Raw genomic sequence first — 57,671 nt, 5'->3', positions numbered from 1 at the left:
TTCGTATGACAAGGTGCGGATTTCGCGCAACTTGGCTGTTTCCGTCTCGCGGTTGTAGAATTTCATAATCCGAGCTGTTTTGTTATGGCTGTAAATTTTACCGCCGTAACAAAGTTAAAAAACAATTGGCAAATCTCCAAATTTTCACTCACTTGCCTGCTTCCCGCTGAAATAGGGGTGGCTCATCAGCTCCAGAGCGGTCTGCTCCTCGGTGATCTTGATGTACTTCATGAACTCCCGTTCGGTCTTGTGGCCCGTGATCTTCATGATGGCGATGGTAGGGATTCCCGCCAGATACATGTTCGTTGCGCCGCTGCGGCGTGCCGTGTGGGTCTTCACCAGGTCGCACTTCTCGACCAGCCGGCTCTTCTTCTCGCCATTTTCGATGTAGGAGACCTCGACCTTCTCCGTGATGCCCGCCTCGCGCGCAATCTCCTTGATGAGGTGGTTCACCTTCTGCTCGTAGGTTTTCGGCAGCCGGTTGTCGTACTTCTCCAGGATGGCCTGCAGTTCGGGCCGTACCGGAATGACGACGTGGTTGCCGGTCTTCTGCTGCTTGAGGTCGATGACCTGCTGCCCGTTCTCCAGCGTGCGGATGTTGCCTTCGTTGATGGTCGAGTAGTCGCTGAAGCGCTGCGCCGTGTAGCATCCTACCAGAAAGATGTCGCGGGCAACCTCCTTGTGCCGGTTTTTCGAGAGGTCGAGCGCGGCGATGGCCCGGATCTCCGACTCCGTCAGGTAGATGTTTTCCACGTCGGCCGTCAGCACACGGAACTTGCGGCTCTCAATCGCCCCGTTGTCGTGCAGTCCCTCCTCACGGGCCGCGCGCATGATGATCTTCAGCTCCTTGACGTGGCGGCCGATCGTGTTGACGGAGTAGTTCTTGGCGGTGAACCAGGCGACGAAGTCGTCGTAGAACTTCAGGTCGATGTCGGCAAAGTCGAACTGCTTGCGTTTGGCTTTGCAGTATTCGTCGAACTGCACGACAAACCCCTTGTAGTTCTTGATGGTCGAGGGACCGTAGCGGAGTTTGTGGATGTTCAGCCGGGTGCCCTCCTCCATCTCGCGCGTGAAGCGGGCGATGTAGTCGCCGAGCGATTCGCGGCTGCGGACACGGCGGCCGGTGGTGAGGCTGCGCGGGTGGTGGAAGCTGTAGATGATCTTCTCCAGCCGCGTCTTCGTCATTGCGTGCTCGGGATCCTTGGCAATCTCTCCGAGGATGTGGCTGCGCAGTTCGGAGAGATTCTTGGTCAGCTCGCGCCCCTGCTGCTCGGTGAAGTCGTCGGTAAAGGTGAAGCGGCTCTTGACCGTTTGCCGCTTGTTGTCCCAGGCGTCCGTCAACACCATATATTGGCTGTCGACGTAGAACTGGTTGCCACGGCCAACCGTGAAGAGAATTTGGATTTTGACCAGTTTGTTTTTCTGGGTCGAGCGGATGCGATAGCAGAATGAAGCCATAGGTCAGGAGGTTTTGTCTGCTGCAAATGTAATCATTTTTGTCATACATTTGTCATACATCGGCCGAATTTTCGAAAACTTCCAGACCTCGCAGTTGATGAAAAACAGATGCAAAATATTGATATATAGATAAAATGAAATTAAAATCGGTAAAATTCGATCTAAATTTATGGCGTCCGCTTCAGACCTCAAAGAAGGCTTCTAATCAGCTAATTTTTAGCGATTAAGAGGCCTTCTTCCATTTACGGGGGCGCAGATAGGGGCGCAAGTGGTCCGAATTTTCAACATACAGTCAATCACTGCACTATTGAATAATCGAGGCTTGAAAGGATTTTCGATCTCTTATTCACGGAACAGTTCATAGACCATCCTCCCGAATTCCCGCCGCCCACTAATAACTGACAAGGCCAGCGGCCAATCATCACTCCGCTATTATCCCCGATTCCCCGGCATTCCTTGAATAGCAGCCGGACTTATTCCCGATCCAATCGTATTGCCGGTTTCGACGACATCCCGTTTCAACGGAAAAAGCGCCGATATCCAAGCATTATTGACGGGGGATAGGCGCGTATTCGTCCGACGGGAGCGGAATCCGGAAATCGGTCCCGCCATAAGAATAATCGGGACAGGTCGAATTCGACCGAACAGCGGCACGCCGAACTCCCCGGTCAATCGGCCGAACAGGATTTCGGGTTTCGCCTATTAGAATATCTTCGTAATAACTAATTTACTTCTCGTTATTATAAGCTATCCATTATCTACTCTTTTAGGTATAGAGCTTACTTATTCCTCTTATTATTAGAGGCAGGGCGGCCGATAAAGAGCTCCCGGAGGGTTTCAGGCAGGTTCAGCGCGGGATCGTGCTTACTTATTCTTACGAGATTCCGCCCGAGGTCGATTCGGAACTGACGGCTTCCGTAATCTCCCGTATCGTAGCGGTCGATCACGCGGATTAAATCCTTCCGAACTTTATAGCGTGCGGATTTCAATCCCTTAACCGTTCGTGAACGACACGTCTCCCGGCATTTTTCAAGATATTCCGTATATCCGTATTCGTTCAGTCCTTCGGCGATTAGACGCTCTTTCGGGGTCATTCGCTCCGTAATTCCGATTCGTTCGAACAGCACGAAATTCCGGGCTTCGCGTGCCAGAAACCGGTAGAGTTCTTCGTATCCGGCTACGAGGTCGGAGACGGTACGGATATCGAGGCCGTTTTGAGAAAGGGCCTGACGGTCGGCGAGTTTGAATTCATACCGCGGGAAGAAGTAACCGTGCCGGGCCAGCACCTCAAAAATCTCCTCTTGACGGAAACGCTTCCGAAGCGGCATCCTGGCAACAATCTCGGCGGTTTTATCGTAGAGCATCACCTTCTTATAACCTACGCCGCGGGTTCGATCTCCGAAGTAGAGGGTTTCATTCTTAATCGAGTTTCGCGGGCGGGTCTTATATCCGGCTATCAGACCGAATAACCGCTGACACGAGATTCGCGTGCGTAGATTCAGCCCGGCCTCGACCTGGGTAACACGGCCGCGGCTCAATTCTTCGTAGGAGATCTTCAAGCGTCCGGCCAACAGCTTAAAGGCGTGAAGAAGCGTTCCGGAGGTAAAGTCGAGCAGGGACGCTCTTCCATAATACCACTTCCGGAGGCTATTTACGATATAGAGAGTTCCCGACCGTTTCGCCAAAATCAAGGCAAGCGGGTGCGGAGTGGTCAAGGAGAGGCCTTTCAGTCGATATATCGCGATATTACCGTTCTCCTTGACACGCTCGCAATTCTCAAAGGAGCCCGAAAATCCTTCCAAACGAATCGTTAAATTATCTATCATAACACAAATAGCTTTTCTACAAAGATAACGATTCTATACCTCTTATTTTCTATTTCTCAACCGTTTAAGAGGAAAATCGGACTCCTTCGCTTACAGAATCCCTATGAATAGCTGGTTTTCGAGGCCTATTATATTTTCTTATATAAAACCGGAAAATCATTAACTATTCGCGCGATTATATTTTGGGAAGAGAGGCGCAAACGGGCAGCGGGCATTATACCTCTTTCAAATCCTCTTCCGATACGTTCATATAATCGTTATTCTCATCCATCTCCTTTCGAGCTATTCGTTTCTGGGTCTCCATCCACTCCCACTCTTCAAACCTCTTTTCGAGCGTCTTACCCAGGGCCGCCAACCCGATAATGGCGACTATCGGCGAGAAGAAAATCGCGATCAGCAGCCATTCGGCTACCGAGCGGCCGTAGTTTTTAGCCATTCGGCAGACAATACTTATACAAACGAGTATCCCAATGATACACCAAGCGATAAAAAAGCCTCCGAAGAGATCAACCAAAGCGTAGTAGTTCATCGTTTTATAAAGATTAGTTTATAGAAATTAGTCGGTTCTTTTATACGTCCCGAAGCCCTTTCCCGGAAACTATTCGGGCGGTCGCAGCGAGATCGGAAATATCCTATTCTTTCAGCGCTTTTATGACAGCATCGAATCCGTCATCCGCGCAATTATTCGGTGAAATATAGGGCCGTCGGTAATTATTCAGGAGCACCAGATTCGAATAGTTCTCCAACCCTTCAACGGCGGCGAACCATCTTTTTTTACTTCGGCAAATCACGATCAGCACCCCCTTATTCATCAGATACCGAACCAGCCTTACGGCAAACTCCTGGGTGGGGAGCAGCCCCGATTCCGAGTGAATTAGTCGTTTCCCGATATCCTTATATTTTTTAGAGTGATACCCAAGGTATTGAATAATCGTCAGGTAGTTCGGAGCATCGGGGCATCTATTCAGCACCTCGTTAAGCAGTTTATTCCAATAGCTGGTATCAATGGCACGCAGCGTTTTATCTTCAGTAGGGAAGGGACACCCTTCCAACAACATCGCTTCGGCCTTCTGTTGCAGGAAAAACTGCCGGTCTTCGGGGTTCATTTCTTTCAACGTGCCATCGTTCCCGGATTGCTTATCGGTGCATTCCACCCACCCGGGATTCAGTGTCAGAAGGGCCACTTTCGCGTCAAAGAAACGACCATGCACCGGTTCGGGAACCCCTTCGAGTCGGATTTTATGCAGTTCGTCGGCCGTTTTGTTAAAGGCTTCGATCGCGGTCCGGTCGCCGCTGCAAACGAGAACATCCGGAGATCCGCGGTAATCGCTATTCTTCAATTTTTCAGCCAGTTCGAGCCAAGGGTTCTCCTTCAATAAGGTCTCTTTCGTTTCCATAGTAAAAGGTTTTATAGTCAGGTTCCCAAAGATTAGAAATTCACGGCCTCGCTCCACACCCAAAGCCATCGCCTTCTTCATCATCCTTTTTTCGCCTTCGTAGTCGATCCGCACCGTCCAAGCACGGTTCGCCGCACCGTCCCATCGGAAAAACTCCTCCAGCCGTTCGTGTAACTCGGCGGAGAGCAGAGCCGCCAACCGCTGCTCGGGAAGAGCAACGCCTCTCCATAGAAAATCATTCAACACGGAGATCGCACGGCCCGTCCGCAGGTAGCTGATATAATACGCCAACGAGAAGGGAACCCGGTCGGCGTAATCGGGGTGGCTCGCTTTATAGCGGGTCAAAACGGCCTCCAAATCCCCACCGTAGTAAAGATACAAGGCCAGGTTCCGCAGTTTCTCCTCCCAGCCGATCCGTCCGAACTCACTGCACAGATCGTCCCAATAGGCTCGTCGCGCGATTCGGTCGTCGTCAATTTCCCGCTTCTCGACGCCCGGTATCGTCGGATCGCCAACGGGTTCCGGAGCCGGGGCCGATTCTTCCCGGTATTTTTTAACGGTCAGGTCGTCCTCGCTGACAGAAGCGGCCTTCATCCAATCCCGCAGCCACCTCGACTTCTCCACCTCGTTCCACGTTTCGAAATCGTCCCCCGTTACTTCGTATCTCGACAGGTAGTGGCGGAAATCTTCCTCCAGCCGCGCTATCCGACTCCCTTCGGCGGCGGCATACCGCAGTTTCGGCGGCAGCTCCTCGATCCACATCGTCGAACGGATCGCCTCCCGGAATCGCTTCGTCTCGATCGTATCCAGCAGGGGAAATTCTCCCCGGAAAGGGATCAGCCGGGAGGGGACTTCCCGGTCTATAAACCATCGGGCCATTCCACCGGCCACGGAACACATCCGGTCCCTCGTCGAAAGTTCACTCTTTCCCATATCCCGTTATTTCGGTTACAAACTCTTTCCTGCAAAATTATCCGTCGCTTCCGCCAACTCCCGGCGCAAGATCCGCCTATTTTTGCCATCGAACCATTCCTGCCCAACGCCCGAACCGGCAGGGGATTAAACAAAGAAAGCGTGGCGCTGAAGGCTTATTTCATACGGCAGGTTCTGGAATACCCGAATACTAAAATAAGCAACAGCCCACGCCCTTTTTCAAGGACACGGGAATAACCGCGCTTATTCTCGTATTCGTAAGAATTTTCCAGATTCGCCGTAGAGAATAAACTTACGCTTTCGCGTCTATCGATATGTCATAGACAAAAGTACGAAGATTTCGCGGATTTCCAACAAAAAAGGCTTCGATCCCAAGTCGTCGAAGCCTTTTTCTCTGATTATTTCATCTTTCACAAAGACTCATCCGTCGTATCGTTTTGACATCTCATCCACGATCTTTTTCACCTCTTCCCGGAACCACGCGGGCTGCAGTACCTCCACGTCAGCACCGTGCGAGAGCAGTTCCATCCGGAAATCATAGGTCGGGGCCAGCCGGTATTCGAATACCGAATATTCCGCGGTCCGTTCCATCTCCCGCTGGGTAGGATGCAGTGGCAGGGCCCGAACATAGTTCGCCTGCTTCCCATAGACCCGAATTTCAATCCGTTCGGCGGATTGCCCCGGAATCCGGATAATTCCGAAGGCGTCGACATAGAACTCCGCGCAATCAAAATCCAAGGGGATTTCAGCCTCTTTCGCCGTCGGAGTTATATCAACTACCCGATCGAGGGCGAACGCATAAATTCCGCCCATCTCCACGCTTTCGGCGATCAGATACCAGCGCCGTCGAAAGGCCTTCAACCCGTAAGGTTCAACCTCGTAGCGCTTTTCCCGCTTTTCATCGTAGGTATGACGATAGATGATTTCCAGGCATCGGTTCTCTTCCATCGCCCGGAGGACGGTCGTCAGGTAGGTGTAGCCCGAGGGAATCGGTTCCAATGCGATCCGTCGGCGCAGGCGTTTACTATTTACCAAGAGATCGTTTACAGCGAAGGTTTCCAACAACCAGCGTCGCAGATCGTCCCGTTCGAGGTCATCGCCGTATTCGATAAAGTATTCGTTCGTCCGGCGGTCGCAGGCGATATTGACATCGAAGAGCGTTTCGACGGCTTTCCGGTGATTCTCGAAGGTCTTTCGAGGAAGTTCCTCTCCGCCCGACCATTCGTTCCGGAGCCAGCGGCGGCGGATTTCATCCAGCGTGATTCTTCCCGCGGAATAGATCGTCTCCAGGAGCCACAGGTAGCGGCGCAGCAGCGTCGCCGTGTTATTCGTCAAGATATTCATCGTCCAAAGGTTTTCGACAAAGATAAAAATAGCTTCCGCCAGAACTCGGCGGAAGCTTCGACCTATTTCTTTTTTTTCGTTCGGTGTACGACCTTCTTTATATCAATCAAGTGGTTTTTCTCCGCCGATTCAAGAGCCAATTGCTTACTCCATTTCATATAGCGTTCAGACATCGTTACGCTCGAGTGTCCCAAATAGTTCTTAATCGTATAGGTATCCGCACCCTCCGATGCAGTTAAGGTCGCAAAGGTCCTTCGGGAGGCGTGAAAAGTCAGGTTCTTATCTATCCCTGCCATTTTCGCCAGCTTTTTCAACGTCGGATTTACCGTCGACGCCGATGAGATTCGGAACATTCGGTTTTCACGTTCGACCTGACTTAAAGGGATTCCGTCATCATCAGCGGCAATCCACTCGATCATTCTTTCGCCGAAGGTCGATAGAGGAATATGAACTTCGCGGTTCCGTTTCCACGGCTTATCACCCTTTTTAGGAATCAAGTGTACGATAATCGTTTCTTGCGTTACGTCCAGCGCACCCCAAGTTATACAAAGCGCATCACTCAATCGGATTCCTACGGCACAAGAAAACAGGAACATGACCAATACCCGGAACTCGGTCGATCCGATTTCGGCATCGAGTCCCAAAAGCTGGTACATCCTTTTCAGTTCGTCATATTCGAGGAACGTATCGTTTTCGGCAGCTTTGGGAACCTCGCATTCACGGGTCCGGTACGGATTCTTTATCGGAATACCACGCCGTTCAATATCAAGAACAATCGTCCGGACGTGCTTCAACCGGTTCGCTCTCGTTCCCAAAACATCTCCAAGGCCGTGTTCACGACCCCGCTTTACCAAAAAGCGTTCGAAATCATTGATAAACTTCGCGTCAATATCCTTTATCCGGATTTTTTCGCGAAACTCTTTCAAGGCTCGCCGGGTCGTATCATACCCCTTTTCCGTCGAGCGGGTCATCTTTCCGGCCTGTCTCCGCTCCAAGACGTATTTATCGAAATATTCGTAGAATGACGCATCGCCCGGATCTTTCGGTTCTTCATTCGCTACAATCTCGCGCAGGCACGTTTTCGTCAACTTCTCGCCATTTACCAGAACATTATATATCCGGGTTCTAATTCGCGTCAACTCCTTCTCGATAATCAGTTTCAGCGCGTCGTCGATCGGTTCCTTCGTCTTATCATCCCACTCTTCGGGCAATAAGTCGATACCCATCGGATATTTCGGCTCTTCGCCATCAATGCGAGGGAATCGGATATATAACGGCATTCGGCCGTTCTTTTTCCGTTTATCGCTCCGAAGATATAAAGTCGGGGTCGGCAGTTTAATCATTTCGGTAGAATTTTCTCACAAGATAGCTTTTTTTATCCTTTTCTACCAGAGAACGTTTTGATATTCTTCGCCGATTCCTTGGCTATCGAGAGGTCGTATTTCAGATAACGCTGGGTCATATTCACGGACTTATGACCCAAATACTTCGAAATCGTATATATATCCACTTTATCCAGCACCAACAGCGTAGCAAAGGTATGGCGGGAGGAGTGGTAGGTTACGTGCTTATCGATTCCGGCCCGTTTCACGTGTTCACGAAGCGTTCGATTTACGGTCGGTTCGGTATAGGGATAGAAGATTTTATCACCGCTTCCCAACAAACGCCCGTTTTCGGATTTTTCTTCCAATATCTCCCGCGCCATCGGGAAAAGCGGGGTTATCACCTCGGATTTCGTCTTAATCATCCGCTTTTTTATCAATCCGTTCGAAAAATCCACGTCTTTCCAACATAAGTCGCGCACGTCGGAGAAGCGGAGACCGCAGAAGCACGAGAATTGATACATTTTCAAAATCCGGTACTCTTTCGTATCTCTCGCAAACTTATCGGAGTAGTCGATCAAATGCAGGAGTTCGTCTTTCTCCAAATAGACCTCTTTTACCGCGGAATTCGGCATCTTGAACCACTTATACGGGTTTTCAACCGGGATATTCCGTTTAAGCATATCGAGAATCACCGTCCGCAGGTTTTTATGCTTCGGGTTCCGAGCTCCGGCCGAATTCCCGTTTACTTCGCGCATATAGTTATCAAAATCTTCGATAAACGGGAGCGAAATATCGGAGATGCGGAGCTCCGATCGAAACTCTTTCAAGACGTGAAAGGTCGTCATATAGACCCGGATCGTTTCGGGATTCAAGCCCTCTTTTCGTTTTCGTTCTACAAAGTCGAGGTAATAGTCGTAGAATGATCTATTTTCGGGTTTCACACGTCGTTTCCCGTCGTAGAACTCTTTTACCAGATCCATCGACAACTCCGTACCGTCGGCCAACAGCCGATTGATATAGAGATCGAGCTCCATAATTTTCCGGTTCAACTGAATAGCGAGGGTTTTATCCTTCGGTTCCATCCGTTTAGCATCCCAGCGACCGTCCCATACCTCCAAGCCCGTCGGAATTTTCGTACATCGGTCTCCGACTCTTATTCGCAGGTAAATCGGATACTTTCCGTTCCGTTTCAAGGGCTTATCATTTCGGATACATTTACAAATCGAGTAGTTCGCCATTTAAATCCCCAAAATAAGTGTAATATTCAGGGACTAAATAAGTTACAAAATATCAGATTATAAAGAATTTACAATAAATAATTATCTTTTTCTTAAAAAGACGAGCAGAAGGCCAATCGAGGAGACATAGGGCCGATTTAAGATTTAGGGGCGCAAATAGGGGCGCACTGGTGTAAATAGCTCTATTTTTCAGTGTATCTTTACTTTACAATAGTCTTTATATTCAACTATTCAACAGGGTAAAATATCGTAAGTATCATATAATCAGCGAATAATGAGCTTCGCTTCCGATACGTTCATATAATCGTTATTCTCATCCATCTCCTTTCGGGCCATCCGTTTCCGGGTCTCCATCCACTCCCACTCTTCAAACCGCTTTTCGAGCGTCTTGCCCAGGGCCGCCAAACCGATAATGGCGACGATCGGCGAGAAGAAGATCGCGATCAGCAGCCATTCGCCGACCGAACGGCCGTAGTTCTGGGCCATTCGGCAGACAATACTGATACAAACGAGTATCCCAATGATACACCAGGCGACAAAAAAGCCCCCGAAAAGTTCAATCAAAGCGTAGTAGTTCATCGTTCAAAGGTTTTTCACAAAGATAAAAACAGCTTCCGCCAAAACGCGGCGAAAGCTTCGGTTTATTTCTTTACATTCGGGTTGCACACGCCCTCTTCCGTCATGAACTCTTGCCAAATCCATCGACAACTCCGTACCGTCGGCCAACAGCCGGTTGATATGGAGGTCGAACGCCGTCATTTCCCGGGTCAACCGGATGGCGGGGGCCTTCGGTTCCATCCGTTTGGCATCCCGGCGTCCGTCCCACACCTCCGAGCCACGTCGATCTGATGAAATTTATAGGGCGATGTTCAGCCGCATCAAGGTAATTTGCCGAAAACCACAAGCTCCTTGAATGAGGTGTACTGCGGGTTGGATGGCGACATGATCTGAAAATGTGATTCTGCAAGTCAATTCCGACGCATACTCTTTCTCTGCGGAAAAAACGGCGCAACCAGAGAAAAAACCCGCTTCGGCCGTGCGGAATCGCATGACCACACCCGCTCCGCCGAACCTGTGACACCAAACATCCGAGGGGAATACCGCTGAATATTGTGCCAGAAGATATAACCCCTTTGTCAGACGCTGTTCGACATAGCCCCACAGGATTCCGCTCAACGATCTTTTTTCAGCTTCTGCCTCGCAAATATGAAAACCATTATATAAAACACCGCCAAGATGATAGCTGCTTCCATGGTTCCGATAATTTAATGAAGTGATTCCGAACAATCCGTCCGATACGGGGCGAAAACGAAATAAAAAATTGTCTGCTGCAAATCCGTTGTAGCCTCGGCCGTTGTATAGTGACGCCTGTATTCTCCAACGCTCTTTCTCATGCGTGTAATGGATGCCGAGCGATGATAACGGATAATTGGCAATGGGGTAATTCGCCGCGATCGTCGGGAAAATGCCACACGAACTGTTTGTAAAGAGCGAGGTGACGGGCGAGGCGAAATAGTCTTCATTCATGTTGCGGAGGCCGGCAAAAAGGCACGAAGCCCCCCGACTGAACGATAGCCCGGCTACGGAGAGCGAGAAAGGCAGGTTGTCCGCTTCGATATTCGAAAATCCCTGCCGGTCGTCGATCAGCCGCTCCGGGCGTGTCTTGGCGATACTGATCGATCCGAGGTCGATCCGGAAGCCCTTGCCCAAAGTCCGGGAAAAATCCATTTTCAGGAGGTTTACCCAATTCATCTCCCTGAAATCGGTTTGCAGCTCCGTCGTGTATCCGATTCCGAATAGGGGTTGGGCCGCGGGGCGGTGGCAGCCGGGCACCGCCGCCGCAAACATCATGTATATCCACTTTTTCATGCATTACAGCCAGGTGTTGAACCGTTTTACGTACCAATTCTTTACAACCTGCGTCAATACGCAGTAAGCCAGCAGCGTGGCTGTCAGCCAGGGGAAATAGCTCCACGGAAGCGCAACCAGTCCGATGGACGTACCGAAGGGTGTGAACGGGATGAGGATGCCGATTGCCATGACCGAAAAGGTCATGGCCATGACGGGCCATGAAGCACGGCTTTGGAAAAAGGGGACCTTGCGCGTGCGTATCATATGTACGATCAGCGTTTGCGACAGCAGCCCTTCGATGAACCATCCCGACTGGAAGAGCGCCTGCATCTCCACTGACCGGCATTTGAAGACGTACCACATCAGCAGGTAGGTTGTGATGTCGAAAATCGAGCTGATGGGTCCGATCCAGATCATGAACCGGCCCAGTCCCGATGCATCCCATTTGCGGGGTCTCCGCAGGTACTCCGCATCCATACGGTCGAAGGGAATCGTCGTTTGCGAGATGTCGTAGAGCAGATTCTGGACCAGCAGGTGAATGGGCATCATCGGCAGGAACGGCAGAAACGCGCTGGCAACCATTACGCTGAACATGTTCCCGAAGTTCGAACTGGCGGTCATTTTGATGTATTTCACGATGTTGCCGAATGTTCTGCGGCCTTCGATCACTCCGTCGCGGAGTACCATAAGATCTTTTTCCAGCAGGATGATGTCGGCGCTCTCTTTGGCGATATCGACCGCCGAGTCGACCGAGATTCCTATGTCCGACTGACGCAACGCAGCGGCGTCGTTGATTCCGTCGCCCAGAAACCCGACCGTATGCTGCTTGTCTTGCAGCAATGTGATGATTTGTGTTTTTTGCAGCGGCGTGACCTTCGAGAAGACGGATGTCTCCTGTACGGCCCGGTAGAGAGCCTCTCCCTCCAATGCTTCCAGCTCCCGTCCGGAGAGGGTCTTTCCCGTAATGCCTACTTGACGGGCAATCGTGCGTACGACGGCATCGTTGTCTCCCGAGAGGATCTTTACCGAAACTCCGTAGTTCTGCAATTGTCTGATGGCATTGGCCGCCGATGGTTTCGGCGGATCCAGGAAGGCGAGGAATCCGATCAGCACCATCCCGTTTTCGTCTTCGACCGAAAAATTGTTCTCCTTGCCCAGGAAGCTCTTGTGGGCGACGGCCAGGACCCGCAATCCCTGGTGATTCATCCGCTCGCAAATGGCCGCCGCCTTTTTTCGCAGTTCGGGCGTGAACGGACAGGGCGCTCCGAACACTTCGGTGTGGGAGCAGATTTCGAGCATCTCCTCCACGGCACCCTTGGTGACGATCTGGCGTTTGCCGGAATTGTCCTCGATGACAACCGACATGCGGCGGCGGGTAAAGTCGAACGGGATTTCGTCCACCTTGCGATAGTTGTCTTTCATCGCTTCCAGGTCAAGATCCTTGACATGGGAGAGGATCGCCCGGTCCATCAGATTTTTCAGCCCGGTCTGGAAAAAACTGTTGAAATAGGCGTGTCGGAGGATTCGCTTTTGGTCATCGTCGCTATGATGATGATCGAGGACCAATCCTTCTCGTCGGGTGCGGCCATCCATACGTCGAGGATGTAGGAGATGACGATCAATGTGGTCAGGATCCCGATGAACGGATTGATGAACGCCTTGATGAACATCGTTACGGGATTTTTCCGTTTTTCGTGTTCGACTTCGTTTTTTCCGTAATACGATTGTCGCCGTTCGGCCTCTTTGGGGGATAGTCCGCAGGGTGTCGTTTGAAAGTAGCCGCAGGCCGTAGCGAGCGGTTGGGTCGCCGCCAAGAAGACCTTTTCGGCATTGAACGGGACCCGGGTGTTGTTTCGTTTCATCCACATGACCGGCTGTTTTGAGTTTTACTATTCGATTTTGGCGCTGCAAAAATGAAAAAAACGGCTCACAGGAGCCGTTAGAAAGCGATTAGAACCGTATTAGAAAACCATTAGAATCCGGTATGGCGTTGATCGGGGGGGCGGCGGATATGTATTCCGTCTCCGACCGGGTTATATGTGAGGCAATTCGACGATGAATGTCGTGCCCTGTCCGGGTTCCGAATGGGCGGCAATTTCCCCGTGATGCAGTTGGACGATTTTCTGGGCCAGGGCCATTCCTATGCCGTGTCCTTCGGCCATCGACTCCTGTTCTCCGCGATAGAAGAGCGTGAAAAGGTTGTGCAGCTCCTCTTCGGACATGCCGGAGCCGCTGTCCGAGAAGCGCAGGATGGCCCATTCGTCCCAATAGGATATATGGACACAGGAGGTGTGGTCTTCGGAGTATTTGCAATTGTTTTCGATCAGGTTGGAAATAGCGATGGTGAGCAGATAGAGATTGCCCTCGACGGTGATCATCCGGTCGTCGTCCTCCTCGCGTTCGAAAAGCAGTTCGATCCGGTAGTCGGGGTGTGCGCGCAGGAGCAGGGCCCGGACATCGAGCAGGAGTTCGTCCAGCCGGATCGCCTCCATTTTGATCTGTTCCTGCCGGTAATCGGCCTTGGCCAGGTTGAGCAAACCGTCGATGAGTTTTGTCATGCGGGCGGCATCCTGCAAGGCGTGATGGATGGCTTTGCGGTACTCTTCTTCGTTCCGTTCTTTCTGTAAGGCCAGGTCCAGTTCGGCGATTAGAGCCGCCAGCGGTGTTCGTAATTCGTGTGAAACGTTGCTGACAAATGTCTTCTGGGCATTGAAGGAGGTTTCGAGTCGGCTCAACAAGGCATTGAATGCCAATGCGAGTTCTCCCAGTTCGTCTTTTGCGTTTTTTACGGGGAGCCTTCTGTCGATATGCGATGCCGTGACGGCTCCCGCTTCACGGACGATTCCGCGAATCGGCTGCAATGCGGCGCGCGCAAGCAGATAGCCCGTCACGAAAAGCAGGAACACGCCTATGATGAACAGAATCCCGAGCGTAGTCCGCATCTTGGCCAGGTTGTCGTGCCCATAACGGTCGTATGCTGCGGCCGTTACGATGTAGTTGTCTCCATCGAATGCATACAGCATGCCGATTCCCTGGTAGTCTCCGACGTAAAACTCGATGCTGCGATCCTGCAGGATTCGGGAGATCATGGCGGAGTCCTCCTTGATGATGTCATTCTGGACAGCGTCGTGGTAGAGCATCCGGAAACCGGTCGTATAGACGGCCACTTCGACTTCGTCGATAAAGTTGCGGTTGTTGAGATGAATCTCCTGCATGATCCGGGCATCCACCTGGTTTTGCAGAAACAGGTGGGCCTTGGTGATGGCCTCGCTTTCGAGGGTATGGAAGAAGGTTTTGCTGCGCGTATGTTCGCTGACCAGGTAGATCGCCGTCAGGCATATGAGGAATACGGCGGCGGTGGCAGCCGTGTTTTTGAGGGTCAGAGAGGTTCGTATCTTCATGGCTTGTCGGTCAGGATGAAGCCCATGCCGGGACGCGTATGGATCAGTTTAACGTCGAAATCGCGATCCACTTTCTTGCGCAGGTAATTGATGTAGACATCGATGAAGTTGGTTCCGGTGTCGAAATGCGTCTCCCACACCTTTTCGGCAATTTCAGTCCGGGCGATGACGCGTCCTGCATTTTCCACGAGATAGACCAGCAATTTGTACTCTTTGGGGGAGAGGTGCAATGGAATGTCCCCGCGGCGTACTTCTTTTCGGTTCAGGTCGATTTGCAGGTCGGCGAACACGAGCGATTCCCGCGGTGCGGGATTCGTCTCCCGTTGTCGTTTGAGCAGGGCTCGGATCCGGGCGGTCAGTTCGCGGAAGTCGAACGGTTTGACCATGTAGTCGTCGGCTCCTGCATCGAATCCGTCCAGTTTGTCGTTTGTCGTTCCCAGAGCCGTGAGCATCAGTATGGGGACTCCGGCGTGTATTTTCCGGATTTCGCGACACAACTCGAATCCGTTCATCTGGGGTAAAACGATGTCTGATACAACCAGTTGGAAGCTGTTGGCCCGGAAAAGCCGCAATGCCATGATTCCGTCGTAGGCTGCCGTTACCTGATACCCGTTCTCCTCCAATCCCGCTTTCAGCAGGTCGGCAACTCGTTTGTCGTCTTCTACGATCAATATCGACTGCATATTTTGTATGGCTGTTGCACTCAAATCATAAAGATGAGTAAATTAATTGTATTTGCAAATGATTTCTATGGAAAAGTATTCGGGAGCCTTGCCCGGAGTATTCCTGCGGTGAGGCTCCACGGGTGCGGAAGTCGCGGATGATCATCATCCCGGAGACCGCGCCGGACTTTTGAAGAACGGGATTCCCGGATTATTTCCCGATCAGCAACTCTTCGACGCGGATTTTCGGGACATAATGCACGCCGTTGCGGCGGTAGTAGGCACGGTTCTCCTCCGCACCGATCTCGACCAGTTCGATCTGCTCGGCACCCTTTCCGACGCCCAGTATCAACAGCGGTTCCCACGGCAGGTCGAAGGCTTCGCGAATCCGCGCCCGGTCGAACGCCCCGATGCAGATGCCGTTCAGTCCCATCTCCACGCCCCGCAGCAGCATGCTCTGGACCGAGATCCCGAGGTCGATATCCACGTACCGGTCTTCGGGAACCGTCGAGCAGATGAGAATGAAGGCCCTCGGTTCGCTTCCCGGCAGCGGGAGGTGCAGCTCCGGCAGTGCTCCGCCGAGCCGGATGTGCGGCAGCACGAGCGGTGCTTCGTCGGCCAGTACGGGCCGGAAGCGCAGCACCTGCTGGTTCCGTGCCGACGGGATCCGCGTGTTGACCTCGATCATGCTTCGGAGCTGGTCCGCGCGGACCGTGAAACGGCTGTCGTAGCCGCGGTGGCTGCGGTTTTTGAGCAGCAGCCGGTTGAGGGATGCGAGGGTTTTCTGCACGGCCGGAGCCGCCGCACGGGCGCGGTACTCCTCCATTTTCCGGCCCAGATAGTCGTCTGCCATCTTCGTGTAGGGTGTTTCGTTTCGGCAAAGATACGACAAGTTGCCCGGATCGTCAACTTCCGCCCCGGCGTTTCTGTCGGTCTGTTGGTCCGTCCGGACTCCGGCGCATCGAGAGCGAGATGCGGCCGCGGGCGGGGTCGATTCCCGTGACGCGGACCTCGACCTGCTGTCCGAGGCGCACCGCCTCGGCCGGCGAGGCGACGTAGCGGTCGGCCAGCTGCGAGATGTGGACCAATCCGTCCTGCTTGACGCCGATGTCGACGAAGGCGCCGAACGCCGTGATGTTGGTGACGATTCCGGGCAGGAGCATGCCGCAGCGCAGGTCGTCGATCGTGCGGATGTCGGGGGCGAAGGCGAATCCGTGCAGCGGCTCGCGGGGGTCGAGCCCTCGTTTGTCGAGGGCTTCGAGGATGTCGTTCACGGTGGGCAGCCCGACCCGGTCGTCGACATAGCGTTCGGGACGAATCCCCTCGCGCAGGGATTTCTCCTTCAACAGCTCCCCGACGTTCACGCCCCGGTCGGCGGCCATGCGTTCGACGATGCGGTACGATTCGGGATGCACGGCGCTGTTGTCCAGCGGGTTGTCGCCACCGACGACGCGCAGGAACCCGGCGGCCTGTTCGAAGGCCCTGGCGCCCAGCCGCGGGACTTTCAGCAGTGCCCGCCGGTTCGGGAAGTCGCCGTTGGCGGCGCGGTAGGCGACGATGTTCTCGGCCAGTGCGGGTCCCAGCCCCGAGATATAGGTCAGAATGTGCTTCGAGGCGGTGTTGACGTTGACTCCGACGCGGTTCACGCAGCTCTCGACCACGACATGCAGGCGGTTTTTGAGTTTTGTCTGGTCGACGCTGTGCTGATACTGCCCGACGCCGATCGACTTGGGGTCGATCTTGACCAGTTCCGACAGGGGGTCGATCAGCCGTCGTCCGATGCTGACGGCGCCGCGGACCGTGACGTCCTGATCGGGAAACTCCTCGCGGGCCGTGGCCGAGGCGGAGTAGACCGAGGCGCCGTCCTCGCTCACCGAAAAGACCTCGACCCCTTCCAGCCCGAGCGCCCGCACGAACTGTTCGGTTTCGCGTCCTGCCGTGCCGTCGCCGACGGCGAAGGCCTCGGTGCGGTAGCGTGCGGCGAGGCTTTTGAGCGTTGCGGCGGCCTCGTCGCGGCGGTTTTGCGGCGGGTGGGGATAGATCGCCGTGTGGTGGAGCAGGTTGCCCTGCGAGTCGAGGACGACGACCTTGCATCCGGTGCGGTATCCGGGGTCGAGGGCGATCACGCGCTTCTGCCCGAGGGGTGAGGCCAGCAGCAGCTGGCGGAGGTTCTCGGCAAAGATCCGGATCGCCTCGTCGTCGGCGCGCTCCTTGGCGGCGGCCAGCTGTTCGGTTTCGAGCGAGGGGCGCAGGAGGCGTTTGAACGAGTCGGCGGCAGCCTCTTCCATCCATTGCCGGGTGGTCGAACCGGGGCGTATGAGACACCGCCGCAGCTCCTCCGTGCAGCGCGCGGCGTCGACTTCGACCGCGATCCGCAGCACGCCCTCCTCCTCGCCGCGGCGCATGGCCAGATAGCGGTGCGAGGCGATGCTGCGCAGCGGCGCCGAGGCGTCGAAATAGTCGGCGTACTTCGCCCCTTCGGACTCCTTTCCCTTGACGACCTTCGAGCGTACGAGCCCCTCGCGGACGAAGATCTTCCGCAGGCGGTTGCGGACCCGCTCGTCCTCCGCGATGCGTTCGGCGACGATGTCGCACGCGCCGGCGATCGCCTCCTCCGGGGTCGGGACCTGGGCCGTGACGAACCGCCGGGCCTGTTGCGCGAAATCCCGGGTCTGCTGCGCCTGCAAGAGGTCGGCCAGCGGTTCGAGACCCCGTTCCCGGGCAATCGTGGCGCGGGTACGGCGCCTGGGCTTGTAGGGGAGGTAGAGGTCCTCCAATTCGGTCGGGTCCCAGCACGCCTCGATCCGCCGGCGCAGTTCGGAGGTCAGCACCCCCTGTCCTTCGATCGTGTCGAGTATGGTCTGCCGCCGGGTTTCGAGTTCGGTCAGGCGGTCGAGCCACTCCTTGACGGCGGCGACCTGTACCTCGTCGAGCGAGCCGGTGGCCTCCTTGCGGTAGCGGCTGATGAAGGGGATCGTGGCGCCGTCGCGGAGCAGGCGGACGGTTCCCTGCACCCGGGGCAGGGGGATTTGCAGTCGTTGTGCGATGACTTCTTCGAGCATGTTCGGTGTCTGTTTTCAGGGGGCTGTGAGGCCCGGGATTCCGGTCCGTTTGTAGACGCGGAGGTTGTAGGTGAGCTGGAATGCCACGTAGCGTCCCACGGCGAGGTTCGTGACGTAGCGGAGCGTCGTGCCGGTGACGGCGCGGCGGAAGGTCGTGCGGTTCTGGTCGAGCAGGTCGTTGACGCCGACGCTGATCTCCCCGAGGCGGTTTCGGAAGAGCTTCACGCCCAGCATCGCGTTGCAGATCAGCCGCTCTTCGAGGAACGGATCGGTGATGCCGCGGTAGTGGTCGTAGTCGGCGTTGGCGCGGATGACGAAGCGGTTGCGGATGACGAAGGTCGTCTCGGCCCGGGCCTGCTGGTTGAAGTAGGTGTTGTCGATGGAGCGCACCTGCGAGGAGCTGCGGCTCTCCTGATAGCTTCCGGTGTAGCTGATGCGGAAGTCGACGGCTTCGGAGATGTTGCTGCCGAGCACGGCGCCGAGGTTGTAGGCGCGGTTTGCGAGGTTGTTGCGCACGCCGTTGATGATGCTGGGCAGGCGTCCCGCGGAGATCCCGGCCCGGAGGTTGAGGTTCGAGCGCAGCCACCGCACCGGGAATCCGTAGTTGATCTGTGCGCGGAGGTTGCGGTAGCCCGCGAGGTTGACCGGGCGGACGAACTGGTTGCCTTCGCCCAGTGCGGTCCCCTCGTCGTCGATGACGAACGCCGGGGTGTCGATTACCAGCGAGTCGGCAACGGTGTTGGGGCTGGCGGCGAATTCGGCCGAGAGGGTGAAGGTGCGGCCCCGTTCGGGGTTCGTGCGGATGTATTGTCCCGAGATCCGGTGGGTGTAGACGGGATCGAGCCCCGGGTTTCCGGCCACGACGTTCTGGCGGTTCGTGGTGTTGACGATGTTCTGCAAATCCGTGGCCCGGGGGTTCGATGTGCGTCCCGATGCGTTGAATTTCAGTGTGTTGTTCCGGTTGATGGAGATCTCCGCCACGGCATTGTAGGTCAGGTTGTCGAACGTCCGCTCGGTCCCGGTCGGATAGGGGATGACGTAATTCCCCGAAAATCCGTCGTGCTGGTAATAGAGCGTTGTGGCCACTTTGGTCTTTCGGAAGCGGTACTGGTAGGTGGCGCCCACACGGTGGGTCAGGTACGAATAGCCGTATTCGGCCGACTGTTTCGGGTTGCGCTCCGTCGGGAAGAGGTTTTCGGCGGTGAGCACATAGGTGTTGCGCTCGACGCTGTTTTCGGCATAGGAGCAGCGGTATTCGAGGCTCATGCGCGAGCGTTTGGTCAGCGAACGGGTGTAGCTGGCCGATCCGTAGATCTGATATCCGGGCTGGTCGCGGTCCGTGCGGGAGATGTTGCGCGAGGAGTAGGCGGTCGTGTCGCAGGCCGTGTCGTCCGGGTCCCGGAAGGTGTACTGACGGGGCTGGCTCAACTGTTCGTAGCCGCGGTAGCTGCCTCCGACGCCGAGCGTGAGGTTCTGCGATGTCTTGCCCGGCAGGCGGTAGCGGTAGAGGATCTGGTTCGAGAAGTTGAGGCCCCGGCTGTCGTTGTCGCCGAAGTTGCGGCGGCGGTAGACGAAGCGGATGTCCTCCTCGGAGAAGCGGTTGTCCGTGCGGCTGCGGAGTTCGTTGCGGCTGTCGTTGTCCTGAACGCTGAACGACGTGCGCATCATCAGCGAGTGGTCTGCCGCGATCTTGTAGTCGAGGCGCGAATTGAAGCGGTGGTTGAGGTTCAGCGCCTGCGACGTGTTTTCGTCGTCGTAGAGCACGAGTTTGTCGGTCGAGGTGAAGCTCTGCTTCTCGGTCTGACTGACGTTGCGGTTGTCCGTGCGGTTGAAGAAGTAGCTGGCGGCGATCTTGGCCTTCGATCCCCAGTCGTCGCTGTAATTGACGCCCAGGGCCTGGACCGTCGAGATGCCGTCCAGGGGCTTGACCATGAAGTTCTTGTTGGCGGCCGTGCCGTTCGCCTCCTCGGTGGTCCCGAGGATGTCCTCGAACGAGAAGTTCTGGCGGCTGACGTTGTTCACCAGCCCGATTATGGTGATGCGGCGGTCCTGATTGAAGATGTTGACGTTGCCGCCGCCGATGTACTTGTCCGGGATGCCGTAGGCGCCGTAGAGACGTCCGAAGGCGCCGCGGCGCTTGTCGGGACGGGTGACGATGTTCAGGGCGGTGAATCCCTCGCCGGTGTCGACGCCCGTGAATTCCGACTGGTCGCTCTGGGTGTTGAAGATGTCGATGCTCTCGATCATGTCGGCCGGGATGTTGCGGATGGCCGACAGGACGTCGTTGCCGAAGAATTCGCGGCCGTCGACGTAGACGCGCCGGATGTTGCGGCCCTGTGCGGCGATTCCGCCGTCGGCGATCTCCAATCCGGGCATCTTCGCGAGGAGCGACCCGGCATCGGCCCCGAAGGCGACCTTGTAGGCCGCGGCGTGGTAGGAGAGCGTGTCGCCGTGTACGGACGAGCGCAGGGCCGGGGTTTCGATCACCACGTCGTCGATGGCCTCGGCGCGGGGCGTGAGCCACAGCGAGTCGAGGATGACCTCGGCTGCGGCGACCCGCAGGTCGCGGTGCAGGGAGTCGTACCCGAGCGAGGAGATCGTCAGCCGGTAGTCGCCGGCCGGGATCCGCTGGAAGGAGCCGCGTCCGTCGCTGCCCGAAGCGGTGTAGAGCGGAGCGGCGGACGAGTCGCCTCGGCTGCGGAGTTCGGCCACGGCGCCGATAACGGCCTCGCGCGTCGCACGGTCGGCCACGCGGAAGCGGACGCTTCCCGATTGTGCCTGCACCTGTGCGGCGAAGAGGGCACAGAGGGTACAGAGGGCACCCAGAACGGCTGTTTTCCGAAGGTCCATCGTGAGGCGTGAGGTTTCAGTCGGTAAAGATAATCTTTTTTGCGGGTTCGGCCGCCTTTTTTGGAAAACACGGGGGCCATCCGGCAAAAATTCCGGGTGAATCGGCTCTTTTTGCGCCGGGCTTTTCCTATCTTTGTCGGAAAGATCCGGGACGGAGTGCGGATTTGTGCTTCCGCCCGAAAAACGCTGCCGATGAAAAACAAGGATATATTTACCTTTCGGGACGCCGAGAAGCAGGTGGGCCTGGTGGCCTTCACGACGATGCTCAAACCCGCCGGTTCGACCTGCAACCTCGACTGCCACTACTGCTACTATCTGGACAAGGCCGTGCAGTACGGCGGTCGGCAGGCGGTGATGAGCGACGAACTGCTCGAACTTTACATCCGCCAGTATATCGAAGCCAACCAGGTGGATACCGTGCAGTTCTGCTGGCACGGCGGCGAACCGCTGCTGCTGGGCCTCGAATTCTACCGGAAAGCGATGGAGTTGCAGCAAAAATATGCCGACGGCAAGCGGATCGAGAACACGTTGCAGACCAACGGCACGCTGGTCGACGAGGCGTGGTGCGACCTCTTTGCCGGGAACAACTTCCTGGTGGGCATCTCGCTCGACGGACCGCAGGAGATCCACGACGCCTTTCGTGTGACGAAGGGCGGCAAGCCGACCTTCGAGCGGGTGATGCAGACGGTTTCGATGTTCCGGCACGGCGGCGTGGAGTACAATACGTTGAGCGTCGTGAACCGCCTCTGCGAGGGGCGCGGCGGGGAGATCTACCGCTTCTTCCGCGACGAGGTGCACAGCAAATACATGCAGTTCCTGCCGGCCGTCGAACATGTCGTCGATGTGGAGGGTTTCCACCGCCCGCTGATCGTCTCCCCGGAGCGCGAAGGGGCGCGGCTGGCCGAATGGTCCGTCACGGCCGAAGGGTACGGGAAGTTCCTGTGCGACATCTTCGACGAGTGGGTCGTGAGCGATGTGGGGCGTACCTTCGTGCAGATGTTCGACGCCACGCTGGCGCAGTGGTGCGGTGTGCAGCCGGGGGTCTGCTCGATGGGCGAGACGTGCGGCGACGCACTGGTCGTCGAGCACAACGGCGACGTCTATTCGTGCGACCACTTCGTCTACCCCGAATACCTGCTGGGCAACATCCGCGAGACGACGCTCGCGGAGATCTACCGCTCGAAGAAGCGCCGCGACTTCGGCCTGGCGAAGCGCAACGCCCTGCCTGCGGAATGTCTGCGCTGCAAATACTACTTCGCCTGCCGGGGCGAATGCCCGAAGCACCGCTTCGAGACGGGTTCGGACGGCTGTCGCAAGAATTCGCTCTGCGAGGGCTTGAAGGCCTATTTCCGCCACGCGGAGCCCTACATGGACTACATGCGCGACCTGCTGTCGCAGCAGCAGGCGCCGGCGTGGGTCATGCCCTTTGCCCGCAAGCGCATGGGGCTGATGTAGAGGAGCGGTCTCCGGGGCTGCAAAACGGGATTCCGGGGCAGATTTCCGGGGCGGCAAAACAGCAAGGGGAGATCTTCCGAACGAAGATCTCCCCTTTGACGTGCAGGTCCTGTAAGCCGGGTTCTGTTCCCGGAGCGAACTCCGGGCCTCTGTCATTTATCTACGACGGCAGTCACCTGCCGCCTCCAGCAACCTACCCCCCGGCATCGGACGAGCAACCCTTAATTGCCGGTATACATGGTCTTGCAACCCACGGGACGTACGGCCGGATGACATCACTGCCTCCGCGGTGGGCTCTTACCCCGCCTTTTCACCCTTACCGATCGGAAATTCCGGGCGACGGATCCTGCGGCCTTTCGGCTCGTCGGCCCCGCCCGGACGCCTTTACCGGCGGTTGTTTTCTGTTACGCTCCCATGACCTCACGGCCATCAAGTCGTTAGCTTGCGTGGCGCTCTGTGTTGCCCGGACTTTCCTCCCCCGGCCTGTGGCCGGCAGCGACAGAGCGGGCCTGCGGTGCAAAGATAGGGAAAAATTGCGGGATCGGGGCCTTTGTGCGGTGTTTTTCTGTCGCCGGACAGAGTAGGCCGTGCATGCGCCGCCTTTGCCCCCCCCTCTTCCGTTATTTTCAATTTTCGATTCTCAATTTTCAATTGTCCATTTTTCAAAGGATCTTCTCCACCCAGCGGAATCCCTTGTAGGGCGGGTAGCGGAACGGGAGATCGAACCTTTTGGGCGAACTCAACACGGCGCGGCGGTGGGAGAAGGCGTCGAAACTCTCGCGGCCGTGATAACGCCCCATGCCCGAGTTCCCGACGCCGCCGAAGGGCATGCGGTCGTTGGCGATGTGCATGATCGTGTCGTTGAGACACGAGCCGCCCGACGAGGTGCGCCGCAATACCTCTTGCCCCTTCTTCTCCGGTCCGAAGTAATAGAGGGCCAGCGGTTTCTCGCGCCCGGTGATGAACGCCGCAGCCTCGTCGATCCGCTCGAAGGTCAGCATCGGCAGCACCGGGCCGAAGATCTCCTCCTGCATGACCGGGGCCGCGGGGTCTACCTCCGCGAGCAGCGTCGGTTCGATATAGCGTTCCGCGGCGTCCGTGCTTCCGCCGACCAGCACCTTGCCCTGTCGGATGTATCCGGCGACCCGCTCGAAGGCGCGGTCGTTGACCAGCCGCACGTAGTGAGGACTCTGGCGGGCGTCGTCGCCGTGCAGCCGCCGCAGGGCCTCTGCGTAGGCCTTGACGAACGGCTCCTGCAACGAACGGTGGATGAGCAGATAGTCGGGAGCGATACAGGTCTGTCCGGCGTTGAGCGTCTTGCCCCAGGCGATGCGCCGGGCCGCCACGTCGATGTCGGCGCCGCGGTCGACGATGCAGGGGCTCTTGCCGCCGAGTTCGAGCACCACGGGCGTCAGATGCCGCGCCGCGGCCTCCATGACCTGCCGCCCCAGGTCGGGGCTTCCCGTGAAGAAGATCACGTCCCAACGCAGGGCGAAGAGTTGCTTGTTTACCTCGCGGTTGCCCTGCACGACGGCGACATACTCCTCGTCGAAGATTTCGTGGATCATCGCCTCGATCGTGCGGGCTACGGCCGGCGTGTAGGGCGAGGGTTTCAGCATCGCGGTGCACCCGGCCGAGATGGCCCCCACGAGGGGATTCAGCAGCAGCTGCACGGGATAGTTCCACGGCGAGACGATCAGCGCCTGCCCGAGCGGCTCGGAGAGGACGCAGCTCTTTGCGGGCAGGAGTTTGAGCGGTGTCGGACGCCTTTCGGGACGCATCCACCGCCGGAGGTGGCGCAGATGCTGCCGGATCTCGCCCCGCACGATGCTCAACTCGGTGAGGACGGCCTCCTCGCGCGATTTGTGCAGGTCCTGCCACAGGGCGTCGCAGAGCCGCTGCTCCCAGTTGGTGAGGGCGGCATCCAGCCGGCGCAGCATCGTGCGGCGGAACTTCTCGGGGAGCGTGGCTCCCGAGCGGAAACAGGCTTTCTGGGCCGCGGCAAGGGCCTCGATGCGTGCGGTGGGGGTGTTTTCGAGTGTCATGGCTGGCGGAGAGGGGTTATTTGCGTCCGGTGAAGTGGTCCATCGTGTGGTAGATGCCGGCCCAATGGCCGATGATGCGGTCGAACCACGACGTGGGGAGGATGCCCTGCACGAAACGGATCAGGTGGAATCCCCACGGAATGCCCCGGAAATCGCGGTTGCGTTCGATGGCGCGGATGATCTTCCGGGCCGTCTTTTCGGGGTCGAGGATCGGCACGAGGCGCGAATGCACGCCGCGGAACATCCCCGTATCGATGTAGTAGGGGGCGACGGTCGTGACGTGCACGCCGCTGCGGGCCTCCTGCAACTCGATGCGCAGGGAGTCGGACCATCCGATGACGGCCCATTTGCTGGCGGCGTAGACCGACATGCGGGGGTTCGAGATCATGCCGGCGGCCGAGGCGATGTTGCAGATGTGTCCTTCGTTGCGGGCGATCATCGCCGGCAGGGCCTGCAACGCCAGCACCATCGGTGCCGTGGCGTTGACATCCATCGTGCGGCGGATCTCTCCGACCGTCTGGCAGTCGAAGGTCTTGTTGCCGGTGATGATGCCGGCGCAGTTGATCAGGATGCCGACCTCGCCGCATTCGCGGCAGGTCCGCGCGAAGGTGTCGGCCACCTGCTGCGGATCGGAGACGTCGACGCGGTATCCGGCCGTGCGGTCCGGCGCGGCATACTCCGCCAGCGAGGCGGCGATGTTCTGTTCGTTGAGGTCCCAGACGACCACCTTGCGCGCCCCTTTTTCGAGGGCCAGCCGTCCCATGATGCGCCCGATGCCCGAACCGGCACCGGTGATCAACACGCATTTATCCTTAATCCGGGTCATAACGGGTTTCCAGAGTTCTGTTTTTCACGAAAAATGTTCAGGTGCGCCAGCACCGGGTTCCGGCGGTCGAGGATCAGGAACTCCGCCAGCAGCAGCACCAGCGCGGCGATCAGCAGATACTGATATTGTTCGTTGAACTCCTCGAAACGGATCGTCGAGAGCTCCGTCTGTTCCATGTCGTTGATCGTCCTGACGATCTCGTCCAGCCCGATCGACTGCTTCGTTGCGCGCACATAGGCGCCGCCGGTGATGTCGGCGATCTGCGCCAGCATCTCCTCGTTGAGTTTCGAGACGACCATCTCGCCCTTTTCGTCCTTGATGAATTCGCCGCCGATCTGAATCGGGGCGCCTTCGGGGGTTCCGATGCCGATGGTGAAGATCCTGACGCCCATTTCGGCGGCGCGTTTGGCCACGGCGATGGCGTCGTCTTCGTGGTTTTCACCGTCGGTGATCAGGATGATGACGCGGCCGTGGCTCTGCTCCGTGTCGCTCGAAAAGGCCAGCAGGGCCTGTTCCAGGGCCTTGCCGATGGCTGTTCCCTGTTCGGCGACGAGCGACGGGTCGATCTTCCGCGTGAAGGCTCGGGCCATGCGGTAGTCCGACGTGATGGGCAGCTGCACTTTGGGTTCTCCGGCGAAGACCACCAGACCCACACGGTCCTGCTGCAAACCCTCGAAGAGTTTGCCGATGGCGTATTTCGTGCGTTCGAGGCGGTTGGGCTGGAAATCCTCGGCGAGCATCGAGTTCGAGATGTCGACCGTGAGCATCATTTCGATGCCTTGTGCCTTCTCCTCGCGGAGCTTCGAGCCGAACTGGGGGCGTGCGGCCGCGAGGATGACGCACGTCAGGGCCAGGCAGAAAAGCAGGAAGCGGAGCGCCACGCGCCCGGTCGAGACTTCGGGCATCAGTTCGCCGAGCACCTCGGGGCGCCCGAAGCGTTCGAGGCGTTTGCGCCGGCTGCGGGCCGCGAGCCCGAAGAGGACCAGCAGCGCCGGGAGGGCGAGCAGCAGCCAGAGATATTGCGGATTGGCAAAACGGAACATGACGGGATTCTTTTACGGGATACGTTTCAGCACGAGGTTCGACAGCAGGAACTCCGCGAGCAGCAGGCCCAGCGCGGCGAGCACCCACACGAGGAAGAGCTCGTGGTAGGAGATGTGTTCCAGCACTTCGACCTTGCTTTTTTCCAGTTGGTTGATTTCGTCGTAGATGGCTTTGAGCTTGGCGTTGTCCGTGGCGCGGAAGTACTTTCCGCCGGTCATGTCGGCCATGGCCGTCAAGGTTTTTTCGTCGATCTCGACCTTCTGTTTGACATAGGTGATGTTGCCGAACATGTCCACGGCCGGATAGGGCGCCATGCCCTCCGTTCCCACGCCGATCGTATAGACGCGGATGTTCTGTGCCCGGGCGATTTCGGCGGCGGTCATGGGGGTGATCTCGCCGCGGTTGTTCACGCCGTCGGTCAGCAGGATCACGACCTTCGACTTGGCATCGCTCTCCCGCAGCCGGTTGATGGCCGTGGCCAGTCCGTTTCCGATGGCCGTGCCGTCCTCGATCAGTCCGCTGCGGATGCGCGACAGGAGGGTTTGCAGCGTACTCTGATCGGTGGTCAGCGGACTCTGCGTGAAGGCTTCGCCGGCGAAGGCCACCAGTCCGATGCGGTCGCCGTAGCGGTCGGCGATGAAGGATCCGGCGACCTCCTTGGCGGCCGTGATGCGGTCGGGCTTGAAGTCGCGGGCGAGCATCGATCCCGAGACGTCGATCGTCAGCATGATGTCGATGCCTTCGGTGTTGGTCGAGACGTTCTGTTCGATGTCCTGCGGGCGGGCCAGGGCCACGACGAGCAGTGCGAAGGCTGCGGCGCGCAGCACGAAGGGCAGATGCCGCAGGTAGTAGCGCATCGTGCGCGGGGCGTTGGCGACGCCGCGCACGCTCGAAATCTGAATCGCGGCGCCGCCTTGCAGCGTGCGCCAGACGTAGTAGCCGGCCATCGGCACGAGCAGCACGAGCAGCCAAAGGTAGTATGGAGATGCGAAATGCATGGTTGACAAACGTTTTTACCAGTTTTTCCGGCCGCGGACCACGACCCCCTTGTTCTTCTCTTTGAGTTTCTCCTGCGTGCGGTCCTCCTGGGCCTGAATGGCGTCGAGCATCTGCTCCTGCTCCTGCGGGGAGATTCCCGAGGGGGTGGGCTGTCCTTCGCCCTCCTGCGGCCGGTCGGGTTTCGGGGAATCCTGACCGTCGTTCCGATCCTGCCGATCCTGCTGGTTCTGCTGGTCCTGCTGGTCCTGCTGGTCCTGATTCTGCTGATCCTGCTGGTTCTGCTGATCCTGATTCTGGCCGTTCTGGTTCTGTTGGTTCTGATCCTGATTCTGCTGATCGTTCCCTCCGCCGCCGTTCCGGTCCTGATTCTGGTCCAGCAGCCGCTTGGTGTAGGCGTAGTTGTACTTGGCCTCCATGTCTCCGGGATTCAGCCGCAGCGACTGCTTGTAGCTTTCGAGCGCCTCCTTGTACTTCTGCTGCTTGAACCGGGCGTTTCCGAGGTTGTAGAACGCCTCGGCCCGCTCCGTGTCGGAACGCAGCGAATCGGCGGCGGCCTGCATCATGGTCTGTTCGGCGCGGTCGAAGCGTTCGGCCTTGTAGAGGGCGTTTCCGAGGTCGTAGGTGGCCTCGAACTGTCCCGGGGCGGCCTTCAACGCCTCCTCGTAACGACCGATTGCCTGTTCGTAGTTCCCCTTGTTGTACTGACGGGTTCCCTTCCGCACGAGCGAGCGTTCGGGCAGCCGCTGGGCCTGAACCGCCGCGGCCGTGAACAGCAACAGGAGCGTGATATAAAGTGGCTTGTACATCGTTGTGTCGTTTAGTTCTGCATCGGATCGGGCTCTGCGGGAGCCGTCTCCTCCTCGACGAGTTTGGTCTCCTCGACGAAATAGTAGGCTTTCAGATAGTCCGACTCGTTCTGCTCGGCATCGGGCGTGGCTTTGGCGAACTTCACCAGGTCGGCATCGCGCAGGATCGACGTCAGATCCATGCGGGCCTTGTCCGGGAGCTCCTCGCCCCGCATCGACCCGATGATCTCGTCCGAGGTCATCTCCATGGCTCCCACGCCCCAACGGGCCGCAATGTAGGTGCGCAGGATGTCGGTCATCCCCGAATAGTATTGCTTGTGGCGGTTGTTCTGCCAGAGCTTCTGGTTGTGGAGCGTTTCGAGTGCCTGGATGGCGGCGACGTGCGGCGGCAGCGGCGGCGCCGGTTTGAAGAGGTCGCCGAAGCGCTTTCCGCGTTTGGCCAGCCAGCGGTACAGGGCGTAGGCTCCGGCCGCGAGGAGCAGCAGCAGTGCAAGACCCCAGAGCAGGTAGCCCTGGATTTCTCGGAGCCGGAACGGCAGGGTCTTCTGGGGTTTGAGGTCGTAGATCGACTGCGAGGTGGAGTCGATCTGGAAGGTTGCGACTTCGAGGTAGACCGAATCGCGGCTGCGGAGCGTGTCGAGGATGTTCTTGTCGGCGTAGAGGACCTCCGCGGTGCCGAGGTTGTACATCCCCTCCTCGAAGGCGGCCATGCGGTAGCGCTTGCGGAGTTTGAGTCTCCGCCCGTCGCGTTCGAGCGTATCCACGGGGTAATCCTCCACCAGTTCGACCTTCCCGTCGCGGGGGTCGAACACCGGGAAGTCGATCACCTGCACGAGGTCTTTCTCGACGTCGATGACGTAGTCGAAGCGGTCGCCGATCATGATGCTGTCGGGTTCGACATGCGCCGTGACCACGGGCGTCTCCTGGGCGCGGACGCCGGATGCCGCGAGGGCCAGAGCACCGAGCAGGGCTGTTGCGAAGAGTCGTTTCATCGTTGTTTGAACAGTTTCATCAGTTCGGCCACGTAGTCGCCGTCGGTGGAGATCGTCGCCGTGTCGATGCGGTTGTGTTTGAGCGTGGCGTCGATTTCGTCGCTCAACGCGCGCCACGAGGCGGCGTAGTGGTCGCGCACGGCGCGCGAGGAGGTGTCGACCCAGACCTTGCGGCCGCTTTCGGCGTCGCGCAGTTCGACGATTCCGACGTCGGGAAGCTCCGTTTCGCGGGGGTCGTAGACGCGGATGCCGACCAGATCGTGCTTGCTGCCGGCGATTTTCAGGGCGTCGTCCAGCGCCGCGCGGTCGCCCGACGCATCCATGAAGTCCGAGAGGATGAACGTCGTGCAGTGTTTCTTGTTGACGTTCGTCAGGAAGCGGAGCGGTTCGGAGAGGCATGTGCCCTGGGATTCGGGGCGGAAGCCGATCAGTTCGCGGATGATCATCAGGATGTGGCTGCGGCCCTTCTTCGGGGGTATGAACTTCTCGACGCGGTCGGAGAAGAAGATGCAGCCGACCTTGTCGTTGTTCTGCGCGGCGGAGAAGGCCAGCACGGCGGCGATTTCGGTGATGATGTTCTTTTTCAGGCGTCCGGTGGTCCCGAACAGGCGCGAGGCCGAGACGTCGACCAGGAGCATCATCGTCAGTTCGCGCTCCTCCTCGTAGACCTTGATATGGGGTTTGCGCGACCGGGCCGTGACGTTCCAGTCGATGTCGCGCACGTCGTCGCCCGCACGGTACTCGCGGACCTCGGAAAACGACATGCCCCGTCCGCGGAAAGCCGTATGGTACTTTCCGGCGAAGATCTCGTTCGACAGACCGCGGGTCTTGATCTCGATCTTGCGGACCCGTTTGAGAATATCGTTCTCGCTCTCCTGCATCGTCAGGGAACCATTACGTTGTTGAGGATGTCGGTGATGATCTCCTCGGTGGTGATGTTCTCGGCCTCGGCCTCGTAGGTGAGACCGATTCGGTGGCGGAGGACGTCGTGGCAGACGGCGCGCACGTCCTCGGGGATGACGTACCCGCGGCGGCGGATGAAGGCGTAGGCGCGGGCGGCCTTGGCGAGCGAGATCGACGCACGGGGCGAGCCGCCGTAGGCGATCAGGTTCTGCAACTTCTGCAAGTTGTACTCGGCCGGTTCGCGGGTGGCGAAGATGATGTCGACGATGTACTTTTCGATCTTCTCGTCCATGTAGACGTCCTCGACGACCTTGCGGGCCTTGACGATGTCCTCCGGGGTGATGACCTTGTTGACCCGGGGCATTCCGGCCCCCGAGAGGTTCATGCGCACGATGTCGCGCTCCTCCTGCTTCTTGGGGTAGGAGATCTTGGCTTTGAGCATGAAACGGTCGACCTGGGCCTCGGGCAGGGGATAGGTACCCTCCTGTTCGAGGGGGTTCTGGGTGGCCAGCACCAGGAAGGGCTGCGGCAGCGGATAGGTGTTGTCTCCGATGGTCACCTGACGCTCCTGCATGGCTTCGAGCAGCGCCGACTGCACTTTGGCCGGCGAACGGTTGATCTCGTCGGCGAGGACGAAGTTGGCGAAGATCGGGCCCTTGCGGACGACGAAATCCTCGCTCTTCTGCGAGTAGATCAGCGTACCGATGAGGTCGGCGGGCAGCAGGTCGGGGGTGAACTGGATGCGGGAGAACCCGGCGTCGACGGCTTTGGCCAGCGTGGTGATGGCCAGGGTTTTGGCCAGTCCGGGGACACCCTCGAGGAGGATGTGGCCGTTGGAGAGCAGGCCGATCAGCAGCGTGTCGACCAGATGGCTCTGTCCCACGATGACCTTGCCCATTTCGGTGCGCAGCGTATCGACGAAGACCGATTCGCGTTCGATACGCTCGTTGAGTTCCTTGATGTTGATGACTTCGCTCATGGTGTTATGTCTGTTTTTGTTTCGGATCATCTGCTGCATCCCGGCGGTGAGCCGTCTCTCCTTTTTGGGGGCCGCATCGTTCGTGCTCGTTCCGACGGGTTTTCCGGGCGCGGGACAGGGAGCACGGAGCCTCGGGCGGACCGGGATCCGGGGATTCGATCGGGATGGCGGGTGTTGTCGCTACCTTTTTAACGATTCGAATGCAAAGATATTATTTTATTTGAAAAAATATGATCCTTCCCGAGCGTTTTTCCGTTCCGGAAGTCCCCGGCAGCCGGCCGACGGATGCACCCCTCCCGGTCAGGCCCCCGAACCATCCCGGAGCGCCTGCGGCCGCAGACGGCCGGATGCCGGAAAAATAGTGGGTGCGAAAGGCGCTCTTCGTCGATTTCTTATTACCTTTGCGGGTATGGAATCCAACGAATCACCGATATTGCAGGGGCTGAATCCGGCGCAGCGCGCGGCCGTGGTCAACTACGACTCGCCGTCGCTGATCATCGCCGGGGCGGGGTCCGGGAAGACGCGGGTGCTGACCTCGCGCATCGCCTACATGATCGAACGGGGTGTCAAGCCGTGGAACATCCTGGCGCTGACCTTCACGAACAAGGCCGCCGAGCAGATGCGCGAACGCATTGCCGGGATGCTGCCCGACAACCGCAGCCGTTACATCCGCATGGGGACGTTCCACTCGGTTTTTTCGCGCATCCTGCGCGAGAACGCCGACCGGATCGGCTTCACGGAGTCGTTCACGATCTACGACTCGGCGGACAGCCGCAACCTGCTGAAAACCGTGATCCGGGAGCTGAACCTCCCGGACGAGAAGTACAAGCCGGCGTCGATCGCGTCGCGGATCTCGCTGGCCAAGAACAAGCTCATCACGCCGGGGGCCTACCTGGCGAACGCCTCGCTGGCCGCCGAGGACCGGCAGATGCAGATTCCCGAGTTCGGGAACATCTACAACATCTACTGCCGGCGTTGCAAGCACAACGGCGCGATGGACTTCGACGACCTGCTCTTGCAGACGAACATCCTGCTGCGCGACTGCCCCGACGTGCTGGCGCGCTACCAGGAGCAGTTCCAGTATATTCTGGTCGACGAGTACCAGGACACGAACTATGCGCAGTACGTCATCATCCGGCGGCTGTCGCAGCACCACTCGAAGGTGTGCGTCGTGGGCGACGACGCGCAGTCGATCTACTCGTTCCGCGGGGCGAAGATCGAGAATATCCTCTCGTTCCGCAACGACTACCCCGATGCGCAGGTCTTCAAGCTGGAACAGAACTACCGCTCGACGCAGACGATCGTCGAGGCGGCCAACTCGGTGATCGTGCACAACGCGAAGCGCATGGAGAAGAAGTGCTTTTCGGAGGGGGCGCAGGGCGACAAGATCCGCATTTTGAAAGCCTATACCGACCGTGAGGAGGCCGAGATGGTGGTTTCGGACCTGCGCGACAAGGTGCGTGCGGCGGGTGACGAGTGGTCGGAGGCGGTGATTCTCTACCGCACGAACAACCAGTCGGCCGTGCTGGAGGACAACCTCCGCCGCCGCGGCATTCCCTACCGCATCTACAAGGGTTCGTCGTTCTACGACCATAAGGAGGTGAAGGACATGATGGCCTACATTCGGCTGGTGATCAACCCGCGCGACGACGAGGCGTTCCGGCGGATCGTCAACTGCCCGGCGCGGGGCATCGGCGACACGACCGTGCAGCGGATCGCCGATCTGGCGGAGCAGCGGGGCGTCTCGATGTGGGAGGCTGTCGACGCACTGGTCGCCGAACCGGCGACGGATGCCGTGCAGCGGGCCATTGCGCGCAAGGTTGCGGAGTTCGTGGCGATGATCCGATCGCTTTCGCTCGCCCGCAACGACAGGAGTCTCTACGACTTCGGTCTGGAAGTGGCCTCGCGGTCGGGAATCCTCGCGGCCTACCGGGCGGAGAACACCCCGGAGGCGGCTTCGGCGCTGGACAACATCGAGGAACTGCTGAATTCGATGCAGGAGTTCAAGGAGCGCTGCGACGCCGAGATCCGCAACGGCGAACGGCAGCCCGAGGAGGAGGCGACCGTCGAGGAGTGGTTGCAGGGGATGATGCTGATGTCCGACATGGACAAGGACGATCCCGGGAGCAGCAACAAGGTGACGCTGATGACGGTCCACTCGGCCAAGGGGCTCGAATACAAATATGTCTATATCGTGGGCCTGGAAGAGAACCTCTTCCCCTCGCAGCGGGCCGCCGAGACGCCGGACGGCATCGAGGAGGAGCGGCGCCTGTTCTACGTGGCGCTGACCCGTGCGAAGGTCGCGGCGACGATCTCCTACGCGGAAATGCGCTTCCGGTGGGGTAATATGGAGTTTTCGCGTCCGAGCTGCTTCCTGCGCGAGATCGACCCGCGTTACGTCGAGACGGAGGTCGACCTGGGCGAAGAGCGGATGCCGCGCCCGGGCGCCGACGGTGCGTCGGCCATCGACGAACTGCGCCGCCGCTTCGACTACCGCTTCCAGCAGAAACAGCAGACCTCGCGCTTCGGCGGCAGCGCCTCGTCGAACGGCTTCGGATCCCGCAACGGGGGTGCATCCGGCGGTTCGGGCGCATCCGGCCGCAACGGGTACGGCTCCGGAAACTACGGCGGCGGGGGGCGCAGCAGCAGCTTCGGAATGCCTTCGGACGGGGAATCGGGCCCGGCGCGACGCTTCGCGCGGGCACCGCAGCCCCAACGCTCCGCGCCGCGGCCGACAGCTCCGGATCCGGCGCTGGTGCAGCCGTTGCGGAGCTCGACGGAGGGGATGCGGCGTCTCGGCGTGCGCCCGGCCGGGGAGAGCGGCTCCGCCGCGGCCGGCGAATATGCGGTCGGCCAGCGGGTCGAGCACCCGAGCTTCGGGGTCGGTATCGTGGAGCGCATCGAGACCCTTGCCACGGACCACAAGCTGGTGGTCCGCTTCGACAACGCCGGGGTGAAAACTCTGCTGGCGAAGTTTGCCAAACTGACCAAACTCTGAAACGATGGAAAATCCGCTGGTCTCGGTCTGCATGACGACCTACAACCACGAAGCCTATCTGGCCCGGGCCATCGAGGGTGTGCTCTCGCAGCAGACCGATTTCGGGGTGGAGCTGGTCGTGGGCGAGGATTGCAGCACGGACGGTACGCGGGCGGTCTGCGAACGCTATGCCGCGCGGTATCCGGACCGGATCCGGCTGGTGACCTCCGGAGAGAACGTCGGCTGGCGGGCCAACTACCGGCGGACGTTCGAGGCGTGCCGCGGGAAGTACGTGGCCTATTGCGACGGTGACGACTGGTGGAGCGACCCGCGGAAATTGCAGATGCAGGTCGAAGTGATGGAGTCGGATGCGACGTGCGGCATGTGCTATACGTCGGTCAACGAATACATGCAGGCGAGCGGCGAGCTGCTGCCGGATCCGGACCGCCATTATACCGATTTCGAAAACATGCTGCTCGGCATTTCGGTCCCGAACTGCACGACGCTGGCCCGTCGGGAGCTGATCGCGGCCTACTACGCCGAGATCCGTCCCGAGGAGCACCCCGAATGGCTGACCGACGACTGGCCGATGTGGCTGTGGTTCGCGTGGAATTCGCGGATTTGCTTCCTCGACCGCGTGACGGCCGTGCATCGCCGTTTGGCGGGGAGCGTGAGCCACGGCGGTTCGTGCCGGGCCCGGGTCGTGCGGCGCGACTCGTTCATGGGGATCAGTCTCTGGTTCGATGCCCGCTATACGGGTTCGCGCAACCGCGTGCGGATCCTCCGGCGGCGGCATCGGGTGACGATGTGGCTGCTGTCGTGGGGCGACACGCCGCTCGGGGAGTACCTCGCGCGGTGGCGGCGCGACGTGTGCGAATGCCCGCGGCTGCTGCTCTGCCCCGACGGGGCGGTCTTTCTGGTGAAGAAACTGCTGTTCAGACGCAATAAAAGCCTATGAGAACAAAAGAGCGTTACGAGGGCGTCATCGCCTGGTTCTCGGAGCACATGCCCGTGGCCGAGAGCGAGCTGCACTACGAGAATCCCTACCAGCTGCTGGTTGCCGTGGTTCTTTCGGCGCAATGCACCGACAAGCGGGTCAACATGACCACACCGGCGCTGTTCGAGGCCTTTCCCACGCCGCAGGCGATGGCAGCGGCAACGGCCGGGGAGATCTACCCCTACATCCGGAGCATCTCCTACCCGAACAACAAGGCGCGGAATCTGGCCGGCATGGCGCGGATGCTCTGCGCGGAGTTCGGGGGCGAGGTTCCGAGCGATCTGGACGCCCTGCAACGCCTGCCGGGCGTGGGGCGCAAGACGGCCAACGTGCTGGGTGCGGTGCTGTGGCAGAAGGAGGTGATGCCGGTCGACACGCACGTTTTCCGCGTCTCGGAGCGCCTCGGCCTGACGACGCGCTCGAAGACCCCCTTGCAGACCGAACTCACGCTGGAAAAGAACATCCCGAAACACCTGCTTCCCATCGCACATCACTGGCTGATCCTCCACGGGCGTTACGTCTGCACGGCCCGCTCGCCCAAGTGTGCCGAGTGCGGGATTGCGGCGTGGTGCCGCAAGTACGCCGCCGACCGCCGCGCTGCCGGGGAGTGATCCCGGGAAATGCGGCGCCCGGTCCTCCCGCACGGGATGGAAAACCGCCGCGGCACGGGGCGCCGGACGGGCGGAGATTCTGCGGCGGAGCGCCGATCCGGGGCGGCATTTGCTATGTCGCTCTTTTTTCGTATCTTTGCCGTGCCCATCAATGCGTAGAGAGCCGATGAAACTGTCGAAAGAGTCTATCGAACGCCTGCGGGAGCTGCTTGCACGCCCCGCGCAGCGCATCGTCATCCTGTCCCACACCAATCCCGACGGCGATGCCGTGGGGTCGTCGCTCGCCTGGGCCGAAGTGCTCCGGACGATGGGGCATGCGGTCACGTGCATCGTCCCGAACAAATACCCCTATTTCCTGGACTGGATGCCCGGCATCGGGGAGGTCGTCGTCTTCAAGACCGACACCGAAGGGCGCGCGGCGCGGGCCGTGGCCGGGGCCGACATCCTCTTCTGTCTGGATTTCAATGCCATATCGCGGCTCGAAAATCTCAGCCAGACCATCGAGTCCAACACCACGGCCGTGCGTGTGCTGATCGACCACCATCTTTCGCCCGGCGAAGGGTTCGATCTGGCCTTCTCCTATCCGGAGTCGTCGAGCACCTGCTTCCTGGTGTACAGCATCATCGAGGCGATGTGCGGCACGGAGGCCATCACGCGGAGCATGGCCGAGCTGCTCTACGTGGGCATGATGACCGATACGGGGAACTTCGCCTTCTCGTTCCTCACGCCGGAGCTGTTCCGCGCCGTGGCGGTGTTGGTCGAGAAGGGCATCAGCATCCCCGACATCCACAACAGCGTCTACAACGCCTATACCGAAGGGCGGGCACGGCTGTTCGGCTACGCCATCAACCGCAAGATGGAGGTGATCCAGAACGGGACGGTGGCCTACATGTCGCTGTTGGAGGGCGAGATGCGCCGTTTTCAGTTCCAGCAGGGCGACAGCGAGGGGTTCGTCAACTACGCCCTCACGATCAAGAAGGTCAAGATGTCGGCCATGTTCCTTGCGCACCGCAAGTTCATCCGCGTGTCGCTGCGTTCGCGCGGTGACGTGGATGTGAACCTCTTCGCCCGTCGGTACTTCAACGGCGGAGGTCACAAGAACGCCGCCGGCGGGAAGTCGTTCGTCTCGATGCGCGAAACGATCGACCATTACGTGCGCTCGGTGGCCGAATTCGCCGCCGAAGGGCATCTGGACTGACACCATGGATGATTTCCGGCTCAAAGTCTTCATTACGGCGGCACGCACGTTGAGTTTCACGCGCGCGGCCGAACAACTCTGCATCTCGCAGCCGGCCGTCAGCAAACACGTCGCCGAACTCGAAGCCCGCTACGGGCTTCAACTCTTCACGCGCCGGGGCAGCCGCCTGGAACTCACCGACGCGGGACGCACGCTGCTGGACGCGGCCGAGCGTCTGGCCGACGACTACCGCCGTCTGGAATACGAGATGAGCCTCTGCACGGGACAGACCGAGGGCGAACTGCGTCTCGGGGCGAGTACGACCATTGCCCAATATCTTCTTCCGCCGCTTCTGGCGCGTTTCACGACGCGCTTTCCGCAGGTGCGGGTTTCGCTCCTCTCGGGCAACAGCGGACAGGTCGAGCAGGCGTTGGGCGATCATGCGATCGACCTGGGTCTGGTCGAGAGCGTCAGCCGCCGGCAGGGGCTGCACTACACGCCGTTCCGGGCCGACGAGCTGGTGCTGGTGACGCGTCCGGGCGGACCGTACGCCCGCACGGAGTCCGTCACGCCCGAGGCGTTGTGCCGGATTCCGCTCGTGCTGCGCGAAAACGGTTCGGGAACGCTCGAAGTGATCTCCGCGGCGTTAGCCGAACGGGGTATCCGTCTCTCGCAGCTGAACGTCGTGCTGCGCCTCGGGTCGACGGAGGGAATCAAGCGTTTCGTGCGCCACAGCGATGCCATGGCGATCGTTTCGGCCTTTTCGGTGGTCGACGAACTGCGCAGCGGGGCGCTGCGGATCGTGGATCTGGACGGCCTGACACTGCTCCGGGATTTTGTTTTCGTCCATGCCGAAGCGCATCCGGCGGGGCTGGTGCGGCAGTTCCTCGACTTCGCGCGGAACGACCTCTGATCCGCCCGCCCGGCCTTTCCGTTTCCGCCATCCTTTTCGGGAAATACCGGCGTTCATAACCTGTGGTTATTTTGCATAACGAAAACTTGTTCTCTGTTCCGGGAAAAGGTGCGATCTTTGCGTCCGGAAAAAGAAAAAGTTATCGTATGTTGAAAAAAGGCAACCGGGCGAACACCCTTCACGGCATTCTGTTGATCGCTCTGTTTTCGTTCGCGGCGTTTTATATTGCGGATTTCCCCGTCGTCAAACGGCTCTCGTTCAGTCCGCTGATCGTCGGCATCGTGCTGGGCATGCTCTATGCCAACAGCCTGCGCAACCGGCTTCCCGAAACCTGGGTTCCCGGCATCCGGTTCTGCACGAAGCAGGTGCTGCGCTGGGGCATCATCCTTTACGGATTCCGCCTGACGCTGGCGCAGGTCGCCGCCGTGGGGATTCCGGCCGTGGCGGTCGACCTGACGGTTGTCACGGTGACCATCCTCGGAGGGGTCCTGCTGGGACGTCTGCTGAAAATCGACCGCGACACGGCGCTGATGACCTCCACGGGCAGCGCCATCTGCGGAGCTGCTGCGGTGCTGGGCGCCGAGCCGGTGGTGAAGTGCGAGGGCTACAAGACGGCGATCGCCGTCTCGACGGTGGTGATCTTCGGGACCCTCTCGATGTTTCTCTATCCGGTGATGTACCGCACGGGACTCCTTGACGGCATGACCGACACCGAGGTGGCGATCTATACGGGCAGCACGCTCCATGAGGTGGCCCACGTGGCCGGCGCAGGCAATGCCATGGACCCGACCGACTCGCTGGGGATCGCCGGCACGGCGACCATCACGAAGATGATCCGCGTGATGATGCTGGCTCCGGTACTGGTGGTGATGAGCTTTGCGCTGGCGGGACGACGCCGCAGGGAGTCCGCTGCGGCTGTGCAGGAGGCGAAGGCCGAAAAGAGCCGCATCACGATTCCGTGGTTCGCCTTCGGATTCATCGGGGTGATCTGTCTCAATTCGCTGTTGCAGCACTGGTGCGGGGTGGAGAGTGTGCGGGAGATTCCGTTCAACGGAGCGATCGAATACTTCGATACTTTCCTGCTGACGATGGCCATGACGGCGCTCGGCACCGAGACGAGCTTCGACAAGTTCCGGCAGGCGGGAGCCAAACCCTTCGTGCTGGCCGGACTGCTCTACGTGTGGTTGGTGGTGGGCGGTTATTTTCTCACGAAATATCTCGTGGGTGTGTTGTAGGGCGGCTTCGGCCGGCATGACGCACGCGGCCCGCAGGTAAAAACCTGCGGGCCGCCTGTTTCGTGAGGGGTGGAGGTGAGTTTCAGCCCCATTTCCCCCGTTCTCTCCCTTGCCGCCGTGCCTGCCGGAAAGAATCTCGCCAGACGATGTTTCGTGAAGGATCAGCCGATTCGCGGGAGTTCGGGATGTTCGTGCTCGGAGTAGCGCAGGACGTGCTCGCGGATGAAGTCGGCGAACCGGTGCGCTTCGTCGTCCGTCAACGGCTCCGGGCGGCTCATCAACACCAGCCGGTGGGGATGGAACGGACGTCGGAACGAGGGGTGGATGTAATCGTGGGGGTTGGCGACGAATCCCAGCCGTTCGTAGAAGTGCAGCCGCCGGATCGAGATCTCGTCCTCGGGCGGGTCGATTTCCAGAATGACGCGCCGTCCTTCGCAGAAGGCCGCAAGGGCCTGCGAACCCATGTTCTGCCCGCGCAGACGGGGCGATATGGCGAGGTGTTCGATGTAGTGGAATCCGTTGCCCTTCCAGTGGAAGAGCAGGCCGATGAACTCCTCGCCGCGGCGGATGACGTCGGCTTCGAACGCCGGGTCGTCGAACGCCGGGTCGTATCCGGCGGCATCCCAGCGTTCGCACGCCGGGAAGGAGTTTTCGTAGAGTTCCCAGGCTTCGTCCCAGCCCTTGTCACGGCGGGAGTGCAGCGGGATGAATTGCAGTCGGTGTTCCATGCCTGGTTCGGTTTTTCGGCAAGATACGTCAAATTTTCCGGACCGCCAACTTCTGCGCCGCTCCGTGCTCCGGATCAGCGCACCTCGAACTCGGCAGGCGTCCCCGAAGCGCTGTCGCCGGCGACCCAGAACCGGAACCGTCCCGGCTCGACCCGGCGCGTGAGGTCGAATCCGTGGAAGGCCAGCTCTTCGACCGGCAGACGGAAGGTCACCGTGCGGCTCTCGCCGGCATCGAGCGTCACCCGCTCGAAGCCTTTCAGCTCCTTCACCGGGCGGGCGATCGAGCCTGTCAGGTCCTGTACATAGAGCTGGACGACCTCCGTTCCGGCACATCGTCCGGTGTTCGACAGCGTGCACTCCACGACGATCGTCTCTTCCGGACCGTAGGTTTCCCGGTCGCAGCGGGGCGCACCGTAGGCAAACGTCGTGTAGGAGAGCCCGTATCCGAAGGGGAACAGCGGCTCCCAACCCGAATCGAGATAGAAGGAGGTGCACCCCGGCGAGGTCTGGCCTGCACGGAGCGGAATCTCATCCAGCAGGATTTCGTTGCCGACGGCCGGGCGTCCCGTGTTGTTGTGGTTGTAGTACATCGGGATCTGTCCCGCCGTGCGCGGAAACGTGACGGGCGTCTTGCCGCCCGGCACGGCGCGTCCGGTCAGCAGGTCGGCGATCGCCTCGCCGCCCGTCGTCCCCGGATGGAACAGGTAGAGCAGGGCGTCGCAGTTCGCAAGGTCGCGTTCGATGGTCAGGGGACGTCCGGCCATGACGACCGCAATCACGGGTTTCCCGCCGGCCCTGGCCGCCGCAAGCAGCCCGCTTTGCGCGCCGGCGAGGTGCAGGTCCGAGAGCGAGTGTGCCTCCCCGGAGAGGATGGCCTCCTCACCCAGAAAAACCACTACGGCATCGGCCCGGCGCGCGGCGGCCGTCACGTGTGCAAACTCCGCCGAGGAGCGGTCCCGGCTGTATTTCAACCCCGGGACGTAGCTGATGTGCAGCCCCTCCACGCGTCGGAGCGCAGTCAGCGGCGTGACCGTATGCCCGGGGTCGGCGTCGAAACTCCATGTTCCGTTCTGGTCGTGCGCCGCATCGGCCAGGGGCCCCGTTACCAGCAGGTTCCGGACCCTGGAGAGCGGCAGCGCCCCGTCGTTTTTGAGCAGGATGGCCGATTCCAGTGCGCAGCGCTTCGCCGTGGCGAGGTGCTCCGGGGCATAGCTTGTCCTTGCGGAGAGGCCCTCGTCCACATAGGGGTTCTCGAAGAGCCCGAGGCGGAATTTCAGCCGCAGGACATGCCGCACGGCATCGTCGACGACCGACTCCGGCACCTCGCCGCTTTCGACCAGTTCACGGAGATGTCCGCTGTATCCGAAGGTCATCATGTCAATCTCCGTTCCCGCGAGGATCGCCTTGCGGGCAGCGTCGCGCTTGTCGGCGGCAAAGCCGTGAGCTACCATCTCGCCCAGGGAATTCCAGTCCGAGACGACCATGCCGTCGAACTGCCACTCCTCGCGCAGAATCTCGTGCAACAGCTCCGGATTGCCCGTCGAGGGGACGCCGTCGATCTCGTTGAACGAGGTCATCACCGTTGCGGCACCCGCCCTTACGGCCGCCTCGAAGGGCGGCAGGTAGAAGTTCCGCAGTTCGCGGGCGGGGATTTTCGTCGTATTGTAGTCGCGGCCGCCCTCTGCGGCGCCGTAGCCGGCGAAGTGCTTGATGCAGGCGGCCAGGGAGGTCGGGTTGCGGAGATCCCCGCCCTGATAGCCGCGGACCATGGCGGCCCCCATGACGGCGGTGAGGCAGGGATCCTCACCGTAGCCTTCGGCAATGCGGCCCCAGCGGGGGTCGCGCGCGATGTCGAGCATCGGCGAGAAGGTCCAGCGGACTCCGGCGGCCGAAGCCTCGACGGCGGCCACCCGGGCCCCTTGCTCCACGAGCTGCGGATCGAACGTCGCGGCCTGCCCCAGCGGAATCGGGAAGAGGGTGTGGAACCCGTGGATGACGTCGCGGCCGAAGAGCAGCGGAATTCCGAGCCGGGACTCCTCGACGGCGATCCGTTGCAGCCGGTTCACGCGCGCGGGATCGACGACGTTGAACAGCGCGCCGCTCTTACCCGTTCGGACCAGTTCTTCCAGATCCCCGCTGTCGACCAGATTCAGCTGCCCGATCTTCTCGTCGAGAGTCATCTCTGCGAGCAGGGTCTCCACGCGGCGGTCGATTTTTGACTCGGCGGAATGGTTGCACGATCCCAGCCCAAGCAGGGCGAGGATCCATACGAAGGAAAAGGTTCTTTTCATGCGGTAGTCTCTATTTCGGGTTATTGGTGCCGTTTGTTTGTGCCGTGTCGGGCTGCGGTCCGAATCCGGGAAAACCGCCCGTGGCGGGCGGAGGTCGGGAAACTTCCCGGGCAGGGTTGCCGGCCGGATGGAAACAAAGATACGGAAATTGCGGCTGCCGTCGGAGCAAATTCATACATTTGTAGCCGTTTTTTTATCCGGCTGCGCGTGTCCGGCAGGGCCGGGACTGCGGGGAAGCGGCCTGCGGCGCTCCTGCGGAGTGTTGCGTCGGGATATCGGGAACCCTTCTCCGCGGCCGCTGGAAGCGGATTTCCGGTGCGGAATCCGCACTCTGGGACTTCCGGGAACCGGCGCACGACCGGACGTGCAGATGAAATTTGCCTTAATGTGTATGATTTTGGCCTTCGGAATAGCAGGAGCGGCCTATATTTGTTAGCGTGAAAAAGGGCTCCACGCCAGGGGCCGGATGCTCCGGGCGCGGAACGCTCCGCCCGACGGGCAAGATGGGAACGACATTAACCGATAACCTGACCAATATGAAAAAAACGAGACTTTTGTTCTTTTTCCTCGCGGCGGCGGCACTCGCTTCGTGTCAGAAGGATCCGACGGAAGACACCCCGGTTCCGGTGAAGGCGGAGTTCCGGGGAACGGCGGTGTTCGAAGCCGTCGGCTCGTCCGAGGAGGCTTTCAAAGTGATGTGGGAGCCCGACGTGGACCGGATCGGCCTGTTTACGGTCGTGGACGGTCGGGTCGAACAGACCAATATATATTATGCCGCCTATTCGGCCGTCGGGGGGACGACGGCATTCATCAGCCCCTCGCCGTCGAAGAGCATCGAATGGAATACCTCCGTGCCGGCGTGCGACGTCTATGCCTACTACCCCTATCGGGTGTCGTACACCGACATGACGGCGATTCCGGTCTCCGTTCCTTCGCGTCAGAGCGGCGAGGCCGGGGGTACGGCGCAAATCAAGAAATCGTTGAACCTCTACGCCGCGGCCGAAGGGGTCCCGACGACGGGAGAGACCGTCGACCTCGATTTCACGAGCGTTGCGGGCGTCGTGGAGGTGCAGTTGACGTCGTCCGTACCCATCCCGGCGGTGCAGACCCTCCGCCTGCGGGCCGATGCGGGCGTTGCGCTGGCCTATGAGGAGGGGACGCTCGACCTGACCAGCGGAGCCGTGACCCTGAATCCGGAGGTCAAACCCTCGAATGTCGTGGAACTCGCGCTGGAAAGCCCCGTGATGATCTACGATACGCCGGTATCGTTCTACCTGCTGGTCAACCGCCTGGCGGCGGGGATCTCGCTCGAACTCGAAGCCGATTACGGCACGAATGTCAAGACACAGTCGCTGGGACGTCTCACCGTCCCCGAGACGGGGCTTCAAGGGGGCATGCTGACCCGCTACGAGGTGCCGTTCGTGTACGAGGGTTCGGAGATCGAGTCCGAGGACCTGAACGCACAGGGCACGGCGAACACCTATCTGGTGACGAAACCCGGCACGACCTACCGTTTCAACGCCATGATCAAGGGCAACGGCGTGGCGCGGAGCTTCACGTGGACCGAAACGGACGGCACGCAGATCACCCGTTCGTACGGCCAGTCCGACCTGTCGATCGTCCCGGCCGACGTGCGGCTGCTGTGGTACAACACGCCGAAGGGCGCCGACGGATGGAGCCACAAGTGTCCCATTGTCGAGACTTCGGTGCAGTATGAACTCGGAACGGTCTATTTCACCACGCCGGATCCGTTCGTGGCGGGCAATGCCGTGCTGGCGGCCTTCGATGCGGGCGGCGAGATCCTGTGGAGCTGGAACATCTGGGCCTCGGAGGGCTACGACCCGGAGGCCTCGGCCGTCCAGACGGGCCGCTACCGGATGATGGACCGCAACCTGGGCGCCATGGCGGGACCCGAGGCGATGAACAGCGCGGATGCCCGTGAGGCGGCGCTGGCCGTCGGCAACTACTACCAGTGGGGCCGCAAGGATCCGTTCCCCGCAGCCGTCGAATACAGCGACAAGGGGCTCGACGGTACGGAGATGTACTGGGGACTGCCGACCTATACGCCGATCGAGTCGTTGCAGCAGGATTGCTCGGCCCAGTCGTGGGGCGCTGCGGACATGATGTTCGGAAACAACGCCTCGGACAACAGCCGACCGCTCGGCACGGTGCTCGGCGCGGGCTTCACGGCCGAGCAGGGCGTGGCCGAAGCGGTCAGGTATCCCTACCGCTGGATCTCCTATACGGGCAGCGACTGCGCCGGCGGCCTCTACCACTGGATGTTCGACTACAACAACCTCTCGTCGACCGAGGAGCGCGGATCGTGGCGTTGCCTGTGGGGTGCTCCGACCATCGGGGCCGTGGAGGCGAACGACAACCTGAAAACCATCTACGATCCGTGTCCGGTGGGCTGGAAGGTAGCTCCTGCCGAGGCATACGCCTATGCGCTGAACGGTCTGGAAAAGAAGACCTACGGCTATCTCAACACCCGCAACGGACTCTATTTCCCGTGGACGGGGCAGCGGCAGGCGGGCTTCGGCGGCAGCCAGATCCGTTCGCTGACGAACGGCACGATGTTCCTTTCGTCGGCCTGCGTTGCGGAGACGACCTTGCAGAAGGGTTATGAAAACGGCATCACGACCGGCGACACCTATACGGGAGCGGGCTACAACGTGCGCTGCGTGAAGGAGGAGGTCGGCGAACTCACGCCTTCGGGCAACGGCCCGCGGTGCGTGCTGATCGGAAACTCCATTACGCGCACGTGGAACACCTACGATCCGGACTTCTTCACGGCGAACAACCTGCTGGCGAAGGGCATCGACGGCCAGACCTCGGCGCAGATCCTCGAACGCTTCTTCTCGGACGTGGTGGTCAACGAGCCGCTGTGCGTGCAGATCGAGTGCGGGACCAACGACATCGCGGACAACGACGGCGCCGCACGCACGAACGAGGAGATTCTCGAAAACGTCCGGACGATGGCCGAGACGGCCGCCTCGAAGGGCATCAAGGTGATCATCGCCTCGGTGCTTCCCGCGGACGACATGTGGTGGAAGGACCCTGCCTGGAAGGAGGAGTTCAATCCGGGCGTTCCGCAGCGGATCCTCGATCTGAACGAGATGTTGAAGGCCTACGCCGAGGAGCAGGGCTTCTCCTATGCGGACTACCATGCGGTGGTCAGGGACGAGAACAACGCCCTCAAAGAGGAGTATCAGGTGGATGCCGTGCACCCGAACCTTGCGGGCTTCAAGGTCATGGAGGAGGTCTTCCTGAAAGTGCTCGAACAGACCCTGCATCCGAATGCCGCGACTCCGGGCGACGGACAGATCGACGATTTCGACAAGGAGGAGTGGAACTAACCCTTAAACCGACACATTGAACATGAAACGAACGACATATTTCATCATGCTGGCCGTGCTGCTGTCGGCCTCATGCGCCCAGGACGGCGGTACGGAATCGCAGCAGGGAGCCGCCCGGACGGGGATCAGCATCCTCGGCACGGCCGTCGGCGACGACTCCGCGGCAGCTGCGGAGAAGGGTACGCGGACCGCTTACGAGGAGAGCGACGCGGCGGTCAAGGTGACATGGGTCGCCGGCGACGCCATCGGGGTCTACACCGAGGTCGACGGGACGGTCCAGGCCGCCAACTACGGATACCGCGCCGGAACGTCGGGCGCCACGACGATGTTCTCGTATCTCTCCGAGAAGGAGGTGGTCGGCTGGGCCGACGAAACTTCGGAACATGACTTCTACGCCTGCTATCCTTACGCCGCGTCGGAATCCGCCGCGGACCCGCACGCGCACCCGCTGACGCTGGCCGCCGAGCAGACGTGGAGCTCCTCGGATCCGCTGGCGCACCTTGCCGCCCATGACTTCATGTACGGCTCGGCGCTCGGGCAGACCCAGGAGTCGGTCGGGGCGCTCAATCCCGTTCCGATCCGCTTCCGGCACCTCTTCTCGATCCTCGAAGTGCGGATCCGGAGCAACCAGTTCGCGGAGGTCGAGGCCGTGAAGTTCCGCTGCACGGATGAATCGGAACCCGTGTCGCTGGGCGAGGGTTCGACCGTGGATCTGGCCACGGGCGAGATCACGCCGGCCAACGGCACGAACGAAATCCGGCTCACCGGAAGCCAGATCACCCAGCTCGGGCAGTACGTCACCTGCCATCTGGTCATCACGCCGGGGCATGCCGGCAAGGAGTTCGAGATCGTGGCGCAGGTCAACGGCAACGATTACGTGATGACGACGCGCACGGCTCCCGACGGAGGCATCCAGCCGGGCAAGACGCTGGTCGTCTCGGCCGATCTGACGGTCTCCGACGAGGATGCCTATCCGACGATCGATTTGAGCGAGGGCGGCTGTGCCAATACCTACTACGTGACCAAGCCGGGCGAACTGTACAGGTTCCGGGCTGATGTGAAGGGCAACGGCAAGGCATTGTCACTTGCCGGACTCTCCTATACGGAGGCGGACCTGCAAATCGAACCGAAAAAGGCGCTGATTCTGTGGTACGACTGCGTGCAGACCACCTACACGCCGTGGAAGGATGCGTGCCCGATCGTCAAGAGTTCCGTACAGCTGTCGGGCGACGGATATGTCTACTTCTCCACGCCGAAGGACTTCATCAACGGCAACGTGGTGATCATTGTCCTCGATACGGATCTCGGTTACGACGAGATCCAGGTGGACGCGAAGCGTCAGTTGAGCAATGCCAATATTCTGTGGAGCTGGAATCTGGTCTGCACGGAGGGTTACGATCCCGACGTGGATCCGATCACCGTGGGCGATTATACGTTCATGAGCCGGGACCTGGGAGCCGTGATCGACCTGGAAGACATCTGGATCGACGGGAAACGGAACGATGTGGCGGCCACCTCACTCAACGGCAACCGGTACCAGTTCGGGCGCAAGGACCCGCGTCCCCATATTCCGGACTATATGAGTCTGCAGGTGGATTACATGACAGGCCTGTGCTATACGGCGGCCTATACGCCGATCCCGGTTCTCGGGCTTTCGTTCGATATGAACTATGACCGGGGCCACATGGAGAACCAGCTCTTTATTGATGGGTCGGATGGAACGTGGATTAACATCGAAGAGGAACTGGGAAGCGGTTATGCCTTGTCTGCTGCACTGGATCTGATGGCCAAGAACCCGCATCTGTGGATATTCAAGTCCAATTCCCATTGGATTCCCAATACGGATGCGGCCAAGTCCGTGTGGGGTACACCCAGAGACGGTTCGGCCGAGAAGAAGACCATTTACGACCCGTGTCCGGCCGGGTGGAAGGTGGCCAGCGATGCGGCTTGGGAGGCTCTGATTGCCGATTATTCCCGGTTTACGATCAGCACGGAGTTCGATCGGGGCTATCTGTTCGATAATAAATGGTTTTTCCCCTTCAACGGCGGGGTCTATAACAGTCAGGGCAAACCCGCCACGGCAGGCTATATCGGAAGTTGTGGTGCGGCCATTGCGGCTTCCTATATGACCAGCGGCCCGATAACCAATTTCGAATATGCCCGTCTCTATGAGTTGGTTGGCGATGCCTATTACAAGGCCGGAGCAACCATGACAAAAGTGGAGAAGAGACACATTTCCAGTACCTACGGAGGGAATGTGCGTTGCGTGAAATTTGCGGAGGATTAGACCTTCCCGGATCTCCGGAAATGTGCGGAGAGCGGTGCACGTTGGGTGCGCCGCTCTCCTTTTTTGTTGCTTCTCTTCTGTGTGGGCTGAACTTCGGCATGCCGACTGTCCGTCGCCGGGTCCGGTGTCTGCCGGGTCCGGGAGCTCGTTGTCGGGTGCCGGATGCTTTCCGTCCGGGAAATCCGTCCGGGAGTCTTGTCCGAAAACTCCGCCCGGAGCGCCCGGATGCACGAAAACGGGGCGGAACCGTCAGAAAGGTTCCGCCCCGTCGGTTTATGGGAAGGAGGGATTTACAGCAGGAATCCGACCGAGATCGTGAAACACTGGTCGAGGGGATCGTCGGCGGCTCCGCCGAAGCGCCAGGCGGCGTCGCAGCGTACCGGCCCGACGATGAATCCGCATCCGGCGGCGGCATGACCGCCGGTTCCGAGCGCTGATTCCGTGCAGTATCCGGCGCGGATCACGCCGTGGCGCAGGAAGAGGTATTCGGCGCCGAACGATGCGTCGAAAGGCCCTCCGGAGAATCGGTATCCGAGATCGAGGGCCACGCGCAGCGTGTGGTTGCGGTGCGGGGTCAGCCAGAGGGCACCTTCGGCCGATCCGCGGGTCGGGAGGCGGAGGCTCCGTCCGTCGGATCCCGGGACCTCGGGACCCAGGTCGGCAACCCGGATGCCGGCGGTCCAGCCGGCCTTTCCGCTCTTTCCGAACCCTCCGCGCAGGGCGGCAGCCAGATCGAACGACACACCCTGGAACGGAGCTTCGCCGATGTCGAGGTCGGAGCGGACGTAGCGGGCCGTAAGCGATACGGCGATCCGTTTTCCGAAGATCCGGGCATATCCCGCTTCGGCCGCGAGGTCCCACGGTCGGGCCGTTCCGGCGGGGAATCCGTCGTTGTCGGTCATCGGGATCTCCATGCCGCCGAAACGGCGGACGCCGGCCAGCACGGCGTTGCGGCCGTCCGGAGACCAGTATCCGGCGGCATTCCACAGCCGGTCGTCGCCGGAACTGCCCAGCGCTCCGGCCGAGAGCCCGGCTCCGGAGCGCTTCTCTCCGAAGAGCGCGACGGCCGCATTGCCGCAGATGGCGAAGGGGTTGTCCGGCAGTGCGGCTCCGGCACCGGCCAAGGCGGCCGTCCGGGCGTCGTTCTCCATCCGCAGGAGCGGCAGGGAGTTCTCCGTCTGGGCCCAAGCGGTGGAAACAGCGGTCGAGAGCACCAGAACGGCAGCGGAACGCAGCGATGCGATACGGTGTTTCATGATGTGTTCAGCGTTTGATGAAGGGTATGTCGAACGTCTTTCCGTAATAGTCCACCTTGCAGGTGTAGACCCCGGGCACGAGGTCGGCGACGTTCATCCAGCCCGTATTTCCGTCTTCGTTCTCGCGGATCGAGACCGTGGCGTTGAGGAGGTCGCGTCCCGTGCGGTCGCAGATCCGGACCGGGAAGCTGCCCGTGGCTCCGGGGATGCGCAGGTTCAGCCGCTCCGTACACGGGTTCGGGAAGAGCTCCACGGCCGCGCCCGTACCGTCGACCGTGATGCGCAGCGGGGCCGAGGCGGAGCCGCCGTAGCGGTCCTGTGCGATGACCGTCAGCGTGGAGATTCCCGTTGCGACGGGTTGCAGCCGGAGCTCGGAGCCGGAGATGCGCCCTTCGACGACGCTTGCCGACGGGAAGGAGACGAAATAGGAGAGTTGGTCCTTCGGGGCGTCGGGATCGCTGAACCATTCGTTCAGGTCGATCGCGATGCCGTCGCGGTCGCTGCTCGCGAGGAAGAGGGCCGGCAGCGGGCCGTTGGCCGAGGGCGGCGTGTTCTCCGAGGTGGCGGCCGCCAGTTCGAAGGGCTCCGCCGGGGTTCCGTAACGGCTTTTGCTGATGATCGAGACCCGGTATCCGGTCTGCGGATCGAGCCCTTCGATCGTATGGGAGCCGGTGCCGCCGACCTCCGCGTCGGGTATTTCCACGGCCTCTTCCCGGAGCGTTTTGCCGGATTCCGCGCTGACGACCCGGAGGTCGTAGGAGGTGACGGCGCGTCCCAGATAATCGGCCGGGACCGTCCATTGCAGTGTCAGACGGGTGCCTCCGCCCGTTGCGGCCGCCTCGCGGACCGGCTCCGGCACGGCATCCCGGAAAAAGAGGTATTCGGCGTCGACGAGCCCGCTGCCGAGCTGCCCGACATACTCGGGGTTGTAGTTCTCGACCAGCTGGCGCCGTCCCGATCCGAGGAGCAGCTCTTTGAGCCGGTCGCTGGTGAAGCCCGGACCTCCGAACTCCGCCACGGCCAGCGCCGCGATGCCCGAAACCTGGGGACAGGCCATCGAGGTCCCGGATGCGAATCCGTAGTGTCCGTCGGGAATCGTGCTGTATACGCCGTAGCGTTCGTCGCCGTTGTTGGCATCGCCGCCCAGCGCGGCGATGTCGATCCAGTCGCCGTAGTTCGACGAGGAGGCCTTGCGCAGGTCGGCACCCAGCGACGCCACGGCCACCACGGGCTCATAGGCTGCCGGATACTGCGGCGTGGCGACTCCGTCGTTGCCGGCGGCGAAGATCACGATGCCGCCCTTCATGGGTCCGATCTGGTTCCCCTGCTCGTCGCATCCGGCATGTTCGATGAAGTAGTCGATGGCCTCCTTGCCCGATTGCGAGAGGTCCGACACTCCGACGTAGTTCCAGCTGTTCTGACTGATGACGGCGCCGTGGTCGGCGCTCCACGTCATGAGCTCCTCGATGCTGGCCGAACCGACGTCGTCGAAGACCTGGCAGCACATCAGCCGGACGCCGCTCTCGGGGCTTCCGTCCCCGCCGGCGATGCCGCAGATGCCGACTCCGTTGTTGTTGACTGCACCGATGATCCCCGCGACATGGGTTCCGTGGTCGCTCGGCGTGATTTCGTAGTTCCGGCGGTTGAAGTTGTAGCCGCAATGTCCCTCGCCGTCGTCCCACATGTTGGCGGCCAGGTCGGGATGGGTCCAGTCGATGCCGCCGTCGGCCACGGCAACGATCACCTCATGGCTTCCGGCCGTGACGCTCCATGCCGGGCGGACGTTGAGATCGGCCCCTTCCCGCTGTCCGGAGAGCGTTCCGTCGTTGCAGAGGAACCACTGGTTGTCCTGCAAGGGGTCGTTGAAGGGCGCGACCGAGAGGTCCGGAACCGCCGCGGCACGGACGACCGGCTTTGCGGCAGTCGGGACCATGCGGTAGACGGGCTCGATGCAGACCACCTCGTTGGGATGCCCGAAGCGGGCCATGGCCTCGCCGACCGACAGCTCCGGGTCGACGAGCACGTCGTACCAGCGGTGCAGACCGGCCTTGCGGCGGCGTTCGCGGAAGCGCTCTCCGTCGGAGAAGACGCGGCGGATCGAGTACGCTCCGGCGCGGGTCGCGGCGGCGTCGAAGCCGGGGCATCCCGAACCGCCGCTGCGCGTGAAGGCCCGCGTGTCGAGGTCGGCGTCCGCATCGCGGAGCTTGACCCGGAACATGCCGGGGATGCAGGATTCGTCCCGCGGCGATGTCGCGGGAGCGGACGGCGTGTCGTCCGGCGCATCGGCGCATCCGGCCGACAGCAGCAAGGCGAGGATAAACAAACGGTGCTTCATCGTTTTTTTGCGAAAATGTCCGGAAACCGGCGTGTGCCGGTTCCCGGACGGATGTGGAATCTTGTGCGGCGGCTATTGTACGAACTTGATTTCGTAGAACGAGTCCGTGCAGACGAAGTGGTCGGCCGCCGGTGTCGTGCCCTGTTTCCAGGCCAGGGTCTGCATCGTCTGTCCGGAGATGCCGTCCAGCAATCCCTGGAACGTATAGGGCTCGTAGAGCTTCATCGTGTGGTCGGGATAGTGGATGAAGGTCAGGCGGTCGTTCACCTCCTTGTCGTAGCAGACGGGGTTTCCCTGGCCGTCGAACACGGGATTGCCCTGCGGATCGGTGGTCTGGATCTGGCACGTGTAGGAGAGCGTCCAGGTCTTGCTGGCGGCGTATTGCTCGAAGTCGTCCTCGACGAAGGCGTTTTCGCGCGTGAGGGTTCCGACCTGCTTGCCGTTGACCATGAATTTGAGCGTCGTGGGCGTGACGATGCGCTGGCTTTCGCGCACGGCCTCGACATACTCTTCGGGTTCGTATCCCGAGGGGAGCAGCGTGAGCCGCATGTCGTTGGCGGTTTTGCTGCCGCGGATGATGATCCCGGGTCCCGGGTCGATCCGCATGAACGAGAATTCGTAATCGCCTTCGAGTCCCTGGTATCCGTAGTCTCCGGGGAAGGCGAAGAAGTGCAGGTAGTCGTTGTAGTCGACGAATTTGAGCATCGGTCCCGTGGCGTATTCGACGGCGTAGGTCGTCTCCACATAGGTGTTGTCAGCGAAGGTCGAGCCTTCGAACCAGGCGCGGACCCGATGTCCCTCGTCGAAGCGGAGCACGTAGATCCAGCCGCCGTATTTGAGGCTCTCGCTGGGGTAGTACTCCATGATCCAGGTTTTGCCGTCGAGCAGCGCCTTTTCGTAGCGTTCGAGCCCCTGCTCGATGCGTTCGGCGGCGGACTCCTCGAAAATATAGTCGTCGTCGCAGGCCGTCGCCGCCAGAAGCGTCACGGCGAGGAGCGACAGTATGTTGGTTCGTAACTTCATGTTGTCAGCGTGTTAGTCTTCCAGATTGTCCCAGTCGATTTCATGGACGCGGCTCGTGCGGTCCACATAGATGTCGTGCCAGCGGTACACGTCGATGTCGAATTCATCCTGCAACCAGGCGATGAGAATGTCGCGTTTCTTTTCGATCTGCGCACGGGCCTCGGCGCTTTGGATCGAGTTCAGGGTGCTCTCCCACCACGCGGCATCGTTTCCGACCAGCGCGGCCACCATCACGGCGATGTCCTCGGCCGGGGTCGAACGGGCGTAGTTCGAGAGGAACCCGTTTTCGAGGTAGTCGCTCGGGGCGTTCGTGTACTGGTCGCCGATGTAGCCGTCTTTGGTGATCAGGTCATATTCGATGGGTACGGCGCGGTTGCCGTCGAGGATGTGCGCGAACTCGTGGATCATCGTGCCGGTGATCTGTTCGCAGTCCGTGGTGCGGTCGAAGAACTTCACGCCGAGGAGGTTGATCTGGATGCCGTTCTCGGCCGAGGCGAGCACGACCTTGCCCGTGCCGTCGATCTCGTAGCTGCCGACCAGGAAGAGCAGACGCGGGAAGTAGGTCCGGGCCAGCAGCAGCGGGTCCTCCTGTTCGGACATCAGTTCGGCCATTCCGTCGAGGAGCACGAACTTGATGAGTTTGGCGATTTCGATCGACTTGTCCAGGGGCGGAGGCGCCACCCAGTAGTTGAAGTGGGTCTCGCGGTCGGGCATGCGGTACTCGAAATTGACGTTGTAGGGTTCGACGTAGTGTCGTTCGAGCCAGAGGTCGAATTCGCTCTTCTCCTCCTGGTCGTTATCGTCGAAGATGCTCGGTCCGCCGGGTTCGTCGCTGTTGCAGGCGCAGGCGGCGGCCAGCAGGAACAGGACCCCCAGGGATTTGAAAAACAGCTTTTTCATAGGACGGTTCATGGTTTACGGTTTATTGGCGGAACGGGTGGTTCGGAGCATCCGCATTCCGGGGGTTGGGTTCCACGCCGGCGGTGATCACCTCGGCGGGGAGCTGGATGGCGCGTCGCAGATCCTTCTCGTCGAGCGTGGCGGCGACCCGGAATCCGGTGGTCTGGGTATCGACATAGTCGATGTTGTCGAAACGGTCGACGACGATGCCGTACCGTTTCACGTCGCCCCAGCGCAGCCCGTCGGCGATGGTCTCGATCCGGCGGCAGAAGAGCAGACACTGGATCATGTACTCCTGTTCGCCGGGTTCGACGGTCAATCCGTGAGGGTGGAGCGGCTTGCGGGAGGTCGGGGCCGCGGAGGTGTACTCGGCGATGTAGTTCTCCGATGCGGGGTCTCCGTAGACCTCGTTGATCCGTTCGCGGGTCAGGTGCACGATGCCGTGCTCGCCGACCGTGTAGTAGGAGTTGTTCCAGATGTCGAGGTCCTCGACCGCGGAGTCGTAGTCCTTGAGGTGGATGTACGCCTCGGCGCGGTTGAGCAGGGTCTCGTTGGTCGTGAAGGCCACCATCGTCGAACGGGAGTATCCCACGCCGGTGATCATGTCGGTCGTCTGCCACTGGCTGGGCCACTTCGGCATGTAGATCTTCTCGATGTTGTCGTTGATGTAGGGGCGGTACCGGTACATGTCGAGATTCTTGTATCCGTACAGGTCGTAGGTGCCGCCCATGGGCCGCTTGGCACGGTAGGTCTCGTGCTTGGAGATGCGGTAGGTGTGGGTGAAGCGGCTGCCCGAACTGCTCCATGCGTTGAAGAGCGATCCGTTGCTCGAAAACAGGGTGGTGAGCATCAGGCTGAATTCGTTGTTGACATCGACGTATTGCAGCGCCTGGTCGCCCCAGTCGGCGGTTTTGGCGTCGGCCCAGTCGCGGAGCACGAGGGCGGGGTTGCTGCCGAGAACCTCGTCGGCGCACTCGATCACGCGCTCCCACTTCATGTAGTAGAGGTAGAACCGCGATGCGAAGGCGTATGCGGCGCTGCGGTTGAAGTGGTACTTGGGCACCGAATAGGCGCTGTCGTCGATCAGCGGAAGCCCCTCCTCGATGTCGGCGGCGATCTTTTCGTAACACTCCTGCAACGTGCCGCGCCCGATGGCGGGTTTGAGCTCCGTGACGGGTTCCGTGACGTAGGGGATGCCGAGGTATTCAGCGGCCTTCTCGGGGTGGTAGGGCAGGCAGTAGAGCATCGTGAGGCAGAAGTGCGCATAGGCGCGGCAGAGCAGGGCCTCACCCTTGGCGGGGAGCAGCTCGTCGGGGGTTCCCAGCTTCTCGATGGCTTCCAGGGCCACGTTGGCGTGCTCGATGCAGAGGTAGTAGACGCGCCAGGTCTCGGAGTTGCTCTCGTTGTCGGCATCGACGATGTCGGACCAGTAGGCGTTCTGTTCGAGGATCCGCCAGGAGTTGGGGTCGTCGGCGCCCTGATCGTCCACGTTGTCCGACGAGAATTCGCACATGCGGACGTAGGTGCGGTCGGGATAGGCCGAGACGAGGAGCTTGTAGATCTTCTCCGGGGAATCGAGTTCGGCCCGGTTGTCGGGCAGCTCGTCGAGGAACTCCCCGCAGGCGGAGAAGAGCGTCAGACAGGCGCCGGCCAGCAACGCGAGGAACGGATATTTCGTTTTCATATCGTTAGAAACTGATTCGAAGCGTTAGGGTAAATTGTTTGGGCATGGGGGTTGCGACGCCTCCGGAGTTGAAGAATTCGGGGTCCTGGCCTTTGAGTCTCTTGTCCGAATAGATCAGGAAGGGGTTCGTGGCCTGGAATTTCAGCGCCAGACCGCTCATGCGGAGTTTCGAGGTGATGCTCTTCGGGAAGTCGTAGTTGAGCGAGATCTCCTTCATGCGGATGAAGTCACCCTTTGCGACGCGCTCCGTGGAGTAGTTGTAGGCGTTGTAGGCCTTGCTCAGGTTCTGGATCTCGTTGTTCTGACGCGCGCTGGCGATCACGGGGATCGTGGTCCGCTTCTCGTCGCCGGGGTTGATGAAGCGGTCCTTGAATTCGCGCGGCATGGCCGTCAGATCGGAGTAGGCGCTCGAAAAGATCGGATCGAGACGCACGAAGTTTCCGAACGAGTAGGTCATGAAGACGTTGAGCGTGAAACCCTTGTAGCGGAATACGTTCCCGAAGCTTCCCGTGATGGTGGGATCCACCGGACCCTCGTAGACCAGGTGGTCGAAGTTCTGGGTCTCCTGGAAGTTGATGCCCGTCGAGGTGATGGTTCCGTCGGAGTTGAGGAACGTGGGGATACCCATGTCGTCGAGTCCCATGAACTGCAACGAGAAGAGCGATCCGCGGGGTTTCCCTTCCAGCGAGAATCCCGATCCGGTGATGAATCCCATGATGTTGGTGTCGGAGCGGAGCTTGGTCACCGTGTTGTCCATCCAGGAGAAAATGAAGCTGCTCTCCCAGGAGAAGTCCTTCTTCTGGATGTTGCGCGTGAAGAGCGAGAGTTCGACGCCGTGGGACTTCATGGCGGCGACGTTTCCCATCTGGCTGACGAAACCGCCCAGACCCGGGGTGATGGTGTATCCGATCAGGTCGAAGTTGTTGCGCTTGTAAGCGTCGACCGAGAGCGAGATGCGGTTGTTGAGGAATCCCATGTCGAGACCGATGTTGAACTCGTGTTTCTTCTCATAGGTGAGTTCGGAGTTCTCGTTGGCGGAGATGACCAGTCCGGATTCGGTGATGTCGGTGTCTCCGCGCCAGGGGTTCGTGGGATAGATCGTGACGGTGGAGTTGCTGACCGACGAGGGTCCGCGGTCGGCCGTCAGCGAGTAGGAGAGACGCAGGGCGAGGGTCGAGATCGCAGGGTTGAGCGCCTCGAAGAAGGCCTCCTGATCGACGGCCCACTTTCCGGCGACGTTCCAGGTCGGGAGCCAGCGTGCCTGGCGCGAGCGTCCCAGCCGGTTCGAGCCCTCGTAGCGGATTGTACCGTTGATCGTGTAGCGGTAGTCGTAGGAGTAGGAGGCTGTTGCGGCGAATGCGACGTTGCGCTCGCTCGTGTTCGACATGCTGTAATACTGCGTGTTGTCTTCGATCTGCTTCTTGAAGAGGTCGAGAATGTAGTAGGGGGTGTTTCCGAGCGAGTATTGCAGACCCCATCCGGTGAAGGCGGTCGACGAACGGTCGAGGGCGTTGATCTCGGCGGCGGCGTAGGCATTGACGATGTGCTTTTCGTTGAAGACGTCGTTGTAGGTCATCGAGGCGCGGAAGTCATAGCTGTTGGCGCGGTAGTCGTTGCGGCGGTAGATACCTCCCTCGGGCAGGATCGAGTACTTCTCGGTCGAGGTGTCGGGGTTGTCGTAGAGATAGGGGTTCAGCCCCTGGATCACCGAGTTGGGCATCGAGCGGTAGGTTTCGGCCATGTTCGAACCCTCCTTGACGTGGTGTTCGGTGGTCGAGGCCGAGTATTTGATGGCTCCGAGGGCCGCGACTTCGAGTTTCGGGGTGATCTTCCATTTGAGTTCGGCCTGGAACTTCGTGTCCACGACGTTCAGATCCATGTAGTTCTTCGACAGCTCGTCCTTGATGTTGAAGGGCGTGTAGTTGCGCGTGTAGAACTCGTCGGGGTCGAGCGTGCGCGAGGTGCGCAGCGCATAGGAGTAGGGGTTGATGTCGAAGTCGCGCGTCACGGTGCCGAACACGGGGTCGGTCTCCGAGCTGAGGGTTCCGGGTGCGCGCTGCTGGCGGTAGGAGGCGTTGCCGATGATATTGAGCGTGAGTTTGTCCTTGAGGATGTTCTGCGTGGTGTTGAAGAGCGCGGTGTAGCGGTTGACCTTGCTCTGGATGGTCCAGCCCGGATCGACCAGGGCGCCGACCGACGCATAGTAGGATCCCTTCTCGGACCCGGAGGAGATGCTGACCGAATGGCTGTGCTGGATGCTTGCGCGGAAGAGCTCCTTGAACCAGTCGGTATTGCGGAATTCGGCCTGGCGCAGGTAGGCGTTCCGGCCCTCGACCGTGTTGGGCACGCCGTAGCCGGTCGTGGGGTCGTAGGAGTTGATCAGCTGCGACATCTTGCCGTAGACGCCGCTGCTCGATGCGTAGACGTTGTCGGCGTAGTTGAGCCAGCCCTTGTCGTACATCTCCTTGTAGACGGCCATCTGCTCCTGGGAGTTCATGATGTTGA

The 57,671-nt window shown here is 60.1% G+C and carries 42 protein-coding genes, 1 other RNA gene and 1 pseudogene (2 of these 44 running past the window's edge); 9 read left to right on the top strand and 35 right to left on the bottom strand.

Features of this window, described 5'->3' with window-relative positions; all coding sequences use genetic code 11:
• The 18 genes and pseudogenes from B5G16_RS00635 to B5G16_RS00550 form a co-directional block, all read right to left on the bottom strand.
• Positions 1-66 carry the 5' end (the start) of an ATP-binding protein gene (locus tag B5G16_RS00635; RefSeq protein WP_087260059.1) on the bottom strand. Its footprint begins 1,260 nt before the window's first position, so 66 of the gene's 1,326 nt are visible here — the first part of the coding sequence; its start codon is at positions 64-66; its stop codon lies off the left edge, out of view.
• A gap of 78 nt (positions 67-144) precedes the next feature.
• Positions 145-1,458, bottom strand: coding sequence for a site-specific integrase (locus B5G16_RS00630; protein WP_087260057.1), 1,314 nt, complete (start codon positions 1,456-1,458; stop codon positions 145-147).
• Between the two features lie 779 nt (positions 1,459-2,237).
• On the bottom strand, positions 2,238-3,284 hold the full coding sequence (locus B5G16_RS00620) for a hypothetical protein (protein ID WP_087260053.1): 1,047 nt from the start codon (positions 3,282-3,284) through the stop codon (positions 2,238-2,240).
• Positions 3,285-3,498: 214 nt separating this feature from the next.
• On the bottom strand, positions 3,499-3,813 hold the full coding sequence (locus B5G16_RS00615) for a hypothetical protein (RefSeq protein WP_087260051.1): 315 nt from the start codon (positions 3,811-3,813) through the stop codon (positions 3,499-3,501).
• Positions 3,814-3,916: 103 nt separating this feature from the next.
• On the bottom strand, positions 3,917-5,614 hold the full coding sequence (locus tag B5G16_RS00610) for a hypothetical protein (RefSeq protein ID WP_087260049.1): 1,698 nt from the start codon (positions 5,612-5,614) through the stop codon (positions 3,917-3,919).
• Positions 5,615-6,034: 420 nt separating this feature from the next.
• Positions 6,035-6,958, bottom strand: a complete 924-nt coding sequence (locus B5G16_RS00605) for a helix-turn-helix transcriptional regulator (protein ID WP_087260047.1) — start codon at positions 6,956-6,958, stop codon at positions 6,035-6,037.
• A gap of 62 nt (positions 6,959-7,020) precedes the next feature.
• Entirely contained in the window at positions 7,021-8,301 is a 1,281-nt protein-coding gene (locus B5G16_RS00600; protein WP_087260045.1) for a site-specific integrase, read from the bottom strand.
• 32 nt (positions 8,302-8,333) lie between these two features.
• Positions 8,334-9,521 (bottom strand): site-specific integrase, encoded by a 1,188-nt coding sequence (locus B5G16_RS00595; protein ID WP_087260044.1) that lies wholly within the window; start codon positions 9,519-9,521, stop codon positions 8,334-8,336.
• A 264-nt stretch (positions 9,522-9,785) separates the two neighbouring features.
• A complete protein-coding gene (locus B5G16_RS00590; RefSeq protein WP_087260042.1) occupies positions 9,786-10,100 on the bottom strand; it encodes a hypothetical protein in 315 nt (104 codons plus the stop codon).
• A gap of 3 nt (positions 10,101-10,103) precedes the next feature.
• Positions 10,104-10,319 carry a hypothetical protein gene (locus B5G16_RS12710; protein ID WP_087260040.1) on the bottom strand — a complete coding sequence of 72 codons (216 nt, stop codon included), beginning with the start codon at positions 10,317-10,319 and terminating at the stop codon, positions 10,104-10,106.
• A 57-nt stretch (positions 10,320-10,376) separates the two neighbouring features.
• Positions 10,377-11,390 carry a carbohydrate porin gene (locus tag B5G16_RS00580; protein ID WP_143260796.1) on the bottom strand — a complete coding sequence of 338 codons (1,014 nt, stop codon included), beginning with the start codon at positions 11,388-11,390 and terminating at the stop codon, positions 10,377-10,379.
• 3 nt (positions 11,391-11,393) lie between these two features.
• Positions 11,394-12,917 (bottom strand): annotated as a pseudogene (gene mgtA / locus B5G16_RS00575) (magnesium-translocating P-type ATPase); the annotation flags it as partial.
• The gene (locus B5G16_RS12995; RefSeq protein WP_442856522.1) at positions 12,851-13,234 is read right to left on the bottom strand and encodes a cation-transporting P-type ATPase; all 384 of its coding nucleotides are present in this window, start codon (positions 13,232-13,234) and stop codon (positions 12,851-12,853) included. The gene B5G16_RS12995 and the pseudogene mgtA, both read right to left, overlap by 67 nt.
• 171 nt (positions 13,235-13,405) lie before the next feature.
• Entirely contained in the window at positions 13,406-14,773 is a 1,368-nt protein-coding gene (locus B5G16_RS00570; protein ID WP_087260036.1) for a HAMP domain-containing sensor histidine kinase, read from the bottom strand.
• Positions 14,770-15,456 carry a response regulator transcription factor gene (locus tag B5G16_RS00565; RefSeq protein ID WP_087260034.1) on the bottom strand — a complete coding sequence of 229 codons (687 nt, stop codon included), beginning with the start codon at positions 15,454-15,456 and terminating at the stop codon, positions 14,770-14,772. The genes B5G16_RS00570 and B5G16_RS00565 overlap by 4 nt, the downstream gene beginning before the upstream one ends.
• A gap of 190 nt (positions 15,457-15,646) precedes the next feature.
• Positions 15,647-16,288, bottom strand: a complete 642-nt coding sequence (locus tag B5G16_RS00560; protein WP_087260032.1) for a nitroreductase family protein — start codon at positions 16,286-16,288, stop codon at positions 15,647-15,649.
• A 52-nt stretch (positions 16,289-16,340) separates the two neighbouring features.
• On the bottom strand, positions 16,341-18,497 hold the full coding sequence (locus B5G16_RS00555; protein WP_087260030.1) for a Tex family protein: 2,157 nt from the start codon (positions 18,495-18,497) through the stop codon (positions 16,341-16,343).
• A gap of 15 nt (positions 18,498-18,512) precedes the next feature.
• Positions 18,513-21,347, bottom strand: a complete 2,835-nt coding sequence (locus B5G16_RS00550; protein ID WP_087260028.1) for an outer membrane beta-barrel protein — start codon at positions 21,345-21,347, stop codon at positions 18,513-18,515.
• A 192-nt stretch (positions 21,348-21,539) separates the two neighbouring features.
• On the opposite strand from B5G16_RS00550, the gene B5G16_RS00545 reads away from it, so the two are divergent.
• Complete coding sequence (locus B5G16_RS00545) at positions 21,540-22,802, top strand: anaerobic sulfatase-maturation protein (protein ID WP_087260026.1); 1,263 nt, start codon at positions 21,540-21,542, stop codon at positions 22,800-22,802.
• A gap of 96 nt (positions 22,803-22,898) precedes the next feature.
• Here the strand turns inward: B5G16_RS00545 and rnpB are convergent.
• The 9 genes from rnpB to B5G16_RS00500 all read right to left on the bottom strand — a co-directional run bounded on the left by rnpB (position 22,899) and on the right by B5G16_RS00500 (position 31,396).
• Positions 22,899-23,317, bottom strand: an RNA gene (gene rnpB, locus B5G16_RS00540) — RNase P RNA component class A.
• A 147-nt stretch (positions 23,318-23,464) separates the two neighbouring features.
• A complete protein-coding gene (locus B5G16_RS00535) occupies positions 23,465-24,847 on the bottom strand; it encodes an aldehyde dehydrogenase (RefSeq protein ID WP_087260025.1) in 1,383 nt (460 codons plus the stop codon).
• Positions 24,848-24,863: 16 nt separating this feature from the next.
• Complete coding sequence (locus B5G16_RS00530) at positions 24,864-25,673, bottom strand: SDR family oxidoreductase (RefSeq protein ID WP_087260023.1); 810 nt, start codon at positions 25,671-25,673, stop codon at positions 24,864-24,866.
• Positions 25,670-26,716 (bottom strand): VWA domain-containing protein, encoded by a 1,047-nt coding sequence (locus B5G16_RS00525; protein ID WP_087260021.1) that lies wholly within the window; start codon positions 26,714-26,716, stop codon positions 25,670-25,672. The genes B5G16_RS00530 and B5G16_RS00525 overlap by 4 nt, the downstream gene beginning before the upstream one ends.
• A gap of 12 nt (positions 26,717-26,728) precedes the next feature.
• Positions 26,729-27,715 (bottom strand): vWA domain-containing protein, encoded by a 987-nt coding sequence (locus B5G16_RS00520; protein WP_087260019.1) that lies wholly within the window; start codon positions 27,713-27,715, stop codon positions 26,729-26,731.
• A gap of 15 nt (positions 27,716-27,730) precedes the next feature.
• Positions 27,731-28,522, bottom strand: coding sequence for a tetratricopeptide repeat protein (locus tag B5G16_RS00515; RefSeq protein WP_087260018.1), 792 nt, complete (start codon positions 28,520-28,522; stop codon positions 27,731-27,733).
• 11 nt (positions 28,523-28,533) lie between these two features.
• On the bottom strand, positions 28,534-29,514 hold the full coding sequence (locus tag B5G16_RS00510; RefSeq protein WP_087260016.1) for a hypothetical protein: 981 nt from the start codon (positions 29,512-29,514) through the stop codon (positions 28,534-28,536).
• Positions 29,511-30,395: a DUF58 domain-containing protein gene (locus tag B5G16_RS00505; RefSeq protein WP_087260014.1), complete on the bottom strand. Its 885-nt coding sequence runs from the start codon at positions 30,393-30,395 to the stop codon at positions 29,511-29,513. The genes B5G16_RS00510 and B5G16_RS00505 overlap by 4 nt, the downstream gene beginning before the upstream one ends.
• 2 nt (positions 30,396-30,397) lie before the next feature.
• Entirely contained in the window at positions 30,398-31,396 is a 999-nt protein-coding gene (locus B5G16_RS00500; RefSeq protein ID WP_087260502.1) for an AAA family ATPase, read from the bottom strand.
• A gap of 409 nt (positions 31,397-31,805) precedes the next feature.
• Here B5G16_RS00500 and B5G16_RS00495 point away from each other — a divergent pair, with 409 nt between their 5' ends.
• From B5G16_RS00495 to B5G16_RS00470, 6 genes are all read left to right on the top strand, one after another.
• A complete protein-coding gene (locus B5G16_RS00495; protein ID WP_087260012.1) occupies positions 31,806-34,394 on the top strand; it encodes a UvrD-helicase domain-containing protein in 2,589 nt (862 codons plus the stop codon).
• A gap of 4 nt (positions 34,395-34,398) precedes the next feature.
• Complete coding sequence (locus B5G16_RS00490; protein ID WP_087260010.1) at positions 34,399-35,331, top strand: glycosyltransferase; 933 nt, start codon at positions 34,399-34,401, stop codon at positions 35,329-35,331.
• Positions 35,328-35,981: an endonuclease III gene (gene nth / locus B5G16_RS00485; protein ID WP_087260008.1), complete on the top strand. Its 654-nt coding sequence runs from the start codon at positions 35,328-35,330 to the stop codon at positions 35,979-35,981. Before B5G16_RS00490 ends, nth begins: the two co-directional genes overlap by 4 nt.
• A gap of 166 nt (positions 35,982-36,147) precedes the next feature.
• Positions 36,148-37,179, top strand: a complete 1,032-nt coding sequence (locus B5G16_RS00480; protein WP_087260006.1) for a DHH family phosphoesterase — start codon at positions 36,148-36,150, stop codon at positions 37,177-37,179.
• A gap of 4 nt (positions 37,180-37,183) precedes the next feature.
• On the top strand, positions 37,184-38,071 hold the full coding sequence (locus B5G16_RS00475) for a LysR family transcriptional regulator (protein WP_087260004.1): 888 nt from the start codon (positions 37,184-37,186) through the stop codon (positions 38,069-38,071).
• A gap of 146 nt (positions 38,072-38,217) precedes the next feature.
• A complete protein-coding gene (locus B5G16_RS00470; protein WP_087260002.1) occupies positions 38,218-39,306 on the top strand; it encodes a YeiH family protein in 1,089 nt (362 codons plus the stop codon).
• Between the two features lie 161 nt (positions 39,307-39,467).
• Here B5G16_RS00470 and B5G16_RS00465 read toward each other — a convergent pair whose 3' ends face one another.
• Together B5G16_RS00465 and B5G16_RS00460 are read right to left on the bottom strand one after the other, a co-directional pair.
• The gene (locus B5G16_RS00465) at positions 39,468-40,034 is read right to left on the bottom strand and encodes a GNAT family N-acetyltransferase (RefSeq protein WP_087260000.1); all 567 of its coding nucleotides are present in this window, start codon (positions 40,032-40,034) and stop codon (positions 39,468-39,470) included.
• Positions 40,035-40,108: 74 nt separating this feature from the next.
• A complete protein-coding gene (locus B5G16_RS00460; RefSeq protein WP_087259998.1) occupies positions 40,109-42,325 on the bottom strand; it encodes a glycoside hydrolase family 3 N-terminal domain-containing protein in 2,217 nt (738 codons plus the stop codon).
• A 536-nt stretch (positions 42,326-42,861) separates the two neighbouring features.
• On the opposite strand from B5G16_RS00460, the gene B5G16_RS00455 reads away from it, so the two are divergent.
• Together B5G16_RS00455 and B5G16_RS00450 are read left to right on the top strand one after the other, a co-directional pair.
• Positions 42,862-45,681 carry a GDSL-type esterase/lipase family protein gene (locus B5G16_RS00455; RefSeq protein ID WP_162611996.1) on the top strand — a complete coding sequence of 940 codons (2,820 nt, stop codon included), beginning with the start codon at positions 42,862-42,864 and terminating at the stop codon, positions 45,679-45,681.
• A gap of 22 nt (positions 45,682-45,703) precedes the next feature.
• Positions 45,704-47,968, top strand: a complete 2,265-nt coding sequence (locus B5G16_RS00450; protein ID WP_143260795.1) for a fimbrillin family protein — start codon at positions 45,704-45,706, stop codon at positions 47,966-47,968.
• Between the two features lie 290 nt (positions 47,969-48,258).
• On the opposite strand, the gene B5G16_RS00445 is transcribed toward B5G16_RS00450, so the two are convergent.
• The 6 genes from B5G16_RS00445 to B5G16_RS00420 form a co-directional block, all read right to left on the bottom strand.
• Positions 48,259-49,224 carry a PorV/PorQ family protein gene (locus tag B5G16_RS00445; RefSeq protein ID WP_087259991.1) on the bottom strand — a complete coding sequence of 322 codons (966 nt, stop codon included), beginning with the start codon at positions 49,222-49,224 and terminating at the stop codon, positions 48,259-48,261.
• A 7-nt stretch (positions 49,225-49,231) separates the two neighbouring features.
• Positions 49,232-51,559, bottom strand: coding sequence for a S8 family serine peptidase (locus B5G16_RS00440; RefSeq protein ID WP_087259989.1), 2,328 nt, complete (start codon positions 51,557-51,559; stop codon positions 49,232-49,234).
• Between the two features lie 72 nt (positions 51,560-51,631).
• Complete coding sequence (locus B5G16_RS00435) at positions 51,632-52,582, bottom strand: DUF4302 domain-containing protein (RefSeq protein ID WP_087259987.1); 951 nt, start codon at positions 52,580-52,582, stop codon at positions 51,632-51,634.
• Positions 52,583-52,594: 12 nt separating this feature from the next.
• Positions 52,595-53,482, bottom strand: coding sequence for a putative zinc-binding metallopeptidase (locus B5G16_RS00430; protein WP_162611995.1), 888 nt, complete (start codon positions 53,480-53,482; stop codon positions 52,595-52,597).
• Between the two features lie 22 nt (positions 53,483-53,504).
• The gene (locus tag B5G16_RS00425) at positions 53,505-55,166 is read right to left on the bottom strand and encodes a RagB/SusD family nutrient uptake outer membrane protein (protein ID WP_087259983.1); all 1,662 of its coding nucleotides are present in this window, start codon (positions 55,164-55,166) and stop codon (positions 53,505-53,507) included.
• 4 nt (positions 55,167-55,170) lie between these two features.
• Positions 55,171-57,671, bottom strand: partial view of a SusC/RagA family TonB-linked outer membrane protein gene (locus B5G16_RS00420; protein WP_087259981.1) — the 3' portion only. 817 nt of this gene lie beyond the right edge of the window; only the last 2,501 of its 3,318 coding nucleotides appear in the window; the start codon falls outside the window, past its right edge — the gene reads right to left on this strand; its stop codon occupies positions 55,171-55,173.

The sequence above is a fragment of the Alistipes sp. An66 genome, assembly GCF_002161445.1.
Taxonomy (GTDB): Bacteria; Bacteroidota; Bacteroidia; order Bacteroidales; family Rikenellaceae; genus Alistipes; species Alistipes cottocaccae.
Note: the sequence above shows the minus strand (reverse complement) of the source record. Positions and strands in the feature narration are given on the sequence as shown.

Bases quoted from the DNA above. Each gene is read 5' to 3' on its own strand.
- B5G16_RS00490 (WP_087260010.1), top strand. From the start codon at position 34,399: ATGGAAAATCCGCTGGTCTCGGTCTGCATGACGACCTACAACCACGAA.
- B5G16_RS00620 (WP_087260053.1), bottom strand. From the start codon at position 3,284: ATGATAGATAATTTAACGATTCGTTTGGAAGGATTTTCGGGCTCCTTT.
- B5G16_RS00440 (WP_087259989.1), bottom strand. From the start codon at position 51,559: ATGAAGCACCGTTTGTTTATCCTCGCCTTGCTGCTGTCGGCCGGATGC.
- B5G16_RS00520 (WP_087260019.1), bottom strand. From the start codon at position 27,715: ATGCATTTCGCATCTCCATACTACCTTTGGCTGCTCGTGCTGCTCGTG.
- B5G16_RS00515 (WP_087260018.1), bottom strand. From the start codon at position 28,522: ATGTACAAGCCACTTTATATCACGCTCCTGTTGCTGTTCACGGCCGCG.
- B5G16_RS00605 (WP_087260047.1), bottom strand. From the start codon at position 6,958: ATGAATATCTTGACGAATAACACGGCGACGCTGCTGCGCCGCTACCTG.
- B5G16_RS00465 (WP_087260000.1), bottom strand. From the start codon at position 40,034: ATGGAACACCGACTGCAATTCATCCCGCTGCACTCCCGCCGTGACAAG.
- B5G16_RS00500 (WP_087260502.1), bottom strand. From the start codon at position 31,396: ATGAGCGAAGTCATCAACATCAAGGAACTCAACGAGCGTATCGAACGC.
- B5G16_RS00555 (WP_087260030.1), bottom strand. From the start codon at position 18,497: ATGCTCGAAGAAGTCATCGCACAACGACTGCAAATCCCCCTGCCCCGG.
- B5G16_RS00610 (WP_087260049.1), bottom strand. From the start codon at position 5,614: ATGGGAAAGAGTGAACTTTCGACGAGGGACCGGATGTGTTCCGTGGCC.
- B5G16_RS00460 (WP_087259998.1), bottom strand. From the start codon at position 42,325: ATGAAAAGAACCTTTTCCTTCGTATGGATCCTCGCCCTGCTTGGGCTG.
- B5G16_RS00510 (WP_087260016.1), bottom strand. From the start codon at position 29,514: ATGAAACGACTCTTCGCAACAGCCCTGCTCGGTGCTCTGGCCCTCGCG.
- B5G16_RS00560 (WP_087260032.1), bottom strand. From the start codon at position 16,288: ATGGCAGACGACTATCTGGGCCGGAAAATGGAGGAGTACCGCGCCCGT.
- B5G16_RS00615 (WP_087260051.1), bottom strand. From the start codon at position 3,813: ATGAACTACTACGCTTTGGTTGATCTCTTCGGAGGCTTTTTTATCGCT.
- B5G16_RS00475 (WP_087260004.1), top strand. From the start codon at position 37,184: ATGGATGATTTCCGGCTCAAAGTCTTCATTACGGCGGCACGCACGTTG.
- B5G16_RS00430 (WP_162611995.1), bottom strand. From the start codon at position 53,482: ATGAAAAAGCTGTTTTTCAAATCCCTGGGGGTCCTGTTCCTGCTGGCC.
- B5G16_RS00565 (WP_087260034.1), bottom strand. From the start codon at position 15,456: ATGCAGTCGATATTGATCGTAGAAGACGACAAACGAGTTGCCGACCTG.
- B5G16_RS00600 (WP_087260045.1), bottom strand. From the start codon at position 8,301: ATGATTAAACTGCCGACCCCGACTTTATATCTTCGGAGCGATAAACGG.
- B5G16_RS00580 (WP_143260796.1), bottom strand. From the start codon at position 11,390: ATGAAAAAGTGGATATACATGATGTTTGCGGCGGCGGTGCCCGGCTGC.
- B5G16_RS12995 (WP_442856522.1), bottom strand. From the start codon at position 13,234: ATGAAACGAAACAACACCCGGGTCCCGTTCAATGCCGAAAAGGTCTTC.
- B5G16_RS00445 (WP_087259991.1), bottom strand. From the start codon at position 49,224: ATGAAACACCGTATCGCATCGCTGCGTTCCGCTGCCGTTCTGGTGCTC.
- B5G16_RS00455 (WP_162611996.1), top strand. From the start codon at position 42,862: ATGAAAAAAACGAGACTTTTGTTCTTTTTCCTCGCGGCGGCGGCACTC.
- B5G16_RS00570 (WP_087260036.1), bottom strand. From the start codon at position 14,773: ATGAAGATACGAACCTCTCTGACCCTCAAAAACACGGCTGCCACCGCC.
- B5G16_RS00550 (WP_087260028.1), bottom strand. From the start codon at position 21,347: ATGGACCTTCGGAAAACAGCCGTTCTGGGTGCCCTCTGTACCCTCTGT.
- B5G16_RS12710 (WP_087260040.1), bottom strand. From the start codon at position 10,319: ATGGAACCGAAGGCCCCCGCCATCCGGTTGACCCGGGAAATGACGGCG.
- nth (WP_087260008.1), top strand. From the start codon at position 35,328: ATGAGAACAAAAGAGCGTTACGAGGGCGTCATCGCCTGGTTCTCGGAG.
- B5G16_RS00495 (WP_087260012.1), top strand. From the start codon at position 31,806: ATGGAATCCAACGAATCACCGATATTGCAGGGGCTGAATCCGGCGCAG.
- B5G16_RS00590 (WP_087260042.1), bottom strand. From the start codon at position 10,100: ATGAACTACTACGCTTTGATTGAACTTTTCGGGGGCTTTTTTGTCGCC.
- B5G16_RS00450 (WP_143260795.1), top strand. From the start codon at position 45,704: ATGAAACGAACGACATATTTCATCATGCTGGCCGTGCTGCTGTCGGCC.
- B5G16_RS00595 (WP_087260044.1), bottom strand. From the start codon at position 9,521: ATGGCGAACTACTCGATTTGTAAATGTATCCGAAATGATAAGCCCTTG.
- B5G16_RS00425 (WP_087259983.1), bottom strand. From the start codon at position 55,166: ATGAAAACGAAATATCCGTTCCTCGCGTTGCTGGCCGGCGCCTGTCTG.
- B5G16_RS00630 (WP_087260057.1), bottom strand. From the start codon at position 1,458: ATGGCTTCATTCTGCTATCGCATCCGCTCGACCCAGAAAAACAAACTG.
- B5G16_RS00470 (WP_087260002.1), top strand. From the start codon at position 38,218: ATGTTGAAAAAAGGCAACCGGGCGAACACCCTTCACGGCATTCTGTTG.
- B5G16_RS00530 (WP_087260023.1), bottom strand. From the start codon at position 25,673: ATGACCCGGATTAAGGATAAATGCGTGTTGATCACCGGTGCCGGTTCG.
- B5G16_RS00535 (WP_087260025.1), bottom strand. From the start codon at position 24,847: ATGACACTCGAAAACACCCCCACCGCACGCATCGAGGCCCTTGCCGCG.
- B5G16_RS00505 (WP_087260014.1), bottom strand. From the start codon at position 30,395: ATGCAGGAGAGCGAGAACGATATTCTCAAACGGGTCCGCAAGATCGAG.
- B5G16_RS00480 (WP_087260006.1), top strand. From the start codon at position 36,148: ATGAAACTGTCGAAAGAGTCTATCGAACGCCTGCGGGAGCTGCTTGCA.
- B5G16_RS00435 (WP_087259987.1), bottom strand. From the start codon at position 52,582: ATGAAGTTACGAACCAACATACTGTCGCTCCTCGCCGTGACGCTTCTG.
- B5G16_RS00525 (WP_087260021.1), bottom strand. From the start codon at position 26,716: ATGTTCCGTTTTGCCAATCCGCAATATCTCTGGCTGCTGCTCGCCCTC.
- B5G16_RS00545 (WP_087260026.1), top strand. From the start codon at position 21,540: ATGAAAAACAAGGATATATTTACCTTTCGGGACGCCGAGAAGCAGGTG.